The sequence below is a fragment of the Syntrophales bacterium genome, from assembly GCA_023228425.1.
In the GTDB taxonomy this organism is placed as follows: Bacteria; Desulfobacterota; Syntrophia; order Syntrophales; family UBA2210; genus MLS-D.
The window spans coordinates 1-57,671 of the sequence record JALOBE010000009.1; the positions used below are offsets into that span (position 1 = coordinate 1).

At 55.2% G+C, this 57,671-nt stretch carries 54 protein-coding genes, 1 tRNA gene and 1 pseudogene (1 of these 56 running past the window's edge); 28 read left to right on the forward strand and 28 right to left on the reverse strand.

What is annotated here, in order from left to right; genetic code table 11:
- Positions 1-427: 427 nt before the first annotated feature.
- The 5 genes from hemW to M0Q23_04830 form a co-directional block, all read right to left on the reverse strand.
- The gene (gene hemW, locus M0Q23_04810) at positions 428-1,606 is read right to left on the reverse strand and encodes a radical SAM family heme chaperone HemW (protein MCK9527962.1); all 1,179 of its coding nucleotides are present in this window, start codon (positions 1,604-1,606) and stop codon (positions 428-430) included.
- An 11-nt stretch (positions 1,607-1,617) separates the two neighbouring features.
- Entirely contained in the window at positions 1,618-3,414 is a 1,797-nt protein-coding gene (gene lepA, locus M0Q23_04815) for a translation elongation factor 4 (protein ID MCK9527963.1), read from the reverse strand.
- Positions 3,415-3,487: 73 nt separating this feature from the next.
- Positions 3,488-4,159, reverse strand: a complete 672-nt coding sequence (locus M0Q23_04820) for an adenylate kinase (protein MCK9527964.1) — start codon at positions 4,157-4,159, stop codon at positions 3,488-3,490.
- Positions 4,160-4,262: 103 nt separating this feature from the next.
- Positions 4,263-5,078 carry a 3-methyl-2-oxobutanoate hydroxymethyltransferase gene (gene panB, locus M0Q23_04825; GenBank protein MCK9527965.1) on the reverse strand — a complete coding sequence of 272 codons (816 nt, stop codon included), beginning with the start codon at positions 5,076-5,078 and terminating at the stop codon, positions 4,263-4,265.
- A complete protein-coding gene (locus M0Q23_04830) occupies positions 5,071-5,958 on the reverse strand; it encodes a DUF2520 domain-containing protein (GenBank protein ID MCK9527966.1) in 888 nt (295 codons plus the stop codon). The genes panB and M0Q23_04830 overlap by 8 nt, the downstream gene beginning before the upstream one ends.
- Positions 5,959-6,227: 269 nt before the next feature.
- On the opposite strand from M0Q23_04830, the gene M0Q23_04835 reads away from it, so the two are divergent.
- The 9 genes from M0Q23_04835 to M0Q23_04875 all read left to right on the forward strand — a co-directional run bounded on the left by M0Q23_04835 (position 6,228) and on the right by M0Q23_04875 (position 14,534).
- Positions 6,228-6,872 (forward strand): HAD-IA family hydrolase, encoded by a 645-nt coding sequence (locus M0Q23_04835; GenBank protein ID MCK9527967.1) that lies wholly within the window; start codon positions 6,228-6,230, stop codon positions 6,870-6,872.
- A gap of 22 nt (positions 6,873-6,894) precedes the next feature.
- Positions 6,895-8,298, forward strand: coding sequence for a tRNA lysidine(34) synthetase TilS (tilS, locus tag M0Q23_04840; GenBank protein ID MCK9527968.1), 1,404 nt, complete (start codon positions 6,895-6,897; stop codon positions 8,296-8,298).
- 189 nt (positions 8,299-8,487) lie between these two features.
- The gene (gene ftsH / locus M0Q23_04845; GenBank protein MCK9527969.1) at positions 8,488-10,326 is read left to right on the forward strand and encodes an ATP-dependent zinc metalloprotease FtsH; all 1,839 of its coding nucleotides are present in this window, start codon (positions 8,488-8,490) and stop codon (positions 10,324-10,326) included.
- 156 nt (positions 10,327-10,482) lie between these two features.
- Complete coding sequence (gene folP / locus M0Q23_04850; protein MCK9527970.1) at positions 10,483-11,688, forward strand: dihydropteroate synthase; 1,206 nt, start codon at positions 10,483-10,485, stop codon at positions 11,686-11,688.
- Positions 11,685-12,083: a holo-ACP synthase gene (acpS, locus tag M0Q23_04855; GenBank protein MCK9527971.1), complete on the forward strand. Its 399-nt coding sequence runs from the start codon at positions 11,685-11,687 to the stop codon at positions 12,081-12,083. The genes folP and acpS overlap by 4 nt, the downstream gene beginning before the upstream one ends.
- A complete protein-coding gene (tsaE, locus tag M0Q23_04860; protein ID MCK9527972.1) occupies positions 12,080-12,580 on the forward strand; it encodes a tRNA (adenosine(37)-N6)-threonylcarbamoyltransferase complex ATPase subunit type 1 TsaE in 501 nt (166 codons plus the stop codon). The genes acpS and tsaE overlap by 4 nt, the downstream gene beginning before the upstream one ends.
- A 1-nt stretch (position 12,581) precedes the next feature.
- Complete coding sequence (locus tag M0Q23_04865) at positions 12,582-13,805, forward strand: aspartate kinase (protein MCK9527973.1); 1,224 nt, start codon at positions 12,582-12,584, stop codon at positions 13,803-13,805.
- 27 nt (positions 13,806-13,832) lie between these two features.
- Complete coding sequence (locus M0Q23_04870; protein ID MCK9527974.1) at positions 13,833-14,429, forward strand: helix-hairpin-helix domain-containing protein; 597 nt, start codon at positions 13,833-13,835, stop codon at positions 14,427-14,429.
- A 28-nt stretch (positions 14,430-14,457) separates the two neighbouring features.
- Positions 14,458-14,534: transfer RNA gene (locus M0Q23_04875), tRNA-Pro, on the forward strand.
- Positions 14,535-14,596: 62 nt separating this feature from the next.
- On the opposite strand, the gene M0Q23_04880 is transcribed toward M0Q23_04875, so the two are convergent.
- The gene (locus M0Q23_04880; protein ID MCK9527975.1) at positions 14,597-15,817 is read right to left on the reverse strand and encodes a beta-lactamase family protein; all 1,221 of its coding nucleotides are present in this window, start codon (positions 15,815-15,817) and stop codon (positions 14,597-14,599) included.
- Positions 15,818-16,335: 518 nt separating this feature from the next.
- Between M0Q23_04880 and M0Q23_04885 the strand changes: the two genes are divergently transcribed.
- Entirely contained in the window at positions 16,336-17,010 is a 675-nt protein-coding gene (locus M0Q23_04885) for a TIGR04211 family SH3 domain-containing protein (protein MCK9527976.1), read from the forward strand.
- Between the two features lie 384 nt (positions 17,011-17,394).
- Here M0Q23_04885 and tsaA read toward each other — a convergent pair whose 3' ends face one another.
- Positions 17,395-17,913 (reverse strand): tRNA (N6-threonylcarbamoyladenosine(37)-N6)-methyltransferase TrmO, encoded by a 519-nt coding sequence (tsaA, locus tag M0Q23_04890; protein ID MCK9527977.1) that lies wholly within the window; start codon positions 17,911-17,913, stop codon positions 17,395-17,397.
- Entirely contained in the window at positions 17,910-18,272 is a 363-nt protein-coding gene (locus M0Q23_04895) for a NifB/NifX family molybdenum-iron cluster-binding protein (protein MCK9527978.1), read from the reverse strand. The genes tsaA and M0Q23_04895 overlap by 4 nt, the downstream gene beginning before the upstream one ends.
- Before the next feature lie 240 nt (positions 18,273-18,512).
- Here M0Q23_04895 and M0Q23_04900 point away from each other — a divergent pair, with 240 nt between their 5' ends.
- A complete protein-coding gene (locus M0Q23_04900) occupies positions 18,513-19,490 on the forward strand; it encodes a carbohydrate kinase family protein (GenBank protein ID MCK9527979.1) in 978 nt (325 codons plus the stop codon).
- Between the two features lie 187 nt (positions 19,491-19,677).
- Here the strand turns inward: M0Q23_04900 and M0Q23_04905 are convergent, their stop codons facing one another.
- Both M0Q23_04905 and M0Q23_04910 read right to left on the reverse strand, forming a co-directional pair.
- Positions 19,678-20,676 carry a YhdH/YhfP family quinone oxidoreductase gene (locus tag M0Q23_04905; GenBank protein MCK9527980.1) on the reverse strand — a complete coding sequence of 333 codons (999 nt, stop codon included), beginning with the start codon at positions 20,674-20,676 and terminating at the stop codon, positions 19,678-19,680.
- A gap of 234 nt (positions 20,677-20,910) precedes the next feature.
- Positions 20,911-21,558: pseudogene (locus M0Q23_04910) on the reverse strand (gamma-glutamylcyclotransferase).
- 946 nt (positions 21,559-22,504) lie between these two features.
- On the opposite strand from M0Q23_04910, the gene M0Q23_04915 reads away from it, so the two are divergent.
- From M0Q23_04915 to M0Q23_04930, 4 genes are all read left to right on the forward strand, one after another.
- Positions 22,505-23,341, forward strand: a complete 837-nt coding sequence (locus tag M0Q23_04915; GenBank protein ID MCK9527981.1) for a lysophospholipase — start codon at positions 22,505-22,507, stop codon at positions 23,339-23,341.
- Positions 23,342-23,527: 186 nt separating this feature from the next.
- On the forward strand, positions 23,528-25,738 hold the full coding sequence (locus tag M0Q23_04920; GenBank protein ID MCK9527982.1) for an exonuclease domain-containing protein: 2,211 nt from the start codon (positions 23,528-23,530) through the stop codon (positions 25,736-25,738).
- Positions 25,719-25,919, forward strand: a complete 201-nt coding sequence (locus tag M0Q23_04925) for a hypothetical protein (GenBank protein ID MCK9527983.1) — start codon at positions 25,719-25,721, stop codon at positions 25,917-25,919. Before M0Q23_04920 ends, M0Q23_04925 begins: the two co-directional genes overlap by 20 nt.
- A 67-nt stretch (positions 25,920-25,986) precedes the next feature.
- Positions 25,987-27,882, forward strand: a complete 1,896-nt coding sequence (locus tag M0Q23_04930; GenBank protein MCK9527984.1) for a DUF294 nucleotidyltransferase-like domain-containing protein — start codon at positions 25,987-25,989, stop codon at positions 27,880-27,882.
- Positions 27,883-27,889: 7 nt separating this feature from the next.
- Here M0Q23_04930 and M0Q23_04935 read toward each other — a convergent pair whose 3' ends face one another.
- The 10 genes from M0Q23_04935 to M0Q23_04980 all read right to left on the reverse strand — a co-directional run bounded on the left by M0Q23_04935 (position 27,890) and on the right by M0Q23_04980 (position 37,807).
- On the reverse strand, positions 27,890-28,444 hold the full coding sequence (locus M0Q23_04935) for a hypothetical protein (protein MCK9527985.1): 555 nt from the start codon (positions 28,442-28,444) through the stop codon (positions 27,890-27,892).
- 174 nt (positions 28,445-28,618) lie between these two features.
- Entirely contained in the window at positions 28,619-30,289 is a 1,671-nt protein-coding gene (locus tag M0Q23_04940) for a hypothetical protein (protein ID MCK9527986.1), read from the reverse strand.
- Positions 30,289-30,582: a hypothetical protein gene (locus M0Q23_04945; GenBank protein MCK9527987.1), complete on the reverse strand. Its 294-nt coding sequence runs from the start codon at positions 30,580-30,582 to the stop codon at positions 30,289-30,291. Before M0Q23_04945 ends, M0Q23_04940 begins: the two co-directional genes overlap by 1 nt.
- Before the next feature lie 355 nt (positions 30,583-30,937).
- On the reverse strand, positions 30,938-31,492 hold the full coding sequence (locus M0Q23_04950; protein MCK9527988.1) for a hypothetical protein: 555 nt from the start codon (positions 31,490-31,492) through the stop codon (positions 30,938-30,940).
- Between the two features lie 174 nt (positions 31,493-31,666).
- The gene (locus M0Q23_04955; protein ID MCK9527989.1) at positions 31,667-33,337 is read right to left on the reverse strand and encodes a hypothetical protein; all 1,671 of its coding nucleotides are present in this window, start codon (positions 33,335-33,337) and stop codon (positions 31,667-31,669) included.
- Entirely contained in the window at positions 33,337-33,630 is a 294-nt protein-coding gene (locus tag M0Q23_04960; GenBank protein MCK9527990.1) for a hypothetical protein, read from the reverse strand. Before M0Q23_04960 ends, M0Q23_04955 begins: the two co-directional genes overlap by 1 nt.
- Positions 33,631-34,182: 552 nt before the next feature.
- Positions 34,183-35,208, reverse strand: a complete 1,026-nt coding sequence (locus tag M0Q23_04965; protein MCK9527991.1) for a (Fe-S)-binding protein — start codon at positions 35,206-35,208, stop codon at positions 34,183-34,185.
- Between the two features lie 616 nt (positions 35,209-35,824).
- Entirely contained in the window at positions 35,825-36,841 is a 1,017-nt protein-coding gene (locus M0Q23_04970; GenBank protein MCK9527992.1) for a class I SAM-dependent methyltransferase, read from the reverse strand.
- A gap of 118 nt (positions 36,842-36,959) precedes the next feature.
- Positions 36,960-37,568, reverse strand: a complete 609-nt coding sequence (locus M0Q23_04975; protein ID MCK9527993.1) for a GDSL-type esterase/lipase family protein — start codon at positions 37,566-37,568, stop codon at positions 36,960-36,962.
- The gene (locus M0Q23_04980) at positions 37,565-37,807 is read right to left on the reverse strand and encodes a hypothetical protein (GenBank protein ID MCK9527994.1); all 243 of its coding nucleotides are present in this window, start codon (positions 37,805-37,807) and stop codon (positions 37,565-37,567) included. Before M0Q23_04980 ends, M0Q23_04975 begins: the two co-directional genes overlap by 4 nt.
- A 195-nt stretch (positions 37,808-38,002) precedes the next feature.
- Between M0Q23_04980 and M0Q23_04985 the strand changes: the two genes are divergently transcribed.
- Positions 38,003-38,776, forward strand: coding sequence for an amidohydrolase (locus M0Q23_04985; GenBank protein MCK9527995.1), 774 nt, complete (start codon positions 38,003-38,005; stop codon positions 38,774-38,776).
- 18 nt (positions 38,777-38,794) lie between these two features.
- On the opposite strand, the gene M0Q23_04990 is transcribed toward M0Q23_04985, so the two are convergent.
- From M0Q23_04990 to M0Q23_05000, 3 genes are all read right to left on the reverse strand, one after another.
- Complete coding sequence (locus M0Q23_04990) at positions 38,795-40,159, reverse strand: DUF4185 domain-containing protein (protein ID MCK9527996.1); 1,365 nt, start codon at positions 40,157-40,159, stop codon at positions 38,795-38,797.
- A gap of 174 nt (positions 40,160-40,333) precedes the next feature.
- Positions 40,334-40,912 (reverse strand): chalcone isomerase family protein, encoded by a 579-nt coding sequence (locus M0Q23_04995; protein ID MCK9527997.1) that lies wholly within the window; start codon positions 40,910-40,912, stop codon positions 40,334-40,336.
- Between the two features lie 154 nt (positions 40,913-41,066).
- Entirely contained in the window at positions 41,067-42,344 is a 1,278-nt protein-coding gene (locus tag M0Q23_05000) for a peptidoglycan DD-metalloendopeptidase family protein (protein MCK9527998.1), read from the reverse strand.
- A 538-nt stretch (positions 42,345-42,882) separates the two neighbouring features.
- Here M0Q23_05000 and M0Q23_05005 point away from each other — a divergent pair.
- The 6 genes from M0Q23_05005 (at position 42,883) to M0Q23_05030 (ending at position 46,529) form a co-directional block, all read left to right on the forward strand.
- Complete coding sequence (locus M0Q23_05005) at positions 42,883-43,461, forward strand: flavodoxin family protein (GenBank protein ID MCK9527999.1); 579 nt, start codon at positions 42,883-42,885, stop codon at positions 43,459-43,461.
- A 134-nt stretch (positions 43,462-43,595) separates the two neighbouring features.
- A complete protein-coding gene (locus tag M0Q23_05010; GenBank protein MCK9528000.1) occupies positions 43,596-43,790 on the forward strand; it encodes a hypothetical protein in 195 nt (64 codons plus the stop codon).
- A 77-nt stretch (positions 43,791-43,867) separates the two neighbouring features.
- Positions 43,868-44,620: a hypothetical protein gene (locus tag M0Q23_05015; protein MCK9528001.1), complete on the forward strand. Its 753-nt coding sequence runs from the start codon at positions 43,868-43,870 to the stop codon at positions 44,618-44,620.
- A complete protein-coding gene (locus M0Q23_05020; GenBank protein ID MCK9528002.1) occupies positions 44,617-45,312 on the forward strand; it encodes a class I SAM-dependent methyltransferase in 696 nt (231 codons plus the stop codon). The genes M0Q23_05015 and M0Q23_05020 overlap by 4 nt, the downstream gene beginning before the upstream one ends.
- A 124-nt stretch (positions 45,313-45,436) precedes the next feature.
- Complete coding sequence (locus M0Q23_05025) at positions 45,437-45,958, forward strand: hypothetical protein (GenBank protein ID MCK9528003.1); 522 nt, start codon at positions 45,437-45,439, stop codon at positions 45,956-45,958.
- 46 nt (positions 45,959-46,004) lie between these two features.
- A complete protein-coding gene (locus M0Q23_05030; protein ID MCK9528004.1) occupies positions 46,005-46,529 on the forward strand; it encodes a DUF6125 family protein in 525 nt (174 codons plus the stop codon).
- Positions 46,530-46,748: 219 nt separating this feature from the next.
- Here the strand turns inward: M0Q23_05030 and M0Q23_05035 are convergent, their stop codons facing one another.
- Positions 46,749-47,882 (reverse strand): HEAT repeat domain-containing protein, encoded by a 1,134-nt coding sequence (locus M0Q23_05035; protein ID MCK9528005.1) that lies wholly within the window; start codon positions 47,880-47,882, stop codon positions 46,749-46,751.
- Positions 47,883-48,043: 161 nt separating this feature from the next.
- Between M0Q23_05035 and M0Q23_05040 the strand changes: the two genes are divergently transcribed.
- From M0Q23_05040 to M0Q23_05065, 6 genes are all read left to right on the forward strand, one after another.
- A complete protein-coding gene (locus M0Q23_05040) occupies positions 48,044-48,694 on the forward strand; it encodes a septal ring lytic transglycosylase RlpA family protein (protein ID MCK9528006.1) in 651 nt (216 codons plus the stop codon).
- A 316-nt stretch (positions 48,695-49,010) separates the two neighbouring features.
- Positions 49,011-49,769, forward strand: a complete 759-nt coding sequence (locus tag M0Q23_05045) for a metal-dependent transcriptional regulator (protein MCK9528007.1) — start codon at positions 49,011-49,013, stop codon at positions 49,767-49,769.
- A gap of 321 nt (positions 49,770-50,090) precedes the next feature.
- Positions 50,091-52,685, forward strand: coding sequence for a ferrous iron transport protein B (gene feoB, locus M0Q23_05050; GenBank protein ID MCK9528008.1), 2,595 nt, complete (start codon positions 50,091-50,093; stop codon positions 52,683-52,685).
- Positions 52,686-52,697: 12 nt separating this feature from the next.
- Positions 52,698-52,889: a hypothetical protein gene (locus tag M0Q23_05055; protein ID MCK9528009.1), complete on the forward strand. Its 192-nt coding sequence runs from the start codon at positions 52,698-52,700 to the stop codon at positions 52,887-52,889.
- On the forward strand, positions 52,889-53,155 hold the full coding sequence (locus tag M0Q23_05060; protein ID MCK9528010.1) for a hypothetical protein: 267 nt from the start codon (positions 52,889-52,891) through the stop codon (positions 53,153-53,155). Before M0Q23_05055 ends, M0Q23_05060 begins: the two co-directional genes overlap by 1 nt.
- A gap of 313 nt (positions 53,156-53,468) precedes the next feature.
- Positions 53,469-53,732: a hypothetical protein gene (locus M0Q23_05065; GenBank protein ID MCK9528011.1), complete on the forward strand. Its 264-nt coding sequence runs from the start codon at positions 53,469-53,471 to the stop codon at positions 53,730-53,732.
- Positions 53,733-54,428: 696 nt separating this feature from the next.
- Here the strand turns inward: M0Q23_05065 and hydE are convergent.
- The 4 genes in view from hydE to hydF are tightly spaced (each overlapping or abutting the next) and all read right to left on the reverse strand, a layout consistent with a single transcriptional unit that may run on beyond the window.
- On the reverse strand, positions 54,429-55,433 hold the full coding sequence (hydE, locus tag M0Q23_05070) for a [FeFe] hydrogenase H-cluster radical SAM maturase HydE (GenBank protein ID MCK9528012.1): 1,005 nt from the start codon (positions 55,431-55,433) through the stop codon (positions 54,429-54,431).
- Positions 55,420-55,713, reverse strand: coding sequence for a hypothetical protein (locus M0Q23_05075; protein MCK9528013.1), 294 nt, complete (start codon positions 55,711-55,713; stop codon positions 55,420-55,422). The genes hydE and M0Q23_05075 overlap by 14 nt, the downstream gene beginning before the upstream one ends.
- On the reverse strand, positions 55,688-57,196 hold the full coding sequence (gene hydG / locus M0Q23_05080; protein ID MCK9528014.1) for a [FeFe] hydrogenase H-cluster radical SAM maturase HydG: 1,509 nt from the start codon (positions 57,194-57,196) through the stop codon (positions 55,688-55,690). Before hydG ends, M0Q23_05075 begins: the two co-directional genes overlap by 26 nt.
- A protein-coding gene (hydF, locus tag M0Q23_05085) for a [FeFe] hydrogenase H-cluster maturation GTPase HydF (GenBank protein MCK9528015.1) crosses the window boundary here: on the reverse strand, positions 57,186-57,671 show its 3' end. The gene runs 786 nt beyond the window's last position; 486 of the gene's 1,272 nt are visible here — the last part of the coding sequence; its start codon lies off the right edge, out of view; its stop codon occupies positions 57,186-57,188. The genes hydG and hydF overlap by 11 nt, the downstream gene beginning before the upstream one ends.

Genomic DNA, 57,671 nt, shown 5'->3' on the forward strand with positions numbered 1-57,671 from the left:
TTCCCCCTGATTTTTCCGCCCCCTCCCCCCCGTTCTTACGGCTGTCCCCCCCCCCGTCCTTACGATTGTCCCCTCCCGTCCTTATGGCCGTTCTTCTCCGTTCTTACGACTGCTCCCTCCCGTCCTTATGGCCGCTCTTCTCCGTCATTTCGCCCGCCTCCCTCTGTCATTTCGACCGCAGGGAGAAATCTTTCACCGTGACGGTACGAAAGAAAGATTTCTCGTCGCTTCGCTCCTCGAAATGACGGAATATAAGCGTTCCTCGAAATGACGGTACTGTGAGTGGTCTCCGAAGTGACGGTGCTGTGCGCGCTCCTCAAAGTGACGGTACCTTGATCGGTCCTCGAAGTGACGGTGCCCTGAGCGGTCCTCGAAATAACGTAAGATTCAAAGACTGCAAGGAGTTGTCGTGTTGAAAGGGAGGGGGTCAGAGAAGTACCGCCAGCCGATCAGCCAGCGCGAGACCCCGGCGGGTCGGACGGACCCTTCCGTTGCTGATTTCGAGAAGACGCCCGGCCAGGCACCGCTCCAGGACAGGGCTCCCGAGTTCTCCCGCCGGATCGCCTTCCCGAACGTTCAGCAGGTCCAGGGGAATCCCTTCTCCCGTTCGTAATCCCAGGAAGATTGATTCAAAGCGCAGATCGTCTTCGTCAAGCGTTTCCATATCTTCAACGGGCCGGCGGTTGTCCGCGAGATCAGAGCAGTAGCGGCCAATGGAAGGGTGGTTCCACCAGCGCCGGTTACCGGCAAAAGAATGGGCCGACGGGCCGAGACCGAGGTAGGGGGTGTGGTTCCAGTACTTCATGTTGTGCAGCGAACGAAATGAAACCCCCCGGGCGAAGTTGGACACCTCGTAATGGATATATCCCATGGACTCAAGATATTCAGAGGTGATCATGAAGAACCGGAATCGCAGATCCTCCCCGGGAAGCCGGTCTTCGCCGGAGGAACACCTTTCGCCGACGGGAGTGCCCGGCTCCGGCGTAAGCTCGTAGCACGACAGGTGTTCCGGTTCCGTTCCAGCGGCCCGCCTCAGCGTTTCCATCCAAGATTCAAGGGACTGACCCGGCACGCCGTAGATCAGATCCAGACCGATATTGCCGAGTCCCGCCGCCCTCATCGCGTCCAGGGCGGCCAGAGCCTCCCCGGCATGATGTCGGCGCCCCAGATAGGCAAGGATGTCGTCATCGAAGGACTGAACGCCCAGATTGATCCGGTTCAGGGGAGTGTCGCGGAGAAAAGAACAGAAATCCCGGTCCACGTCACCGGGATTGGCTTCAATTGTGGCCTCGTAGCCGTCGGTCATGGGAAAGACTTTCCATGAGTCTTCGATCATCTCTTCGAGTTCGCTCCGGCGGAGTACCGACGGTGTTCCCCCACCCAGGTAGAATGTGTCGAAGGCCTCGAACTCTCCGGCGGTAAGGGTCATCTCACGCTTCAGGGAGTCACGGTACGACGACAGGCGGCTTCGGTCCGTTGTGGAGTAGAATCCGCAGTAGCTGCATCGCGACGCGCAGAAGGGTACATGGATGTATAACCCGGCGGGCGGGGAAGGGTCATCCGACGGGATTTTCTCCGGATCGGTATCGTCTGATGGGGAAGTCACGGTACAGAATCTCAAGCCTGGTCGGACTTGAGGATTGCCACGAAGGCGCTCTGGGGAATCGATACGGAACCGACCATTTTCATCCGCTTTTTCCCCTTCTTCTGTTTTTCCAGAAGTTTTCGCTTTCTGGTAATGTCTCCGCCGTAGCACTTTGCCGTCACGTCTTTCCGGAAGGCCGATATGGTCGACCGGGCGATGATTTCACCACCGATGGCGCCCTGAATGGCTATCTTGAACATCTGCCGGGGTATCTCTTCCTTGAGACGGTCACAGGCCAGTAAGGCCCGTTCACGGGCCTTCGAGCGGTGAACGATCTGGGAGAGGGCGTCCACCTTTTCGCCGTTCACCAGTATGTCGAGGAGGACCAGGCTGCTTTCACGGTAGTCGAGGATGTCGTAATCAAAGGATCCGAATCCCTGGGTTATGGATTTCAGGTTGTCGTAGAAATCGTAAATAACGCTTGCCAGAGGAAGATCAAATCGCAATTCGACCCTGTCGGGACTGGGATAACTGATGGATGAATCTTCTCCCCGACGGTCTATACACAGCTTCATTACCGCTCCCAGATAGCGTTCGGGAAACATCATGGTCGCCCGGATGTAGGGTTCATCGGTCCTGATGATGGTGGTGGGATCGGGATAATAGGCGGGGTTTTCGATAAAAACAGTCTTACCGTCTTTGAGGGTGAACCGGTAACGGACGCTGGGCACGGACAGGATAATGGAGAGGTCATACTCCCGTTCCAGCCGTTCCTGGACGATATCCAGGTGGAGCAGGCCCAGGAAACCGCATCGGAACCCCTGGCCGAGGGCCACGGATGAATCCTTCTGGTAGGTAAATGACGAATCATTGAGCTTGTATTTTTCCAGGGCCACCGCCAGTTCCTCGTAATCATCGGAGGCGATGGGATAGATGGAAGCGAATACAACCGGCCTGGCTTCCTTGAATCCCGGAAGCGGTCCCGCGCAGGGGCGCTGTTCATCGGTGATGGTATCGCCCACGGATACGTCTGAAACGGTCTTGATACCCGCGAGCAGATATCCGACGTCGCCCGCCTCGAGGCGGTCCCTCTTTTCCCTGTTCAGCCCGAAGCGACCGACCTCTTCGACACGGTAGGCGGTGTTGTTGTGCATGAACATGACAGTCTGGCCGGCCCGCATCGTTCCATCGAAAAGACGACAGTGGACGACGGTCCCCCTGAAAGCATCGTATTGGGCGTCGAAAATAAGCGCGGACAGGGGCCTGGTGCTGTCGCCCCGGGGAGGCGGAATGCGGGTCACGATGGCTTCGAAAATATCCTCGATACCGATACCTTCCTTGGCGGAACAGGGGATGCTGCCGAACGCGTCGAGGCCGAGTTCCGAGTCGATCTGTTCCATCACCTTTTCCACGTCCGCTGCGGGAAGGTCGATCTTGTTTATGACGGGAATGATCTCCAGGTCATGCTCCATGGCCAGGTACAGGTTTGCCAGGGTCTGGGCCTGGATCCCCTGGGCCGCGTCGACAAGCAGGAGGACCCCTTCGCAGGAAGCCAGGGATCGGGACACCTCATAGGAGAAATCCACGTGTCCCGGTGTATCGATGAGATTGAGAGTATAGTTTTTCCCATCACGCCCGAGGTAGGGAAGGGTGATTGCCTGGCTCTTGATGGTAATACCCCGCTCTCGCTCGATGTCCATGGTATCGAGCATCTGGTCTCTGAAGCTCCGGGTGTCCGCGAGCCCCGTGTGCTGGATCATCCGGTCGGCCAGAGTCGATTTTCCATGGTCGATATGGGCGATGATACTGAAGTTTCTTATAGTTTCCATACTGCGCCTTTGAGTAAAAAAGCCTTCCGGCGAAAGGGAAGGCTTTTGTAAACCTGCAACAGGGCTTGACACCCTATCCGAGCTTTTTCAGAAGCTCCTCTGAAACTTCTGAAACCCCCGGACTGCCGTTGACACCTATGACGGCCACACGTTCCTTGAAATAGTTGATGGCCGCCGTGGTGCCCGTCCGGGCATCATAGTAAATATTGTGACGTTTATCAATGGCGCTTTCGTCCTGGTCATCGGCACGGGTCGACAGCTCGCCGCCGCAGACACGGCAGACATAGGTGCCGTTCTTTTCAACGGGCTTTATGGCGTCGATATAGATGTTGTTGGGGTGGTTGTTGTCATTGGCGCAAAGACGCCGGCCCATGATGCGGTTCTTGGCTATTTCCCGGTCCAGCTCGATTTCGATAACATAATTAAGAGGGATATTCTCCTTCGACAGCGCGTCATACATGGCCTCAGCCTGGGCCAGGTTCCGGGGGAAACCGTCAAGAAGCCACCCGCTTGCGCAATCGGGCTCCTTGATGCGGTTCAGAATCATGGGGATGGTGATATCGTCAGGAACCAGTTCTCCCTTGTCTATGAAGGCCTTTGCCCGTATGCCGAGATCGGTGCCGCCGGCGATATTCTGCCTGAATATAACGCCCGTTTCAATATGCGGAACTCCGTATTTTTTCTGAACGACCGCTCCCTGGGTGCCCTTGCCGCTTCCGTTGGGTCCGAAAATAAGAATGTTCATGTGATACTCCTTTCGAAAAAGAGTGATGGAGCTGAAAACGAGCTTTCTTATAAGAAATTATTCAGAACATGGCAAGAAAAAAGAAAAACCGCCCCTCTGTCCGTCAGGAGTAGTGCTCCGGTCCCGGAAATGTGCCCTCCTTGACTTCCCGTACGTATTCTTCAAAGGCACGCTTGGCGCCGCTCCCCAGGTCTGCGTATTTCTTGACGAATTTCGGCGTGAACCGCTCGAACATGCCAAGCATGTCGTTGACTACGAGAACCTGGCCGTCGCAGTATGGGCCCGCGCCGATGCCGATGGTGGGGATGGAAAGGGATTCGGAGATATCTTTCGCGAGCATCGCGGGAACGACTTCGAGAACCACAGAAAAAGCTCCGGCCTCTTCCATTATGAGGGCGTCCTCCTTGATGCGCTGTGCCGCCTCGACGGTTTTGCCCTGCATCTTGAAACCGCCCATCTGGTGTACCGACTGGGGTGTCAGACCCAGATGGCCCATAACGGGGATTCCCGCCTCCGTTATCCTGCGCACGACTTCCGCCACTTCGCGACCGCCTTCAAGTTTAACGCCATGGGCTCCGGCCTCTTTCATAAACCGCGAGGCGTTCAATAAACCGCTTTCCACCGACGCCTGATAGGACATGAAGGGCATGTCACCCAGAACCATGGGCCGCTGAGCTCCGCGGGTAACGGACTTCGTGTGAAGTATCATCTCGTCCATCGTTACGGGCAGTGTGCTTTCGTAGCCAAGAACGACCATGCCCAGCGAGTCGCCCACGAGGATCATATCCAGCCCCATCTCATCCATCAGAACCGCCGTGTTGTAATCGTAGGCGGTAAGCATGGTGATTTTTTCACCCTTCCTCTTCATATCCATGATAGTGGTCTTTGTTACCTGCCGGGTTGGTCCCTGCTTACTCATGATTGCCTTCTCCTTTCAGAAGAGAGTCAAGTTCTTTTCCTTTTTCTTCCGATATGGTCTCCATATTTCGGGCGATGCCGACAGCGACGCGCCCGAGTTCCCTGTAGAGCGTCAGAAATTGGGGAGCTTTCGCCTCCAGGACTGCCAGGTGTTTTTCAATGGTCCGCAGATCTCCCCGGGCGACAGGCCCTGTCAGCGCCCCCGCGATTCCCCTTGCTTCCATGTTGGAGATGGTTCCCCGTACAAGGGGCCAGAAGGCCCGGATCGCGTCATCCGGGGTAAATCCCAGGATTCCGTACAGGGACGTGACGATATGCATGAGCGAAACGAGATAATTCGAGGCCACACAGGCGGCCGCGTGGTACAGGGGCTTGTCGGCGTCTTCGACAAAGAAGGGTATGCCTCCCAGGTCGGCAACGACCTGTACGGCCCAGTCGCGAATGTCATCCTGGGCGGTAATGGCGAAGGTGCTCCCCGGAATATTCTTGATAACGGCGGCCACGTCCACGAAAGACTGCAGGGGGTGGATGGTTGCCGTTGAAGCTCCTGCCTTCCGCGCCGGTTCCAGAAGATCAAGACCGCCGGCACCGCTCATGTGGATGACCCGCTTGCCCGGTCCCAGGACTCCCTGTCCGGCGATTTCGAGGCAGACCGGGGCGATTATGTCATCGGTGGTAGTTATGAATACGGCGTCAGCGAGCGCGGCAGCCTCGGCGGCAGAAGCGCAGGCCCGCCCCCCTGTGTATTCAAGGGCCCGGGCAAGCGCGTTCTCTGATATATCGGCCAGGGCGACCACGGGGTATCCTTTTAACCGCAGAAGATATCCCGTCGCCGTTCCAACCTTGCCGGCTCCTATGATCGCCACGGAGTCCCGTTGCATGGTTTCCCCTTTCCTCTTCTGTGCCCGCCGGTCTCCGAAAAAAAACCCTTCGGACTGATGTCGGAAGGGTTTTCGGCCGTGCGGCAGGATGTTCATTGACCCGTTCGTCCCAGTCCCGGTGAGGATCCAAGCGAGCATAGAACCTACCATGAAGAATGTTTCATTGTCAATGCCGCCCGGTGCCGGTGGATGCCCTTTTTATTGTGTAAGCCGGGTACGAGGTGCTATAGTGGTGTGACCGGAATATGAAGGGAATACCGTTTTCGAACATGATCGACGTAGATTTTATGGTCTTTGACTTTGACGGAACACTGGTTCAGACGGCTCAGGATATCGCCGCGGCCCTGAATCACGCTCTGACCGCCCTGGGGGCTCCCCGGCTCGATGATGAAGCCGTCCGTCGCTATGTCGGTGACGGCCTTCACAAGCTGATCGAACGGGCACTCGGCCCTGAACGGGAGACCCTGCATGCCCGGGCCCTCGACCTGTTCATGGAATACTACGATGAACACCTGCTGGATACAACGGTTCTCTACCCGGGTGTCATGGAGATGCTGGAGCATTTCCGGGACACCAGAAAAATTATTGTCACCAACAAGATGGAATCCTTTACTCTGAAAATAGCCCGCGGCCTCGCCATCGATGGATTCTTCGACGCCATTATCGGTCGGGACTCCGGGGGGCCGGTGAAACCTGATCAGCGTCTTCTTCAGCCCTTTCTGCAGCGCTTCGCCCTGTCGAAAGACCGGACTGTTGTTATCGGTGACGGCGTGAATGATCTGCTCCTGGCGAAAAACACCGGTGTTCTGAGCTGCGCCTTTCTCGCCGGTCTCACGGACAGGATGGTGCTCCTTTCTCTGCGGCCCGACTATTGCTGCGAGGACATGGGAGACGTGAGGGCTCTGTTCCGGTGACGAAGGTGAAGCGGGGGAGATCATGATCCTGTCGAAGGTGCGAAAAACCATTGAAACACAGGGGATGATTGAAGAGGGAGACCGGGTCGGTGTCGCCCTGTCGGGTGGAGCCGACTCGGTGGCGTTGCTGTTTCTTCTGAACGATCTGGCCGTCCCCATGGGTTTCTCCATCACTGCCATCCATGTCAACCATGGCCTGCGAGGTGCCGAATCGGACCGTGACGAGGCGTTTGCCCGGCAGACGGCAGAAATGCTCGCTCTGCCCATACAGACCAGAGCCGTGGCATCCGGCGCCCTGGCCGCCGGGAGGAGAGGTCCCTCCCTGGAAGACCGTGCCAGGACAGAGCGCTACCGCATATTTGAAGAACTCCGAAGTTCGCTGAACCTCTCGAAACTCGCACTGGGCCACACGTCGGACGACCAGGCGGAGACGATCATCATGAAGTTCCTTCGGGGATCGGGGCTTGCCGGGTTGCGGGGGATGCTTCCTCTGCGGGACGGCTTTTACATCCGTCCCCTATTGGACACGACACGTCGGGATGTTCTGGCCTTCCTGGAGGAGCGAAACCTGCCCTTCGTTACCGACTCGTCAAACGCCGATCAGCGGTTTCTGAGAAACAGGGTGCGCATGACGATTCTTCCCGGTCTGGCGGCTTCCTGCAATCCGAACCTGGTCGGAACGCTATGCAGGATGGCGGCGATCATCAGAGATGAAGAGGATTTCCTGGAGTGTATGGTCCGGGAATCCATGGCTTCACTGGATGTCACCGGAGACGGGCCGTTCTATGATATAGATGTCATTGAGTTGCGTGCCCTCCACAGGGCATTGGGACGACGGCTGATCAGAAAATGCCTGGAAACCTCTCGGGGGACGGGCGGGGAGCATGGATTCGACCACGTCGAAGCCGTCCTCGCTCTGGCGCGAGGGGACAACCCTTCCGGCCGGGTGGTCCTGGGAGGCGGGCTCAGGGTACGCCGGGAATACGACAGACTCATCATTGAAGCCGACGACCCGTCGAAGTCCGCCGGGGAAGCGGTACGGGGGAGAGCCTTTTCCCATACCGCGGTCGTTCCGGGCCTTACACAGATTGAGGAGATATCACGCGCGATTTCTCTGGTCATGGTGGATCGGGAGTCCGTTGATTTCAGAAATTCCCGGCATGTCTATATGAATGCCGATGCCGTCGAGGGTCCGCTGACGGTACGGAGCGCGCTGTCGGGCGACAGGATCCAGCCCCTGGGCATGAAGGGCCACAAAAAACTCAAGTCTCTTTTTATCGACGCGAAAATCCCCCGGCACCAACGGCACCGCATACCCGTGCTTGCCGATGACCGTTCCGTCATCTGGGTTCCCGGTATCTGTCTCAGTGAACGCGTCAGGATCGGGGAGGATACCGGGCGGGTGCTGAAGGCAGATTTAATTTGAAATTTTTATTGATTTCTGGTTAATGGGGGCCAGTGAATGTGCCGATGCAGCGATGAGCAATGGTCGTCTCACCATCCCCCTGACATTCCCTGAACGCAGGCTTTTATTAACCATGCCCTTTTGGGAGCTTCTATAGTATAAGGGGGATTGCAGAGTACCTGAAGAGGAGTACCGGCAAGAGTGAACCAGATGCAGAAAAACATAGCCATGTGGATCGTGGTGTGTCTTGTTTTTATTTTCCTTTTCCAGATGTTCCAGCAGCCGCGGGGCAGAGATGAGGAAATGGTGTTCAGTGACCTCCTCGCGTTCATAGAGCAGGGAAAGGTGACGGAAGTCACCATCCAGGGGGAAACCGTCACGGGCGCCCTGCAGGACGGCAAGAAGTTCACGGCATACATACCACCGGGGGCAGAGGTAGTTCCCCTCATGCGCGACAAGGGTGTCCGCATCGCGGCGAAGCCTGCCGAAGGGTCATCATGGTTCATGACGATTCTTGTTTCCTGGGTCCCCATCATGCTGCTCATAGCGGTCTGGATATTTTTCATGCGCCAGATGCAGGGTGGCGGCGGGAAAGCCATGTCCTTCGGAAAGAGCAAGGCCCGCCTCATGACGGACCAGGCAAAAAAGGTTACCTTCAACGACGTGGCCGGCATCAACGAGGCCAAGGCCGAACTCGAGGAAGTGGTGGACTTTCTCAGTGACCCGAAGAAATTTACCAGGCTGGGAGGCCGTATTCCCAAGGGCGTTCTTCTGGTGGGTCCTCCCGGAACGGGCAAGACCCTCCTCGCGAGAGCCATCGCGGGTGAAGCGGGCGTTCCCTTCATGAGCATCAGCGGCTCCGACTTTGTCGAAATGTTTGTCGGCGTCGGCGCGTCAAGAGTGCGGGATCTGTTCAGCCAGGGGAAGAAGAATGCCCCCTGCATCATATTCATCGACGAGCTCGACGCGGTGGGACGGCACCGAGGCGCCGGACTCGGCGGTGGTCACGACGAGCGGGAGCAGACGCTGAACCAACTTCTGGTCGAGATGGACGGCTTCGAATCCAACGAGGGTGTCATCATCATGTCCGCCACGAACCGGCCCGATGTGCTCGACCCGGCGCTGCTGCGGCCGGGACGGTTCGACCGGCAGGTTATCGTTCCTCTGCCGGATGTGAAGGGACGAGAGAAAATATTTGAAGTTCACGCAAGGAAAGTTCCCCTGGCAGCGGACGTCGATTATGCCGTCATCGCCCGGGGAACGCCGGGATTTTCCGGGGCTGACATTGAAAACCTGGTAAATGAGGCGGCAGTGGCAGCGGCCCGCAAAAACAAGGAACAGGTCTTCATGGAAGACTTTGAGTATGCCAAAGACAAGGTCATGATGGGTGCCGAGAGGCGAAGCCTGGTTATCAGCGAGGAGGAAAAACGCAGCACCGCTTATCACGAAGCGGGGCACGCCCTGGTGGCCATGCTGATTCCCGGGACGGACCCCATTCATAAAGTCACCATCATCCCCCGGGGCAGGGCTCTCGGGGTAACACAGCAGCTTCCCACGGAAGACAGGCACACCTATGCGCGAAAGTATCTGATCAACAATATCGCCATTCTCCTCGGCGGACGGGCCGCTGAAGAGTTGGTACTGAAGGACTTCACCACGGGTGCCGGCAATGACATCGAACGGGCGACGGGTCTGGCCCGCAAGATGGTCTGCGAGTGGGGTATGAGCGAGAACATGGGGCCCCTGACCTACGGGAAAAAAGATGAAGAAATCTTCCTGGGCAGAGAGATAGCGACTCACAAGAACTACAGCGAGGAGACGGCGAAGCTCATCGACAAGGAAATATCAGCCATCGTCGTGTCAAACTACGAGCGGGCGAAAGATCTCCTTGCCGGCCATCTGGACATACTGCACAAACTGGCCGAAGAACTTCTGATCAAGGAGGTGCTGAACCTGGATGAAATCAAGGCCATAGTAGGCGCCCAGGAATCTGCCGGGGAGGGAACGGATCCGATTGAGGAAAAAGGCGAAGCTATCGAGGAAGCTTGACGTCCTTATACAGACTCGAAAAAAGCCCGATGCGGGACGGCTTTGTAAAATAACCCTTACGGCATGGCGCGGGTATCTCATTCCGTCCGGTCACGCGCACCGTCCCCGGAATGGCGGGACAGGGAACATAATTGCGGTGTAAACGCCGGGAACACTATGCGACTGATTCGATACAGGTCCGGGGAAGAAGCCAGGAGGGAACTCGAGCGTGTCGGGACGGATTCCTGGGGCATAGAGGCGATGGTGCCGAAAATGGAGCTCTGCCTCGTAATGGTCGAGGACGTTCCCTGCAGGGCCGCCAACGTCATGAAGCAGGAGATGCTTTCTCTGGGTGGAGATGTGGCGGTGGCACGGGGCTCCGTTTCGTGCAGTATTGAAAAAACCACGGCCCTGGTTATGGGTACCCGCAAGCAGGTGGACCGGTTTATCGACAAACTGGCGTTCCAACCCTTCGGTCTTGACGATATCGCCGCCGGAATGAAGGATGTTCTTCAAAAGGCGCGGCGAGAAACGTTCTCCCTTACAACCCCGCGACGGACTATCACCGTTGGTGAACGGACTCTTGTCATGGGCATTATCAATATGACGCCCGATTCCTTTTCCGACGGGGGACGCTTCGCTTCGATGGAGGAGGCCCTGGAGGAGGCGCTTCGGATGGAAGAGGAGGGAGCCGACATCATCGATGTGGGCGGGGAGTCGACCCGTCCCGGCTCGGATCTCCTGAAACCGGATGAGGAAATGGGGCGGGTGATCCCCCTGCTCCGGGCCTTGCGCAAGAGACTTTCCATCCCTCTTTCCATCGATACGACCAAGGCGGCGGTAGCCCGTGCCGCCATTGACGAAGGGGCCGAGATAATCAACGACATCAGCGCCCTTCGTTTTGATGAAGACATGGCGGCCCTGGCGGCGTCAGCGGGTGTTCCGGTGATTCTCATGCATATGCGGGGGACACCGAAAACCATGCAGGAGGGAGACCTGGCGTATGACTCCCTTCACGGCGAGATAGGGACCTTTTTCAGGGAGCGGATAGAGGCCGCTCTGTCGGCGGGCATCGACGAGGAAAACATTATTCTCGATCCCGGGATCGGTTTCGGCAAAACCGCGGCGGACAACTGTCGCCTCATAGCCCGCATGGATGAGTTCCGATGCCTGGGCAGGCCGCTTCTGGTCGGGCCGTCAAGGAAGAGATTTATCGGGGAGACCGTTGGTGGATCACCGGCGGAACGCCTTGAAGGCACCGCCGCCGCGGTGACGGTGTCCATACTGGCCGGCGCCTCCATCGTCAGGGTTCATGATGTGGCCTTCATGAAACCGGTGGCCGTCATGGCCGACAGTTTCAGAAAATCCGGTGCCGGTCCATGATACAGGCTGTCGGAATAGATTCCGTTGATGTTGCCCGCATGGAATCAATGATAAAACGGAAGGGCTTCCGTGCCCTGAAGCGTCTTTTCAGCGCCGGGGAGATCGACTATTGCGGTAGCAGGCCGGCGCCCGCCCAGCACTACGGTGCCCGCTTCGCCGCGAAGGAAGCGTGCATGAAATGCCTGGGTCGCGGCATATGGGGCGGCATGGCCTTCAAAGACATCGAAACCGTGAGGAACACTGACGGATCAGTGCGGCTTGTCCTTCACGGGCAGGCACGGGAGCGGTTCGAGACTATCGGGGGAACATCGCTCCACGTAAGCCTGACCCACACGGAGACAATCGCTGTCGCCATGGTTGTTATCGAGACGGGCACCGCGGGGGATGCTTCATGAAATCCCGGTTCCCGGACGAGATGGAACTTTTGTCGACGAGTGTCGATGAGACTTTTCGTATCGGAAGGATCATCGGAGAAAGGGCGGCCCCCGGCACGGTGGTGGCCCTGATCGGGGAACTGGGCGCGGGAAAAACGCTGCTCACCCAGGGAATGGCCGCCGGTCTCGATGTGCCCGGCACATACTACGTGACCAGCCCGACGTTCACGCTCATCAACGAATACCCCGGTCGAATCCCCCTGTATCATTTCGATGTGTACCGTCTTTCGGGTTCAGTCGATCTCGAGGATCTCGGGTACGAGGACTATTTTTTCGGTGACGGCCTGGTCGCCATAGAGTGGGCGGAAAAGGTGATGGACAGCCTGCCGGAAAGTACGCTATTTATCAGAATCAAACGACTGGATGAGGACACGAGAAAAATCAGCCTGTCCTGCAATGCCGACAGTACCGTATTGAACAGGCTCAAAAAAGCTTTGGAAGAAGGAGGGTGTAGGTAGCGTGGCTCTCATTGTACAGAAATTCGGAGGCACATCGGTTGCCGATATCGCCAAGATCCACAATGTCGCCGAGCGGGTCATCAGGACCAGTACGGAGGGTAATGACGTTGTTGTCGTTCTGTCGGCCATGGCGGGAGAAACGGACCGCCTCATCGGTCTGGCAAACGCCGCGGTCGGAGACCGGCCGACCCCGCGGGAGTACGATGTCCTTATCTCCACGGGAGAGCAGGTAACGGTTTCGCTCATGGCAATGGTTCTCAACAGCAGGGGGTTCCGGTCGAAGTCCTTTCTCGGATCGCAGATCCGGATCGTAACGGACAAGAACCATTCGGCAGCGAGAATCAAAAAGATCGACGCCGGTCTGATCAGGCAGGAACTGGGCAAGGGAAGGATCATCGTGGTGGCGGGTTTCCAGGGTGTGGACAGAAAAGGCAACATCACCACCCTGGGCAGGGGCGGGTCCGACACCAGCGCCGTGGCCATCGCCGCAGCCATCAATGCCGATTACTGTGAAACCTTTACGGACGTCGCCGGGGTCTACACCACAGACCCCAATATTTACGACAAGGCGCGAAAGCTCAAAAAGATATCCTACGATGAAATGCTCGAGCTTGCCGGTGCCGGCGCAAAGGTCCTTCATCAGCGTTCCGTGGAACTGGCGAAACTGTATAACGTTCCCTTGTACGTCCGTTCCTCTTTCAATGACGATCAGGGTACCCTCGTGACCAGGGAGGATGAGGAAATGGAAAAAGAAGTAGTCTCCGGAATAACCTACGACAGGAACCAGGCAAAAGTCAGCGTGATTCACGTTCCCGACAAGCCGGGAATCGCGGCCCGCCTCTTTACGCCCCTTTCCGACGAGAATATCAACGTGGACATGATCATACAGAACGCCAGCATCGATGGCTACACGGATATGACCTTTACCGTTCCCAGGCAGGACATCAAACGGGTGGAAGCGATCATTCACTCTGTCGCCGGTGAAGTCGGAGCGGAACGTGTCCTGTTCGACACGGAGATTTCGAAAGTATCGATGGTCGGTCTGGGTATGAGAAGCCACTCGGGCGTGGCATCGAAAATGTTTGCCACGCTGGCACATGAGGGGATCAACATTCAGATGATCAGCACTTCTGAAATAAAGATATCCTGCGTTATTGAGGCAAAGTACACGGAATTGGCCGTCAGGATCCTGCATGACGCCTTTGAAATGGAGATCGAACACTAACCGGCCGACACAAGCGGGGTGTGATCCATGAGTACCTTCAGCCCGCTGGCTGAGAGGCAGCTTCGGGGATCCTTGGTGATGCTCCTGGCGGTCGTCGCGGTGATACTGGTTAAAATCGCGGCCGGACCCTTGCCGGTCCCGTTTTTCTCAGCTTCACCGGCGCTTTCCGAGCAGACTGTTTCGACATCGACGATCCAGGTCGATATGGCGGGTACAGGAGGAGGGATATATTTTTTTGAGGGCGGAGTGACGGTTCGTGACGTTCTTGCGGCGGTGGCGCCGAGGCAGATGAAGCTCTTTCAAACACATGCCGTCGGGGAACGTCTTTCGCACGGGGACCGCCTGGTCGTTACATTGAACCCGCCGTCGATACGCCGTGAAAGGATGGAATCGCGGGTCATGGTGGCCCTGGGCATGCCTCTGGACATAAACGGGGTCGGTGTGGAAGACTTGGTCATGATTCCGGGGGTCGGTCCCGTCACCGCGACCGCCATAGTCCGTCATCGGGAAGAGCGGGGGCGATTCAAAGCCATGGACGATCTGATCGCCGTGAGAGGAATCGGAGAAAAGCGTTTACAGGGACTCAAGCGATATCTCACGCTTGACACAGGGCAGGCTAGGTGATATTCCACACCCTTCAACACGCAAGGGTCGGGGCGTGGCGCAGTCTGGTAGCGTATCTGAATGGGGTTCAGAGGGCCGGAGGTTCGAATCCTCTCGCCCCGACCATGAAATCAAGGGGTTACGGATCATACCGTAACCCCTTTTTTGTGAAAAATGTGTGCCGTCAGCTACTGTGTGCCGATCAGTTTCTTGACGGCATCAACGAAGAATAAGCGCGCGGGACTTCCGTGTTGGTTACCCTCCGCCTGGGCAACAGGTTCGTCGGGGTCCATGTAGCCGGGGCGGGGTACGGCACCGATCATCACCACCACAAGATTGGATTCAGGTTCAACATGAATCCACTGGCCATACACCCCCAGTGCCGTGAAACTGTTCTGCCTGATCACCCACCACAGATATCCGTATCCTTCAAACTGGTGGTCCGGGTCAGCCCAGAGCGGGAATTCAAAATTGGGTGAAATCGGCGTGGTGGCTTCCTTGACAAATCCTTCGGGGAGAAGGCGCTCACCGTTAAGAGCGATACCGTCTCTCTGCATCAATAAGCCCAGCCTCCCATAATCGCGTAATGAAAAACCGGCGCAACTGCCCGTTACTTCATGCCCGTCATCGGCATCGAGTGTAAAGAATCCGTCCAGTTCCATCCCCATGGGGCCCCAGAGTCTCTGAGTACAATAATCGGCCGGCGTCATGTTCACGGCTCTGCTTAAAATGTGGCTCAAGAGATATACGTCACCGGTGTTATAGGCAAAATATTCTCCGGGAGCATGTATCCTTTCAAGTGTTTTCAAGTCTTCGAGGATAGCACCGGGACGCCGGAAAGCAATGTGTTCCCAATACTTTTTGTTGACATCTGAACGGAGATCTTCATAATCTTCATTAAAAAGCAGCCCCCCGGTCATGGTCAACAGATGCCTGATGGTGACCCCTTCGTACACAGAACCCTGCAGCTCCGGCAGATGATCCGTGACGGCATCGTCAAACGATTTGATGTAACCGTCCCGAAGAGCAATCCCGAAAAGAATCGAAGTCAGCGATTTAACGACAGACGAAGATTGCCACGTCCTTGCCGGTGTTAATCCGAGAGCATACTTTTCAAGAAGAATCCTTCCGTCGTGAAGTACCAACAGCCCTGACAGGTGCTCGTCTCTGATGAAATCATCGATATTTTTTTCAATTCCCAGATACTCGTATCGTATGTCCAGATCTTCCGACGATTGAGGCAATGGGATTGGTGATTTCGCCGCAATTTTCCTGGTGGCAAAAATTCGTTCCCAATTCAAGAATCCCTCAGCTTGAACCGTCGGCGTCCACAGCAGGAAATCCAGTCCGAGCAATTGCGCGAACCACCTGGTTTCATCTTGTTCCGGCGGGGTTGGGTACTGTGTCATAATGCCTCCTTTTCGTTGATTGATTGCGTTGATATGATATTGTTTATGACCTGCGGGTATTTCAGGATATAACAGTGCGGTTTTTATGAGTCAAGGGATTTTGCCTTTCTTCAACCATACCGCGGGGCGCAAAAATATGGTATGGAATGCGGAGCATCAGATACACTTCTGAAGAAAGCCGGTATCATCCGGGAGGAAATGTGAAATCCGGCCCGCGACATTCAACGACAGGAAAACATTCCAAGATTCCGCGCGGGCGCTCAAAGGGGACGCTGAATGGGGACCTTTGAAAAACTATCGATTGTGTCACTTCGACCTCTCCCTCGTCACTTCGATCTCTTCCCCGTCACTTCGAGCGCTCCCCTGTCACTTCGAACGCATGTGAGAAGTCTGAAAGATCCCTCGCTTTGCTCGGGACATGGATTTCCCGTCGCGATGCTCCTCGAAATGACACAATTAAAGGTCTCGAACGGGACACGTGATTCCGCCCGAATATTCGTGACGAAGGGATGTGTGACGTGAGAAAAAGCGCGATCATCATGATTGTGGTCACAGGGTTCTGCCTGGTCACTCCCATGGGCTGGGCTGCCCTGTACGTTTCAGACAGACTGGAAGTTCCTCTCTACAACGGTCCCGGCACGCAATACAGGATCGTCAGCATGCTCCGCTCAGGGCAGACAGTGGAGGTGCTGGCCGAGAGCAGCGGATGGAACCGGGTCCGACTCGTGGGCGGCACCGACACAAGAGAGGGGTGGATATTAACTCGCTATTTAATGAACCGGGAACCCTGGGAGAACAGGGTGCAGGCTCTTGAAGCGGAGAACACCCGGCTTCGTGAAACAGCGTCACCCATGGCCCGGGAGCTTCGAGACATGAAGGCGATGCAAGCCGATCTTGAGACCGAACTGAGAAACAAAACCGCGGAGCTTTCAACGGTGCGGGAGGCCTACGAAACGCTGAGAGAAGAAGCATCGGAATTTCTGGAATTGAAAAAAACCTTCGGGATCCTTGAAGGCAGACTTCTCGAAGCGGAGGCTGAACGTGTGAGAGTGGCGAGAGAAAACGAGCGCTTACGGTCATCCGACAGTTACAGGTGGTTTTTGTCCGGATCCGGGGTGCTCCTGGCGGGTCTTTTGGTGGGTCTTTTGATGGGAAGACGGCAGAAAACGCGTACCTTACGATTCTTCCTCTGACACTGCCGGTCCGCATCATATGTTTATATCGTAGCCGAGAAAGACGGCTTCGTAAAAAGCGCCCCAGCCCTCCTCTGGCGGTTCGGGGCGCTTTTTACGAGGGCGTCATGATTGAAAAGCAAGATTTTTCGTCGCTTCGCTCCTCGAAATGACGGAATATGAACACTCCTCGAAATGATGAAACAAAAAGTTCCCCGCAATGACGAAACAAAAAGCTCCCCGAAATGATGAAATAAAAAGCTTCCGGGATGATGAAACAAAAAACTTCCCGAAATAACGGTGCCTTGGGCGCTCCTCGAAATGACATAATGAAAAAGGTTTCGGGGCGCCCGGTGCCCTCACGAAATCTGTTTACCCGGAGGACCGGAAGAAATCAGCCACAGCTTATTTCTCTGAGGGGCAGGAGGGCGGACCGCCCGACCCGCACCGCCGTCCCCGGTGCCAGGCCGTTTCTTCGTCCACGTCATCCTGCCAGCCGTTGCTGGTTGTGGCGATGTGATCGAATTTCGCCGTGTAGGGCTTGATATCCAGAAGCGGTGTACCATCCAGTATGTCCACGCCATCCAGGTACAGGACATTTCCTTCGACCCGTTCCAGCCTGACCACGCTCAGACCGATCGCGTTGGGACGGCAGGGGGCGCGTGTCGCGAAAACACCCCGTTCGATATCCTGCAGGAAGGGTTTTACAATGAGTTTTGTCTCGTGGGCTCCGTGAAAATGATATATCAGGTAAACGTGTGAGAAGCCCTCCAGGTCCCTCAAACCCTCCGCGTACTCGGGAAATATTTCTGCCGTTCCGGGACACCCCCAGGCGTAGACCGGCTGAATGGGTGTTTTTTCCGCGGACCGGTGCCCGCTTCTGATGACACCGATGGAATGAAATGGTATTGATTTTTCGTTCATACCCAGTGTCCCTCTACATCAGGGGCGTGTACTTCCATCAGTCGTCCCGCCCGGTAGTCCTCCAACGCCTCGGCAACCGTTGCGGCAGCGGAAGTAAATATTGAAATTCCCGCCGCTTTGAGGACCTGGAATGCTTTCGGACCGCAGTGGCCTGTAACCAGGGCGTTGGCCCCCATTCCGGAAACGGCCTGGGCCGACTGAATACCCGCCCCCTGGGGGGCGTTTACATTGACCTTGTTGTCCATGACTTCAAAGGTTTCAGAGTCCAGGTCGTATATGAGGAACTTTGCAGCGCGGCCGAAACGTCTGTCCAGCGGGGCGTCCAGACCGTTGCCTGATGTTGTGAACGCAAGTTTCATTTCCTGCTCCTCCATGCCGTTATTCCGCGTTCTTCCCATTTTTTGACCCACAGGTCAACACGGTGGTGTAGATTAAACACTATACGGGCGGTTTGTAAAGCGCCGTTTATGGAAAAGCCCCGTGGAAGGCGGAAAGACAGGGGTTTATGGCGTGTGGACTTCAAAAATCATTCGTGGTAGTAAGACACACAGTCTCACGCAATGATTCTATACTCCACTCTATCGGGAAGGTTCAACAGGATGAACGTTATTGTCTCCGGATCGCTGGCATATGACAGGATAATGGTGTTTGAGGGATTCTTTTCCGACCACATCCTGCCGGAAAAAGTCCACATGCTCAATGTGTGTTTCCAAGTTAACGGGATGAAGGAAAACGTGGGGGGTACGGCAGGCAATATCGCTTACGCGCTCTCCCTTATGGGTGAACGACCGATCATCTCCGCCACTATCGGTCATGACTACCATCGATATTTCGGGCGATTGGCGAAAAGCGGTATTTCGACGGAAAACATCAGGATAATCGAAGATGAATTCACGGCCGGTGCCTATATTACCACCGATCTGACGGATAACCAGATCACGGGGTTCAATCCCGGCGCCATGAAGCATTCTTCCCGCCTGAACTTCGACGCGTTCGATCCCCTGGAAACGCTTGTCATCGTGTCCCCGGGAAATAAGGAAGACATGATGAACTATCCGCGGGCCTGCAGGGAACGGGGAATAGCCTATGTGTTCGACCCGGGACAATCGCTGCCGATGTGGGGTGCGGAGGAGCTGGTCCGGGCACTGGAAGGGTGTCGTGTACTGATTTGCAATGATTACGAACTCGATCTGGTTATGACCAGAACGGGGCTGAAAAAAGAATCCCTGCTGGAAAAAGCGGGGAGTATAATCACCACCTTGGGAAAGGCGGGATCGCTGGTTTCCACGAAGGACAGCGACGTCAAGATTCCCGCCGCTGAGCCGAGGGTGGTAGAAGATCCCACGGGTGCCGGTGATGCCTATCGGGGCGGTTTGCTCTGCGGTCTGCTGCGGGGGAAAACTCTCGAGGAATCGGCCCTGGTGGGAAGCGTGTGCTCCTCCTTCGCGGTGGAAAGCTATGGCACCCAGGAATACAGCTTTACTCCCCATGAGTTCAGCGAACGATTTTCGCGCTGTTATTCCGGGCATTCTTTCAAATGGCATCGGGAAGATGCCATGGCCTCCCGTGCCGTGTAACACCTCACAACCTGCCGCGCGTCGCGTGGAGCGTCCGCCGGGTCACGCTGTCCGGGGAAGCACCGCAGCGAGACAGGGGAGCGGCACCGGGGAAGGGCGGGTCATCGTCACATAGCGATGAGAGGGGAGGGTGAGAAGACGGATTCTCACCCTCCCTTTTTTTTAAGGCCCCCGTCGGCGACACCCCCTACCACAGGCTGACGATGGTTCTGCCTTTATGTTTCCCCGAAAGCATCATGTCGATGCGCTCGTCGAGACCCTGAAGCGTCGTTTCCGAGGTGATTCGGTCAAGCCAGGGGATTTTCCATTCGCCGGCAATCATGTCCCATGTTTTCTGGCGGGCGGGCATGGGGCAGTTCTGGGAATCGATCCCCATGAGCGTGATGCCCCGCAGGATGAAAGGGAATACCGTAATGGGGAGCTCCGGTGAGAGTACGTTGCCGCAGCAGGTAACGCCTCCGCCGGGAGCGGTCGAACGTATCGCCGAGGCCAGGATGGACCCTCCCACGGTATCGACGCAGCCCGCCCATCGAGCCGTGAGCATGGGACGGCCACTTGTGTCGGTCGCCTCTTCGATGCCGATGACCGATCGCGCTCCTATTTCCCTGAGATAGTCTGCTTCATCAACAATGCCGTTTACGGCTGTTACGGTGAATCCGATTTTCGAAAGGATTGAAACGGCTATACTTCCCACGCCTCCCGTGGCGCCTGTCACCAGTACCTCGCCCTGGTCCGGCGTGAGGCCGTAGTCCATCAGGCGGTAGACCGAGAGCGCGGCCGTGAATCCCGCCGTGCCGTATACCATGCTTTCCCTGAGAGAAAGATGTTCGGGGAGTCTCACCACCCACTCGGCGGGAACGCGGATATACTGTCCGAAACCTCCCGAAGTGTTCATTCCCAGATCGTAACTGGTTACGATGACCTCGTCACCGGCCTTGAAGTTCGGGTTCGTGCTTTCCTCAACAACGCCGGCGGCATCGATGCCGGGGGTGTGGGGGTAGTTCCGGGTCACTCCCTTGTTGCCCGTCGCGGAAAGAACGTCTTTGTAGTTAAGTGAAGAATACAGAACTCTGACCAGGACATCTCCGGCGGGAAGCCGGTCCAGCGGGAGATCGGTGAGCTTTCTTTCATACGTCTTATCGCCTGTTTCCTCAACCATAAGGGCCTTGTAGGTTTTTTCAGTCACGGTGTACCTCCTGCCTGTCGAAGCCTGTTTAAAATTGTTCCTTCCTGTGTAACACAAGATTCAAAGGAAGGCAAAAAGAGACTTCCTTTGACATGGCCGGGGGCTTCACCTGCTATAATCCGCACGTTTTACCCTGTCCTCCGCCGCTGCAGCGCTACCCCGCAGGAGACCTCATTCTTCAGGATGCGCGCGCATGCCGGGGAAAACCATGGGTATAACAGACTCATCGGGCGCTCATCGTGGTTTCGGCAGATCCTTCGTGTCAAAGCCGTGTTCTTCGTAGCCGTCATAAATGTACTTCAGGTAGCCTGCGGAGGGCGTGCCGTTTTCTGTCAATTTCTTCGGGTCGGCCATGTACAGGTGCCCCATGTGCTGAGGGCCCGAGGGCGTGAATGAAAAAGGTACCACAATGCGCGCGTAATGGGCTGGTCCCCCCTCGAAACCGTCGAGCAGGCTGAGAAGATCCCTGGTGATCACACAGGCCGTAAAGGGGCATCGATACCCGGCCCCCGCCCAGGCAATGTTTGCGTAAACACCTCCCCCGTCGGCCTTCTTGTTGAACATCAGCCGGTATCCTTCGAGATAGCCCTTTTCAATGGTGCCCGGAATCGGGATTCTTTTCTCAAGCCGCCCGGTGCTCATGTTGGAGGCAAAGGCAATGTACCATTGCTCGGGGGAAACGGCTTCAGCCAGGTACCTGCGGTATTCCCCACATTCGATGATCCGGCTCCGCTCACAATCACCATGAAAGAAATAAGCCTGTACCGTGACGATGGATCCGTCATGCATGAGTGTCGCCCGCACGTCCCGCCGCCTGAACAGGGAGGCTGTATCCCGGCCGGGATGATTCCCTTCGATGGCGTCGAGCACCCGCAGAATGGCATCGTCCGCCTCGAAGACCTCTCCGTGAACGGTACCATCACCCTCGACGAGGGCGGATAGTCTCCCAGGTCGTGGAGTATGCCCTCAACAATCCCGTGTCCCTGGAAGGGTGCCCCCGCCAGAGCCGGATGCCGGTCCAAACCTCGCAGCAGTGTTCCATAGACAAAAATCTTCATCGTGTGCTCTCTTCCTCGTGGACAGGCATCATCAGGGGATGCTGTTTTTCACCGCATCCGCGGAATCCGTCAACCGGCCTCTTCAGCTCTGTTTTGCATGATGCGTGCCCGTCATGTCTTCCATATCAATCCGTATCACCTCGGTACGGGCCACTGGAAGATTTTCTCATGTCCGGAGTGACCACCTTGTATATAGACCGATTCTTTACCAGTGATGACGGCCTGTCAACAGGGAATTTTTCATGTGTCTTTTTTCATCGTATCAGTGATGACGGTTCTCGACATTGTACGCGATAGTAAGGGATAGTAACAGATGTTTGCATGCACATCGAATCCCGTGTACTATCTCATGATGGAATGTCCCGTTCAGGAGTTTCCTGCCGCCCACTTTTTCAGGGCATGGGAGAGAACTTCCGTCCCGAGGTTTTTGAATTGTGTCATTGCGATGAGCATCGAGGCGGGAAACTGTTCTTTACCGGTGTCATCGTGAAAGGTTTCTCCCTTCGGTCGAAATGACGGAGGGGGCGGTCGAAATGACGGAAGGGGCGGTCGAAATGACAGAAGGAGTGGCGGAATGACGGAAAAGGCCGTCCAAAGAACGGAAAGGAACGATCGCACGGACGGAAAGGAATGGCCATAATGACAAAATCGTAAGTTTTTAAAGATATTGTCCTTCGCTATACCGGAGGTCCTTTGCATATAATTTTCAGGCTTTTTCCATTTCAACCACACCGTGAGCCCCCCCGCGGGAGGGCTTCCAGGGGAGAACCATGGATATGAGAACAGGCGCGGATACATTCAAAAGCCACAAGGGACAGAATATTTACTATCGATCATGGCTTCCCGATGACGAGCCGAGAGCGGTGCTGTTGATCGTCCATGGCCTGGCAGAGCACAGCGGCCGGTACGGTAACCTGGTCAATCATTTCGCTCCCCGGGGATATGCCCTGTACGGACCGGACCACATCGGTCACGGCAAATCGGACGGTACCCGGGTGTTTGTGGAACGCTTCGACGACTTCATCAGGCCCCTAAACGCGTTGTTCCGCATGATCCGCCAGTGGCACCCGGGGAAGCCGGTGTACCTGGTGGGCCACAGCATGGGAGGACTCATAGCCGTCATCTACCTCATCGAGAATCCGGAAGATATGGCCGGGGCCATTCTCTCCGCGCCCGCCGTGAAGATTCCCGAAAGGATGTCGTCCTTCGCCGTTCTTGCGGCCATGGTTCTGTCAAACCTGTTCCCGAAAATCGGAATAATGGAGCTCGATTCCGACGGCATAAGCCGTGACAACGCCGTTGTCTACGCCTACCGGCATGACCCGCTGGTGTACCGGGGGAAGATAACGGCCCGCCTGGGGACTGAAATGTATCGAGCCATGCAGCGGGTGGCATCGCAGGCTTCCGCGATCGCCACGCCCCTCCTGATTCTGCAGGGCAGTGCCGACAGGATGGTATCACCCGAAGGAGCCCGGACGCTCTATGAGAAGGCGGGAACGACGGACAAGAGACTGAAACTCTACGACGGTCTCTATCATGAGGTCTTCAATGAACCCGAATACGAAGAAATAATGAAAGAGGTGGAACGCTGGCTGGCGATGCGTTGACGGGACTCGTATCCGCTTATGTCCTTGACATGAAAAAACACATCCATTACGATCCTTTTCGCTTGATTCTTCATTAAGCGCCTCTGAATGATGGTGCCGATCGGGACGTTCTTTCCGCCTTTCGTTGATGGTGTGCAGTCAACGGTATGACACATCGGTGATTGTGGAATGCGCGAGCGGTTTCATTTGTACAGCAGATATTGGAAATCATGGTGGTATGTCTTTGCCGCCCTGGGAGCGTTGCTGTTCCTGCTGATCGTCACTGCCGTTATCTTCCGCGGCCACATACCCCTTGACGAACGGAGCTTTGAGTTTCTGATCCTCGGGGCGATGTTCCTGATTCTCCTCAGTCTGTCAGTGGTTACATCCGTCATAATCCACCGTTACATCAGGCCCCTGAGAAAGCTTGCCGAGGAGGCCCGTATCGTCACGTCGGCCAATCCCTCCCATCGTATCAACATCAGAGGCGGCAACGAGGTGAAGCATCTGGTGAAGGCCATCAACGACATGGCCCAGCGGTACGAGGAACTGAAGTCGGACATATGGCACCAGATACAGCATGCCATGGCAAGGGCCGAAGAGGAGAAGAGCATTCTTGCGGCCATCGTGGCGGAGTTGCCCGAAGGCATATTCATCTGTAATGCCGAAGGACAGATCCTTCTCTACAATAAGCAGGCCCGGCGGTACTTCGAGGGTGAAGAAAAAAATAACAGTTCCCTCCTGGAACCCTGCAACGGGCCATGGAAACGTGAAAGCGGGTATATCGGCCTGGGCAGGTCTGTTTTCGGCCTGATCGACAAGACCCTCGTTGTCCAGGCTCTCGACGAAATAGCTGGAAAGCTGGAACGCGCGGAATCCAGGGTAACCGCGCATTTCATTGCCGTCGGCAACGGGCACCGGCTTCTTCGTGTCGAAGCGGTCCCCGTGCTGAACCACGGGGGAGAGCTGACCGGTTTTGTCCTTATCATACAAGACATCATAAAACAGATCGAAACCGACACCCGGTTGAGCTTCCTTCTGCAATCGCTGACGCAGGGTGTCCGGGATTCCATGAAGAGAATTCGAACGGCCATCGAAGCCATTCTCGATCAACCCGAGATGGATCATCTGCAGCGGGAAGGGTTCAAGAAAATGATTCACCGGGAAATCCTGGAATCCGGAGCCGTCCTCGATGAGGCGGCCCTGGATTATTCAGGGCATGTCAGCACAATGCGTCCCCTTGTCCGTATGCTCGGCAAAGATCTGCTGACCATTATAAGACAACAAGCCGAGGAAAATTTCGGCATGACCGTAAAAATTATTCCTTCCGAGGAGCAGAACTGGATCAAGATAGACTGTTATTCTTTTCTTCTTGCGGTTCTTTTCATCCTGAACCGGTTGCAACTGGAGACCAATGTTGATACCTTTACATGCAAACTCGAACGGGGAGGGAAGTTCACGAACATCGATCTCATATGGAAGGGAAAACCCCTGAAGATACAGACCCTGCGTGAGTGGGAAAGCGAAGTGGTCGTCGTGGGCAGGGAAGGCATTCCTTCTACGTTGAGGGAGGTTATCAAGCTCCACGGTGCGAAGATGTGGCCGGCGACCTGGAAGCAGGCGGCAGGAGATGACCTGGGGTTATGGCCCCGTTCGTATGAACCGACCAGAGACCGGTCGGCCTTTCGCCTGTCTCTGCCGGATGTTGAAACGCCCGAACCGGACACGCTTCGGAAGACATCGGTCGTGCTTCCCAGCCGGCCGGAGTTTTACGATTTCGATCTCTTCAACCAGCCCGGACAGACGCCCGAGTTGGACAACCGGTTGCTGGCCGAACTGACCTATACCGTGTTTGATACGGAAACAACGGGATTGTTTCCGCAGGTGGGAGACGAAATTATTTCTCTGGGAGCCGTGAGGATTGTCAACGGGCGACTCCTCCGCGAAGAAGTATTCGATCAGCTGGTCAATCCCAGACGGTATTTCTGGCAAAAATCCGTCGAGGTCCATGGCATTCAGCCCGAGATGCTCGAGAGCCAGCCGGCGATCGATGACGTGCTTCCATTGTTCCACCGGTTTGTGGAAGACAGTATTCTCGTGGCCCACAACGCGGCCTTTGACATGTGCATGCTGCAGATGAAAGAAGAGTCATCGGGGATAACATTTATCAACCCCGTTCTGGACACGCTCCTGCTTTCGGCCGTCGTCCATCCGGCCCAGGAAGAGCATACGCTGGAGGCAATAGCGGCACGTCTGGGCGTCAGCATTGTGGGCAGGCATACCGCCCTGGGAGACGCCCTCGCGACAGGAGAAATATTCCTCAAGCTGGTCCCGCTTCTTTCGCAGATGGGTATCCGTACCCTGGGAGAAGCCCGGATGGCTTCTGAAAGGACGTTTTATGCCCGAATCAAGTATTGATGGCTTCGTAAAAAGTCCGGATGCTGCGTTGCGCTTCATCCTTCGTCACTGCGGCGTACCACTAAGTACGCCTCATTCCTCAGGATTTGCGCGCCTTGCCTGCGGAGCTTTTTACGAAGCCATCCTCAACCAGATGTTTTTCGACTTTTTACGGGACCGTCAAGTATTGACGGCTTCGTAACAAGTCCGGATGCTGCGCTGGGCCGTATCCTCAGTTTTCCAGATGTCTTGTGGTCAAGGAGGGGACTATGAGCAGTGATGCCTATTCGTTTTTGTCGAGCATTCAACCCTTTACGTTTCTTTCGGAAGAGGGGCTCACACCGGTGGCCGATCAACTCATCGAGGTGACCCATCCCCGGGAAACGGTACTCCTCATCCAGGGACAGAATGTCGTTGAACATGTGTACCTGGTCAGGAAGGGGCTGGTCGAGCGGTACTACCGTGAAAAAGATCAAGATTTTCTCCACCTGCTCTATCATGAGAAAGGCCTGTTCGGAGCCATTTCCATGCTGCTCCGCGGCGGCATGTCCATTGCCACCTTTAAGACGATAGAGGATACGGATTTTTACCTGCTTCCAAAAGATGTATTTCTCGATCTGTATTCGCGGCACCAGGAGATTGCTGATTTTTTCACCGACCAATTGGGCAAGTTCATGGTGGACAAGTCTTTTGCAACGGCCGTCGTAAGCAGTCTTCGTCACGCTGATGATGGGCCTCCCCAGATATTCAACCAGAATGTGGAGAACATATTCACAAAAAATCTCGTATGGTGTGGAACAACGGTGTCCGTTAAAGAAGCTGCCGCGAATATGGCTCAACATCAGTGCAGCTCCATCCTCCTTCGGGAGCCCGAGGGCGATTTCGTGGGAATCATAACCGACCGGGACCTGAGGGACAAGATAATCGTCCATGGCGCCTGCGACATGGGAGCGACGGCATCGCAAATCATGTCCTCACCCCTTGAGACCATTCCGGCGAAAGCTCCCCTGTCGGACGCGCTCACGGTCATGATGTTGAAAAATCTCAAGCATCTCGGGGTAACCGATGACAGCGGAGGGGTGATCGGAATCATCACCAGCCGGGATATTCTTGAAGCCCACAGCCGGTCGCCTTTTTTCCTGCTCAGGGAAATCAACGGAGCACACAGTTTCGATGAAATCAGGGGCAAGCACAGCCGGGTTCCCGGGTTGATCCATGGTCTTATCAAGAGTGGGGCCAAGGTAATGAATGTTGCTAGGATGGTATCGGTCATATCCGACGCTATCCTGAACCGGCTTGCCGGTTTTGCCATTGATGAACTGGGTCCGCCGCCGGCCAGGTTCGCCTTTATGATCGTCGGTAGCGAGGGGAGGCGGGAACAGACACTGAAAACAGACCAGGACAATGCCATCGTGTTCGAGGACGTTTCCAGGGAGCGCTCAAAGGACGTGATGGCCTATTTTCTTGCATTCGGAGAAAAGGTGTGCAACTGGCTCAACGAGGCGGGATATACCTTCTGTAACGGCGGCATAATGGCAAAAAACCCGCAATGGTGCCAGCCGCTTTCAGTCTGGAAACACTACTTCTCCACATGGATTGGAACAGCGGAACCGGAAGGACTGCTTCAATCCAGCATTTTCTTCGATTTTCGTACCGGCTATGGTGACACGGAGATTATCGATGATTTAAGGGATTACATGTTTCGATCCTTCGACGCTCATCCCAATTTTTTCCGTTACCTGGCGGAAACCACGGTGGAGCGTAAACCGCCGCTTGGCCTCTTCGGGTCCTTTATGGTGGAAACGAAAGACGGACGTCACGGCGTCATCGATGTAAAGGTACCTATGATCACCATCGTCAACTATACGCGGGTCTATGCCCTGAAGAACAGAATTGCGGAAACAAACACCCTCGAAAGAATGTACCAGCTCTATCTGAAAAAAGGACTTTCCTGGGAAGACTACCAGGATTTTCAGCAGGCATACAGCTTCCTCATGCGGTTGCGGCTTGAACGTCAGCTGACAGCCATAATGGAGGAAAACGCGGAACCTGATAATTACATCACTCCGAACAAGCTGCCGAGGCTCGACCGTTCAACGCTGAGGGCAATATTCAAGCGGATCGAGCGATACCAGAGCAAGCTGGTGTTTGATTTTTGGAAGTGATCGGTGATCAGTATCCGAAGAGGTAGACGAAGCTTCCCACGAACACGCATATGGCGGCGACGCAGGTTGTCGCCCGCGCCAAGGTGAATCCCGCCGTCAGTCCCACCACCCGTACCACCAGATAGAGGAAGTACAGGAAGAGTGCCAGCATGAGGACTGCCAGCAAAGGGGCTTCAGCCAGGGTCATTCCCATTTCGAGCCGGTAGGTGTGGAGGGCCAGCAGTCCTCCGTAGGGCAGGAACGTGTAGCCTACGTTGATGAAGAACTGCATGAACCGCGCTTTTGATCCGAAGGGTTTGGCCATGGACCAGGTGAGCATGGTAAGGCCCAGTTGTGATCCGATTGTCAGCATGTAGGCGAAGACGACATAGAAGAGTCCTTCCACGATATTGACGTTGGTACCTTCCTGGGCGACGGCAATGATGCTGTAGTGGACTTTTGTAAAGCCGAACAGCATTGCCGACCAGAAGACGATGATCGGTGAGAGGATGGATGGCTGGTTGTTTCTTATTTTGTCGGCGAGCTTGCCTTCGATGGCGATAATGTACCACAGCCAGTTCATGGATGGTTCGTACCTTTCTTGCGGGCCTTGAATGTATGCGGTTTATGCGCCCTCGAAGCGGTGCCGGCCGCCGCGGAAGGGTGCGACGATATCCGGATTCCATAGCGGGGGGAACCGCAACGGCGGTTCCCCCCGGATGGATGAGACTACAGGTTATATGCCATGATCATACCGCTATATCACAGCAAAAAGGAACAGGGCCAGCATGATGAGACCGATGATGGCGGGTCCCACATCGCCGGTATACCGCGTGCTGTCCTTCCTGATGGAGTGTTCCGGCCAGCCGTGCATGCGTTCGATCATCATGTCCGTCTTTTCCCTGGGTATGTTGTTCGCCAAGGCCGGTATCCTGTTGGTGATCATGGATACGAAGATGAGCACCACGAAGGATATGGGCACCGAGATGACGCCCGGGAAGGGAATCGGTCCATAGGGCGGCTTGGCGAGCGTGGGACTCCAGGTGAAGGACGGATGGGCGAACTGGATGTTGAAGATCATGCCCATGATGCCGCCGACCAGCATGCCGCAGACGACGCCGTATTTGTTGGCCCCCTTCCACCAGACACCCATGATGAGCGGCGCCGTGAAAGTCGAGGCGGAAACGGCAATGGCCCAGATAACACTCGCCAGGGCGAAGGTGGGCGGATTGATGGTGGTGAAGATAATGGCGATACCGGAAATGAACATGACAATGGGCGCCAGTACCCGCTTCTGCTGCTCCGTCAGTTCCTTGAAACCGCCGATGATGTCGTGGGCGATACCGGTACCGATGACCATGAGAGAGCCGGCGACGGTGGACATGCCCGCGGCGATACCGCCGGCCAGTGCTACCGCCAGTGCCCAGTTGCCGACATAGACATCGGAGAGGATGAAGAGCAGCTTGTCGGCGGCAACGGCCGCGACGTCGATATTGAAGGACTGGGTGTAGTAAACACCCGCGAAACCCGAGGCAAAGGTCAGCACGTTAACCAGACCGATGAAGAAGAGCCCCAGGAGGAAGCCCTTGCGGCCTTCGGCGATGGTCCTCGCCGAGGCGACACGGGACAGGTAGTGAGGTACCGACATGGTACCGAAGGTCATGGAGAAGAGGCAGCCGATATACCACTTCGGGCTTGCCAGGTAGAAAATCTTGAAGAAGTTCGGAAACGCCTCGAGCATGGCAGGCGTCAGGTTGCCGTATCCCCAGAAGGGGATGATCCAGGCGGAGCCGCCCACGGCCTTCACGATGGCCATGACGGGCAGCAACATACATACGACGCAGAGGAACCCCTGGAAGGCCTGGTTCCAGGTAACACCGTACATGCCTCCGAACGTAACGTAGGCGACGACGACGATACCGCCGATGAAAAGGGACGGTACGTAGGAAAGGCCCAGGATGATTTCGAAAACGTGGGCGATTCCCTTCATCTGGCTGACGGCGTACATGATCATGATGATGATCATGAAGATAACCGAGACCATTCTCCCGGCGTGGGTCTGAAACCGCTCGGCCACGTAGCCCGCCGCCGTGTACACGCCGAGGCGGCGAAGAGGGCCGGAAAAGGAGATAATCATGACGGCGTAGCCGATCATCCAGCACTGGGACATGATCGTCAGAAGCGACTGGATGCCCCAGACAAAGGCCGTAAAGCCGATAAAGGTGGCCAGACTCAGGTACGATGACGTGACGGCGAAGGCGTTCACTACCGGCCCGATGGAGGCGCCGGCCATGTAGTAGTCGCCGCTGCTCTTGGTGGCCCGCTGGGCCAGGTAACCGGTTAAGATAAATATGGCTATCAGAATGATAATGGTGGCAATACCGGGGATAAACAATCCCTCTCGTTCAAATCCTAGTCCTCCTACCATTATGACACCTCCCTTTCAGCCCTGGCCTTCCCTTTTTCGGTGTCAAGCTTCGCGAGGATCGTGACGATCCACCAGACGAAGAGAATGACTCCGACATAGGCGATTGTCATCTGATACCAGAAGGGGAAAGGATAGCCCCAGATGTACACTTCAAGCAATCCGGGGAAGGGAAGCATGAAAAGGACTCCCATGCCGACGAGCATTATGAATACACTGCTTGCAACGACAACGAAAAGTTCTCTCCTGTAGAGAGCATAATTCTGCTCTACAGCTTTTGACTGTTCTTCTGTCATTCTATATCCCTCCTCTATTGTGATGTTGTAAACATCATCCCCCTGAATGCGCATTGCATCCGATTATACTTCTATGCCATTCAACCTCCTTTCTACGTTATTTTCAGAGGAGCGCGCACCTCTCCGCTGATTGCCATTCAACTCACTTGTAAGGCCTGCCGTTCCACAGCAATCCGGCACCTGCGTTCATCTATTTAGTTGTTTGAAGAATGTATTCCCCCTGGATAGAAGCAAATGTAGCTTTTTGTCAGCCCAATGTCAACCTGAAATTCCGACACAAAATACATGGGGGCCTTTGCCGGGATCGCTCGATCCCGGAGCAAGCCGGTGTTTGATTTTTGGAAGTGATCGGTGATCAGTATCCGAAGAGATAGACGAAGCTTCCCACGAACACGCATATGGCGGCGACGCAGGTTGTCGCCCGCGCCAAGGTGAATCCTGCCGTCAGTCCCACCACCCGTACCACCAGATAGAGGAAGTACAGGAAGAGTGCCAGCATGAGGACTGCCAGCAAAGGGGCTTCAGCCAGGGTCATTCCCATTTCGAGCCGGTAGGTGTGGAGGGCCAGCAGTCCTCCGTAGGGCAGGAACGTGTAGCCTACGTTGATGAAGAACTGCATGAACCGCGCTTTTGATCCGAAGGGTTTGGCCATGGACCAGGTGAGCATGGTAAGGCCCAGTTGTGATCCGATTGTCAGCATGTAGGCGAAGACGACATAGAAGAGTCCTTCCACGATATTGACGTTGGTACCTTCCTGGGCGACGGCAATGATGCTGTAGTGGACTTTTGTAAAGCCGAACAGCATTGCCGACCAGAAGACGATGATCGGTGAGAGGATGGATGGCTGGTTGTTTCTTATTTTGTCGGCGAGCTTGCCTTCGATGGCGATAATGTACCACAGCCAGTTCATGGATGGTTCGTACCTTTCTTGCGGGCCTTGAATGTATGCGGTTTATGCGCCCTCGAAGCGGTGCCGGCCGCCGCGGAAGGGTGCGACGATATCCGGATTCCATAGCGGGGGGAACCGCAACGGCGGTTCCCCCCGGATGGATGAGACTACAGGTTATATGCCATGATCATACCGCTATATCACAGCAAAAAGGAACAGGGCCAGCATGATGAGACCGATGATGGCGGGTCCCACATCGCCGGTATACCGCGTGCTGTCCTTCCTGATGGAGTGTTCCGGCCAGCCGTGCATGCGTTCGATCATCATGTCCGTCTTTTCCCTGGGTATGTTGTTCGCCAAGGCCGGTATCCTGTTGGTGATCATGGATACGAAGATGAGCACCACGAAGGATATGGGCACCGAGATGACGCCCGGGAAGGGAATCGGTCCATAGGGCGGCTTGGCGAGCGTGGGACTCCAGGTGAAGGACGGATGGGCGAACTGGATGTTGAAGATCATGCCCATGATGCCGCCGACCAGCATGCCGCAGACGACGCCGTATTTGTTGGCCCCCTTCCACCAGACACCCATGATGAGCGGCGCCGTGAAAGTCGAGGCGGAAACGGCAATGGCCCAGATAACACTCGCCAGGGCGAAGGTGGGCGGATTGATGGTGGTGAAGATAATGGCGATACCGGAAATGAACATGACAATGGGCGCCAGTACCCGCTTCTGCTGCTCCGTCAGTTCCTTGAAACCGCCGATGATGTCGTGGGCGATACCGGTACCGATGACCATGAGAGAGCCGGCGACGGTGGACATGCCCGCGGCGATACCGCCGGCCAGTGCTACCGCCAGTGCCCAGTTGCCGACATAGACATCGGAGAGGATGAAGAGCAGCTTGTCGGCGGCAACGGCCGCGACGTCGATATTGAAGGACTGGGTGTAGTAAACACCCGCGAAACCCGAGGCAAAGGTCAGCACGTTAACCAGACCGATGAAGAAGAGCCCCAGGAGGAAGCCCTTGCGGCCTTCGGCGATGGTCCTCGCCGAGGCGACACGGGACAGGTAGTGAGGTACCGACATGGTACCGAAGGTCATGGAGAAGAGGCAGCCGATATACCACTTCGGGCTTGCCAGGTAGAAAATCTTGAAGAAGTTCGGAAACGCCTCGAGCATGGCAGGCGTCAGGTTGCCGTATCCCCAGAAGGGGATGATCCAGGCGGAGCCGCCCACGGCCTTCACGATGGCCATGACGGGCAGCAACATACATACGACGCAGAGGAACCCCTGGAAGGCCTGGTTCCAGGTAACACCGTACATGCCTCCGAACGTAACGTAGGCGACGACGACGATACCGCCGATGAAAAGGGACGGTACGTAGGAAAGGCCCAGGATGATTTCGAAAACGTGGGCGATTCCCTTCATCTGGCTGACGGCGTACATGATCATGATGATGATCATGAAGATAACCGAGACCATTCTCCCGGCGTGGGTCTGAAACCGCTCGGCCACGTAGCCCGCCGCCGTGTACACGCCGAGGCGGCGAAGAGGGCCGGAAAAGGAGATAATCATGACGGCGTAGCCGATCATCCAGCACTGGGACATGATCGTCAGAAGCGACTGGATGCCCCAGACAAAGGCCGTAAAGCCGATAAAGGTGGCCAGACTCAGGTACGATGACGTGACGGCGAAGGCGTTCACTACCGGCCCGATGGAGGCGCCGGCCATGTAGTAGTCGCCGCTGCTCTTGGTGGCCCGCTGGGCCAGGTAACCGGTTAAGATAAATATGGCTATCAGAATGATAATGGTGGCAATACCGGGGATAAACAATCCCTCTCGTTCAAATCCTAGTCCTCCTACCATTATGACACCTCCCTTTCAGCCCTGGCCTTCCCTTTTTCGGTGTCAAGCTTCGCGAGGATCGTGACGATCCACCAGACGAAGAGAATGACTCCGACATAGGCGATTGTCATCTGATACCAGAAGGGGAAAGGATAGCCCCAGATGTACACTTCAAGCAATCCGGGGAAGGGAAGCATGAAAAGGACTCCCATGCCGACGAGCATTATGAATACACTGCTTGCAACGACAACGAAAAGTTCTCTCCTGTAGAGAGCATAATTCTGCTCTACAGCTTTTGACTGTTCTTCCGTCATTAGTGAAACCCTCCTTACTGATAATAAAAATCACTAAGTTGACCCTGAACCGATGTGTTGTCCTGCGTTTCTTCCGGTGTGGATCCCCCCTTTCTTTTTTATTTTTCAGGGACAGTTCACGCGATTAAGGTTGATGCTGCTTTTAATAATGTGAAAAAATTAAGGGTATTTACTGGTGCTATGCTGTTTTCTCATGTAATATCGCGTAAACCATGAGTCAGGTACCTACTTTTTGCAGGAATGTCAAGAGAAAACGACAATGAGATATTCTGAAAAACCCTATTGACAAGGATAGTAGCTGTATTGTATAATGCAAACGTGCGTGGATCTTGTGTCAGATTGTGGTTGTAACCACAATTATCCCGTTAAATCGGGAGTTTCTTGAGATCGTCATGCAAAAAACATTTGAATGTCGGTACCGGCGCAGGTTCATCAGTGCGGCAGCGCGTGTGCTGTGAGGAGGGGATGGGGCGATATACCGGTGTGCCGCCGTTTGTATGCGGCGGCACACCGGGTATTGCCTCGAAGATGAGAGGAGTCGGACTCCTGCGATCAGTACGGTTTGTCTTCAGGCAGTGTTTCTCCTATGGCGAGGCGGCACAGGTCGGTAATCATCAGGTTCGACATGCCCGCTTCTTTCGCCTTCCCCCCGAGAGTCCGGAAACAGAGAGGACAGAGGTAGACCATGGCATCGGCCCCCGCGCTTTTCGCGTCGGCCACGTTTTTCACCCGGAAGGGTTCAAAATCCTTGCCCCGCGGGAAGAGTTTAAGGTTGGGTCCCGCCATTTCAACACCGCAACAGAGGGCGTTTACGCCGTCATACTCCCGCTTGACCCGTTCCACGCCGATCATGGAGAATATCTCGTCCACGAAATGTTCTTTTTCACCTGTAAAACGTGAAGAGCAGGGCCGCTGGTAGGCAACCTTCATGTCGAGCTTCGTAATATCCGTTTGGTGCTCTTCCAGGAAATCCCGCAGATGCTCGAGGATGGAAAGAGGACGGAAAGGGAGGTCGATTCCGTATTCCGGTGCGATACCCTTGAGAACCGCGTAGCAATCATCGTGCACTACAACGATTTCCTTCGCTCCCGACCCGGCCAGATTGTCCACCATTGTCTGCATGCGGTCTCGCATGATCGATTCATCACCCATGTGGACGAAGAGGACATTGCAGAAATAATGACGTCCCTTCAGAAGCGGCATGCCCTCGAAGATCTTCCCCTGAATGGCCCAGGGCATACTTCCCTCCATGACACACAGCGACATGGCCCGATCCACCTTCGGTACCGGTCGTGGCTCACCCTCGGCTTTGAAGCGGTCGGCCATCTGAGCTTTTTGCCCGGGGTCGGAAAAGTCACCCAGAGCTTCCAACTTCTGGAGAATCAGGTCAAAGGGGCGCGCGTCTTTCGGGCAGTATTCGTTGCAGGCGGCGCAGGTTACACAATCATAAAGCCATTGCGAATCTTCACCTTCTACCAGTTTCCTGAAGGCCTCGGACCCACTTTTCTTGTCGAAGGGCAGGTAATGGCACCGGGCCAGGCAATCTCCACAAAAATCGCATTTCTCTTCGTGAAACATGCATTCCTCCTTAAGTCGCGTAGTGATACCGCCGAATTGTGATGGTCCCGTAAAAAGTCCAGACTTTCCAAAGCTGCTTTGTAACTCATTGGAAATATTGGGCTCGATTTTCAAAATTCGCCATTTTTCGACTTCTCAGTGTCATAGGCGTGCGTATGAGACCTTTAAAAAGCTGTCGATTGTGTCATTTCGACCTCTCTCCTGTCATTTCGACCTCTTCCCCGTCGCCTCGAACGTTCCCCCGTCGCCTCGAACGTTTCCCCGTCACTTCGAACGCATGTGAGAAGTCTCAAAGATCCCTCGCTTTGCTCGGGACAGGGATTTCTCGTCGCTTCGCTCCTCGAAATGACAAAATTGCTTCGCTCCTCGAAATGACGGACCTTAAGGCGCTCCTCGAAATGATAAAATGAAAGGTCTCAGCATATGAAGTCATGGAGCGCACAATTCCGGAGATGGGGGCGTTGCCCGCACCGATGTCGATTCGGTCTCCTTCTCCGGTTTTGCCGGCGCTTCCATACTCAACAATGCCCCCTTATGACACGTCGGTTGTATGATGCAGATCCGTCCGAGGCGGGCCGGGACGCCTTGTACGAGTTCATCGATTCCGACGTATCTCTCATATTTTTTCCGCGATGTAAAGTTGCCGAAGGGCATAATTTTGATAATCCTTGAAAATATTATCAGGAATACTCTTTTGCACCACTTTCAGGCCCATGGAGGATAAATCTTCAGCGGTGAAGTGGCAGGAGGTGTATCCCGTAATGATGACGTGTCCGCCTGTTTTCAATCGGTTGATTGTTCCGGCCAGTATGCTGCGGGATTTTTCACGGGATGTCACCTGCCGGTTCAGAAGCCCGCTGAAAACGATCGTGTCGAACATGGCACCGGAAGCAAGAATCGAGCCTACGTCCTCTCCGTCGCCCAGGAATACACGGTGAATCCCTTTTCCCCGGGCCGCTTCGATATTGTCGGCGTTGATGTCGATTCCCCAGCAGCATGGGGGCGGCCTCCGGCGGAGCGAGCCTGTCGACGGATCCTTCGTTTCGTTCCAGGTCCGCTGGATGGAGGCAATGAGATCACCTGAGCCGCAGCCCACATCCAGAAGATGTTCTCCGATCCATGTTTCATCGTTGTTACGCGGGTCCGGATGTTCATTCCAGGGGGTCGTCGGGCGGGCGGCGCGGCAGCTTTCCAGGGCCTCGATAACGGCGGGATAGATGACATTTTCATATATGCCGAATTCAGGGCTTTCGTCGAAACGTCCCCAGGCGACCGGACACTGTCTGTTTCTTTCGGGGACGATGAGTTCCACATCATTGTTCCCCCGGCGAGCGATGTGGCCGATAAAGAGCCTTTCCTCCCGCTCGTCGATGGGGTGACCTTCGATCTCGGGCCAGAAGTCGTCGATATCCTCACAACGGACGTTCTCCACAAGGGCGCCGATATGCCTGAGGGTTCCTTCCGGTGAGGCTTCGTCCTCGAGGTCTCCCTGAATAAACCGGAATCCCCGGTAGACGATGATATTCATCCAGAAACCCTTGATCGGGCTGACGGGTCGCTCCCGAACGACACGAACGAGACGCTCAAAATCAGCCGTAGAAATGTCTGCGCTGTGATTGCCGGGTATATTCATATTCCTGTCCGCGATGGGGAAAGGTTTATCAATTTCTGTGCCATAATACAAGGCCGTTACCCTGTAGGGGAAGGAATAAAATAGACGCGGACGGTGATGATCCCTGTCAGGGTGGTTTTTAAGAAAAAAGCTCGATGATCGCTTCGGCCATGACCCTGTAGCCGGCAACGGTAGGGTGTACCAGGTCAAACTGGACGAGGTTTTCATAATGAACGCCCGAAGCGATGGTTTTTTTCCAGTGTTCATGAACCCTGGCGACAGGCAGTCCGTTCGATTCGCCCAAATGCTCGATGATATCGTAATATTCTTCGGCAAAGTGCCGCTCCCCGATATCACCCACGTGGCCCGCCGTGACGAGGACAATGTCGGCGTCACCGGCGTTTTTGACTCTGTCGATAATGGCCTGCATATTGTCCTTGAATTGTTCCGGAGTAAATCCATAGGCAGCGTCGTTGAGGGCGTACTGAATCAGCACGCAGTCCGGGGACTGGTGCAGGATGGACCGATCCACGCGGATACGGCCGAAATCGGCCGTATCACCGGGTATGCCGCTGGCTATGATAGTGACGGGGGTCGCGGGGTATCGTTCCCTGAACCACTCCCGGAGAAAATCGATGTATCCCTTGGGGGCCATCCAGCCCGTGGTAAGAGAGTCTCCGATGGCGGCCACCGCTGTAGGTGTTCCTGATTCCAGGCGGGCAATGGTCTTTTCCGGTTTCAGTATCACGGCCGGTACTCCTTGAGCAATCCTTCGGCGCGGGGCCGGTTCACGATGGTGCCGATGTCTTTCATCCGTTTTGCAACCCGGTTCTTCTCCCGATCGTTTACGGCGGCGGTAGTAAAGAAAGATTTCTCGTCGCTTCGCTCCTCGAAATGACGGTGCCTCGAGCGCTTCTCGGGATGACACAATTCAATAATTCTACAGCAAACAGTCAAGGCCTGAATGGACAGAATCAACCGTATCACATTTTAGAGGACGCCGTTCCCATTTCCTGAGGTAAAGGTTCGCCTTCAGGAGGCGTCGGCGCCATCATACTTTATTTTCCGGCACGATACCACCGGATCAAAAAATTCCGTGAGAGGGAACATTTTACAAAGATGTCTGATTCTGGTACGAGATAAGAAAAACAACGAACGAATCAGCATAGGAAGGAACACAAGATGACTATAATAGATTCCCACGCCCATTGCGGTATCCACGATCGGTATCCGCCCCAGTCTTTCGAGGATTACTACGGCGAAGTCAAGGGCAGTCCCATTACCGGCGTCTCCATGTTCCCTCCGGTCATGGAGATCTATGACAGAAACGATCCGTTTTTTGAAGATACGCCCGCCTGGCGCCGATCCCGGAAAACCGCCAACGAATACGTGCTGAACCTGCGGGACAGGGAGATAGGTGTGTACCCCTATCTTTTCCTGTGGAATGACTTTGCCGTCGATCAGCTCACGGACAGGCACTGTGGAATCAAGTGGCACCGCCATGACTACGAGCCCACCTACAACTACGACGATCCCGCCTGTGCCGCGGCGGTTGAAACGATCCGGCAGAGAAACCTTCCCATCGTCCTGGAAGAGGAATTTTCCAATACCCTGTGGTTCATTGACGAACTCGCCGGCGGGACGACGGTCATCATACCGCACCTGGGAATGCTCAACGGAGGGTATTCGCGTATCAAGACGGCAGGACTCTGGGAAAGACCGAACGTCTGGGCCGATACAGCTCTTGCTTCATCCTACGAGATTGCGGATTATATTGACAATTACGGCCACGAACGACTGTTGTACGGATCTGATTATCCCTTCGGGAACCCCGTTTCGGAACTTATGAAAGTACTCCGATTGAAAATAGACGACGAGATCAAGGCCGACATATGCGGGAATAATCTCCTGCGCCTCTACGGTACCATCAGGCGGGACAATCCGGAGAAGAGATGACCGCCGGACAGTCGGTTCTTACAGTTCTTCCCGGTTCTGTCGTTGCCTTATTTTTTTCAATTCCGCTTCCCGGATTTCTTTGCGTTCTTCCATGCACCGGCGGCACCACTCGGTGTAACCGCACTGTCCCTTGCAGTTCTGGAAATCTTCGTCCACTTCCGGAACAGAACCGGGACGGATGGTTTTCGATGAATCAGGCATGACTGGCTCTCCATAAGGCACGCGGTTAACAACAGGACGGTAGAGAAAAAGGTTTGTACGCAAGAAGCTTCTGTCGTCTTCCAAATCTTCATATGAATTGCAGACATAGGTGACGACCAGGTTTCTTCCCCGGGAGAAGTCCCGGTGTTCCTTGCCGGCATAACAGAAGGTCTTGCCATGGTAACGGGGACTGTCCGGGTCTACTTCAGGAATGGGCGCGAGCAGGGTTTCCGGTTCGCTCCAGGGACCTTCCGGCGCGTCGGCCGTTTGATACAGCATCCGGTCGCCCCCGTTGTCAAGAGACAGATAGAGGGCAACCCATTTCCCCAGGCTCGGATGGTACCGCACGGACATCTCCGACACGGCGGCTCCGATGACGATTTTCACCCGCTCATGTTCCAGGTCGTGTTCCCAGCGCCCGTCACCGGTGAAATACTCGATGGACCGGCCCGGATCATCAAGGTCTCGCAGGGGTATCCTGGCGAGAATATTGCCCAGAACAGGCACCCCGTTCTCCGTTGCGCCGTAGAGGGGGTAAAAATAAACATTGTCACCGTATACAACCGATGTCGTGGCGAACGCCATGATTTCCCCGGGGACGCCGGGCGCCAGGTCCAGGAAGTCTCCTTCCCAGCGGTTCGGGTCCTCGTCTTCGAAGTTCTCGATCCTGACTATGCTATGCCCAAGGATGGTGAACGGGAAGGGACCCTCCCTGTCCGGGTCGGCGCCTATCGACACAAGTGGGATGTAGAGCCTGTGATCCACCATGAAGGGGTCCTGGGGCCACAGCCATTCGCCATCCCCGAAGGATGAAACAAACCGCCCGTCTTTTCGGTTTATCCAGTAGCGGATGTGAAATTCCCCCTCATCGGTACAGGTCGAGGTCGCCAGTGTGGTCCCGAAGACCACCTCCATTCCCACCCGATCTTTCAGACCTTCCCGGCCGGACACGAAGGAGTCCCCGAAAAGCCACAGGACACGTGTTTCATCAAGCCTGATGGAGTAGGCGCCATCGCCGCCGTACCACCCGTCCCTGTCGGGGAAAGCCGGCAGGCACGTCGAAGACGGAGAGAGCGGATGGTTATGGAGCCTCCCCTCTTCCGACGAACAGGAAATAACAAGTAATAATGCCGGCAGCAGGACAGCCAGCACGTCCGCCACCCGCGTGGATCGAAGCGTCACGGAAAGCCTCCCCGGTACGAACCTTCTTCTGTACCTGCGGCGAAAAGGCACCATCGGAACTCGAACTCGTCGCCTCAGAGGGCCCGGAGCAGAAACAGAAGCGCCGAACTCCACGGAGGTGAATCCGGCGCGGTGCCTGCAAGGCGTCGTTCCCGCCCGCGCGGGCACGATGTGTTATAGTCCCAGGTAGCCGTCCCGTAATTTTTTATCGGCCTGCTCACCGAGATTGTATCGGAAATACATGCGGATAAAATCCGGATCGTTGATGGTACCCTTGACTTCACCCTGATACTCCAGCGTCAGACCCTCCCCCGGGATATAGGTTGCCACCGACGTCAGTCCCGGTTCCATGTCCTTGTCCAGCCAGGAGGCGTATTTTTTTATGTTGGTCTGCTGCGCTGCTATCATTTCAGCCGGATTGGCCTTTTCAATGGCTTCGATAAACCCTTCCTGAAGTTTCGCTGCTGTAGCTTTATTGGTGAGATACACCAGGTAAAACTGCTTGATCTGATCAGATTCAATAGCTTCCCGGGCGTTGTTGGTGGGATTCTCCAGATAAAACCCGCCGGCAAAAACATTGACCACGACAAGCGCTTTGCGTGAGGCCAGGCCGTTCAGATATACCTGGGTATCATTGATAATCTTTTGCGTGGGAAACGGAACGCCAAGAATTTCTTTGTCGGCACTGAATGCCGCCGGAGCCACACAGAGTATCATGGCTGCCACAATGATTCCTGCTACAAGTTTTTTCATAAGCATCTCCCCCCGTTTCGACCTGTTTGTAACAACCCGGGCCTCCATCGGCCGGACTGTGCCGCCATTGGGCCGCGTCGAAGAGTATAGGAGGGCTGATTTTTGATGTCAAGGAGTATTACGGTTAAGGGAGCAGGGCACTGAAGTCTGATGTTCAGCCGGGATTGTCCCCGCAGTGCAGGGCAATCCGCTCGGGTGCCTCTTCCATCAGTGCCGTCAGCTCATCCACCCGGCGGTTGAATTCATCACGTTTTTCCGCGGGCATGGATGACGCCGTCGGGATGGGGGCGGTCAGGGGATTTACCGGGCGGCCCCTCATATGCAGTTCGAAGTGAAGATGGGGACCCGTGGAACGGCCGGTGTTGCCCGAGAGCGCCACCCGTTCGCCGCGCCGAACCTTCTGGCCCCGCCTGACCAGGATACGGCTCAAATGTAAATACCGTGACGCATAATGGCCGCCGTGCTGTATTTCCACGTATTTCCCCGCGAAAGGATGATTGTGGACGCGGGTTACCACCCCGTCACCGATAGACAGAACGGGTGTGCCGGAGGGCATCGAGAAATCAACACCATTGTGGGGCGATGCGCGGCCTGTAACCGGATGCCGGCGGGCGGGGCTGAAATGGGATGTGATCCTGTGGTTTCCCGTCGTGGGGTACCGCCGAAAGGCCCGTGCGAGGCTCTTTCCTTCCTGATCATAATACCGCCCGTTCTCAGAAAGAAAGGCGCTGTGGACTTGTCTTCCCCGGTATATGCGAACTCCTTCGATGCGACTCTGGCCGGTAAACTCTCCATCAACGAACTGACGGCTGCGGACCACCTGGAACCGGTCGCCGGAGCGCATATCCCGGGAAAACAGGATCTGGTCACGAAAGAGTTCCGTAACGTTTCCTGTTTCCTGCTCGGTCAGGCCGGAACTTCTCGCCGAGGCATAGAAACTGCTGGTGATAGCTCCATCGAGAAGTTCTTGTTTCCATTCGCCGGGAACGATGATCTCTTCGTAATCAAAGTTCGTCTCGTCCACGCGGCTGTAGAGTACCCGGTTTCCGGGATGAATGAACAGTTCCATGATTAAAAGGGCGAAGGTGTCCGGGTTCATGGTAAAGGTGAGCCTGTGGCCCGGCTTGAGCACATCCAGGGCCAGGAGGGATTCGTCTGCCGAAAGAACCCGGCACATGTCACCCTGGCTTATGCCGTGGGCGTCAAAGATTGAACTCAGAGTGTCACCGGCGGCGATGGTCCGGGTGAAGATGTGGTCATGTTCTTCCGTGGACGGTGCGCCGCCGTGAACAACGGCCCCGAAGTCGTCCTTTACCGTCGCTCTCACATGAGCGGACGAGGGTGTGAAAAAAACTTTCCAGGCAATCCACGACAGTCCCGTGATCATAAGCAGGCACAGAAGGAACATTCGCAATCTGCGGCGCGTTTCCAAGCGGTTTCCCCGGAAAGAATTCCTGATAGAAAACATAATCACCCGGCAGAGATATACTTTGTTGTAAAGCTCAACTGCGCGTTATTCCTGAAATGTCACTTCCGGTAACGGGGCGACGTCATGAAACCGTATCGTCATAACGTTTAAACGTCAAGACGTTTTTGAAAGGCGAACAGTGATGAACTCGAAAAGTCGAAAAACGTCTGGGTTGGGAGCACCTTGTAAAAAGCTCCTTGAGGCACGGCGTACACATCCTTACGGCGCGTCACCGGACGGGATATTCGCGGCCGGCCGTTTCCTGTATCCGCGCGCTCATTGCCGGTGCTTGATTATTTGTCTTGATTACGGCACGATACTTCATATACTCTGACTTCACACCACAGAGAAAACTGACGGGATCGTACAAAGTCGAAAAATGGTGAATTTTGAAAATCGAGCCCGATATTTCCCATGAGCTACAAAGCTGCTTTTGGGAAATGTGGACTTTTTACGGGACCATCAGGCCTGAATATGAAACATATCGACAGGAGGTTATTTCATGAAAGTTGTCGGCTTGAACTCAAGTGCCCGCGAGGACGGGAATACGGCCATACTCATGCACACGGTTTTTGAAGAGCTGCAAAAAGAGGGTATCGAAACAGAGCTGATCCAGATGGCGGGCAAGCCGATCCAGGGATGCAGAGCCTGCTACAAATGCTTCAAGAATCGAAACCGGCGATGCTCAATCGACGAAGACATGCTCAACGGGATCATCGCGGCCATGGATCAGGCAGAGGGCATTCTCCTGGGTTCACCGACCTACTTTTCCGACGCTTCCTCCGGAATGCGGGCATTCATCGAGCGCTGCGGTTTTGTCGCCCGCGCGAACGATTTCATGTTCAAGGGCAAAGCGGGTGCCGCGGTGACGGCCGTCCGTCGTGCCGGCTCCATAGCGGCCTTCAATTCCATGAATCTCTTCCTTCACTACATGCAGATGTTCATGCCCGGGGCGACCTACTGGAGCCTGGGAATCGGCAACGCTCCCGGTGATGTGCTCAAGGACGAAGAAGGCATGCGGACCATGAAGTCCCTCGGACAGAACATGGCCTATTTACTTAAAAAACTTAATTCACCGTGAACAGGCCTATCCGACGGCTACCGGGCCCGCAATCGATTCCATATTCGTTAACTGAACATATCGGCGGTGCTGTGCGAAATGGCCGCCGGAGTGAGCTTCCCGGCGTTATTCTCCGGAGAAGGGTAAGCGGCGAAATGCCCCTGGGTGAAATCGGGAAGATATGGTATCATCCTCTTAACAACGGCGAACTCATTACAAGCGGAAATCCGGCCTTCCGGCAGGCCGTTCTCTCCGGGCAGGAGTACCAAGGCGGATACGACGGCCTTGAAGAAACCGGTAGCGGCTTCGGTGGGGAAACCGCATATCGGAGAGCGGTGGGACGCCCGTGAGGCCTCCGGCCTGCGGGATTTTACGGACATCATCCCGGGACGAGTGCCCGAACAAACGCAAAGAAAGGAGTTGCGCAATGGATCTGAAAGCAATCGCACGGCAGATGATTCAATTCCACGAGGCCGCTTTTGACAACACCTTTGACGCCATGACCGTTATGCAGCAGCAGGCGGAGGAAATAATCGCCGACTGGATAAACCGAAACCCCTTGATAACCGCTGAAGGCCAAAAAACCATCGACAGGTGGCTCGCGGCCTATAGAAAGAGTCGCGAGGATTTCAAGGCTGTTGTAGATGATAATTATAAAAAAGTGGAGCAGTCGCTTGAGGGCTACCAATGGACCCCTCCGTCTACAACGGCGGGCAGACCCGGGGCCGCGAAGGCCCGTCCGGCACGGAAGGCCGAGCCGGTGAAGGTCCGTCGATCCCCCAAAGCCCCTAAAAAGGAAACGCCGGCAAAGAAACAGGCCCCCGTTAAGGGGAAAACGAATATTGATATCGTTACAAGGCTGATTCAGAGGAGTACCGAGGGAATTTCGACGGCATATATAAAAGAAAAAACGGGGCTCACCGAACGACAGATCTGGAACATCGTGAATAATGCCGCCAGGGAAGGAAAAATCAAAAAGCTGAAGCGTGGTGTTTACTGCGCCGTGCCAAAGGAAGAAACGAAAGCCGAACCGGGACGGGTGGTGCGCGTGGAACCGAAAAAAGGAACGGATACGGACGAGAAAAAATCTGTAGAAGAAGCCATTGTCACGGGTGAGACTGTGGCCGCATCACAGGAGTCGGCAGATTCCGCGGTGCCCGAACCCCGGGGTGAGGGATGAAAAAACCATGGTTCAGGGCAGGTGTCGTGATTGCTGCAGGATGCCTGCTCTTCCTGGGTGCTTCCACATCCGTGGTTTGGGGCCGGGACCAGGAGTTGAAAACTCCGGATGTGCCTTTTGTCGCCACCCCGCACAATGTCGTGGACCTTATGATCAGACTGGCCGACGTCAGGGAAATCGATGTGGTCTATGACCTGGGCTGCGGTGACGGAAGGATCGTGATCGCGGCGGCGAAAAGGGCCGGGGCGCGATCCCGGGGATTCGACATCGATCCCGAGATGGTGAAACTGTCGCGGGAAAACGTTGAGAGAGAAAACCTCGAGCATCTGGTGACGATTCACCTGCAGGATATCTTTGAGGTCGATCTGCGGGAGGCATCGGTGCTCATGCTCTACCTGCTGCCGGAACTCAATGTCCGTTTGATACCGCAGATTGATGAAATGGAGCCCGGGTCCAGAATTGTTTCACATTCCTTCGATATGGCCGGCGTTATTCCGGATAGTGAGACCACGGTGTATCACAGGGACGGCAGTGTGAGCAGGGTGTATATGTGGACGACACCGTTGAGGAAGGAGCCGTTACGAAAGGCACCATCCGATATGAAGTATATGAAACACTTTCGACTCGACAAGGTATTGACGAAAGGGGAGATGTGGTTCCTCGACAAATTCCGCAAGGCATTGAGAGACTGATAACCGCGCGGCCTGAATCCCCTGTTTCGTTATTTCCCTGCCGGGATGCGGGCTTATTGAAGGGTACCATGTTCCTTGCCGGGTTTGCAGGGAGGTGAGAGGAGTTTTATTCAGGAGCGTGAGCGTGAATCCGGGAAGAAGTGGATTGCTGGTGCTGATTTCTTTTCTGTGTCTGGGCCTGACGTCCTGCTCCACCGTATCGTTGTCGCGGAGCGGCTACGGCCGGATTACCCCCGACGTCGGGGCGACGGAGGTCTTTGAATCGTACCTGGTCAATCCTGATTACCGGTATTACATAAGCGGTGTGGATCTCAACCCGAACGCGTTCATGGGACTTCACCGGGATTACCGGCTCGAATCACCGACCCTGTGGCGGGAAGTGGATATTTCAGCGGACAGGATGAAGGAAATCGTCGACGGCATGAGGAGCAAAGCGGAGGGCCTCATGATGTTTCAATATGGCTTCGAGATAACGGACAACAGTGACACACCCATAGGCATCTGGTACTCTATCCTCGATGCCAGGACCTTTGTCCGCATAAACGAAGACGGGACGGTTCGAATCAATACGCCCGCCCAGGATACCTACGAGCGGAGGGAAGGGGAAGGACGGTCCGGCCCGGACCCCTTTATTCCCGTATTCTGAGAATCCCGCAGCGCAGCATGTTTGAATTGGAGATGACACTGTGGATATGACGGTCTTCGATGCCATGGATGCCCCGGAATTACGCGCCTATGTGGAATTCCTGCTGAAAAATTACCGGACCATGGATGCCTTCTGGTTCCTGTACGTGGCTGAAGCCTTCGGCCAGGCTGAAGCGGAGCGTCTGAATGAGCGCGTGTGGCATCGCGTCGGCGGTCTTGCCGCGCGGGACATCATCAAACGGTTCCCTCCGGAGGAGCGGGGCCTGAAGGGTTTTATCGCGGCCCTGCGGTTCTTTCCCTGGACGGCGCTCATAGGCTTTGATATCCGGCAATCTGACGAAGAGGTGATCCTGAGCGTTCCCTCGTGCCCGACGCAGGTTGCCCGGCTGCGGCGGGGGCTGGACGAATTTGACTGTAAGGAAATGCACCGTGGTGAGTTCGACAGCTTTGCCAAGGTTATCGATGATCGCATAGAGGTCGAGTGTTTCTTCGCGCCGCCCGACCCCCACCCCGAAGACACCTTCTGCATGTGGCGCTTTTACCTGCGGGACGACGGGGCAACTCTCCCTTGAAACCGTCCTCTGCAGGGCGTTTTTCGACTTCTGGGCGACACAGGCGTACGTATGTGAAATCACGCAGGACACATGCTCGACGATGCCCGCTTACGGCACGTCAGTTGTATGATGCAGGCCCGCCGGAGGCGGGCCTGGGCGCTTTTTACGATGCCGCCATCCGTGTGCAGTGCACCTCGTTGCGTCTCCCTGCATGATCCCGTGACCGCTTGTGCTGCTTTAAGAACCCCGCGCCGTTTCAAGGGCGCCTTCGACTTCCCCTCTTACCAGGTCGCTGTCGTCCGACCGGCGGGACTCGAGGATCTGTCGGGCCATGGCTCCTCCCAGCTGTCCCAGCGCCCAGGCGACCATTCCCCTCACGCGCGGGTCATCTTCGTTTCGCAGGGCCTCGACGAGATCGGGAACGTAATCCCGATCCCTGCTGTTGCCCATGGCCCGTGCGGCGTTCATCTTCCAGCGCCACAGATCATCCTGTGACATGTAGAACATGCGGGGCCAGACACGTTCCCGGTAAAACCGGTCATCCATGGAAAGGAGCCGGGAAAGGGTGAAATCGTTTTCACGGGCGGCGAGCTTTTCGTTAAAAGGCAGCGAGAGGGCAAGCCATGCCTCGTTCCGGGGGCAGACATCCTGACAGCGGTCGCAGCCGTAGAGCCGGAGTCTCATGGGTTCCCGCAATTCTAGTGGTGTCGGTCCTTCACCGTAATAACTGAGGTAGGCGATACAGCGGCGGGGATCGAGCTTGCCCGGCGCTTCGATGGCACGGGTCGGACAGGCGGCAATGCAGGCATTACGGCACCAGGCAGGGCAGGTGTACTCCATGGTAGGTTCGTCGCAGGGGAATTCACGGTCAACCATGATCGTGTAGGGCATGGTCCAGGAGCCGCCCCGGGCGCCGCGGTTCGCGTAGAAGAAATTATTCTTTCCCAGTGTTCCCAGACCGGCGCGGGTGGAAGTGAGACGATGGGGCAGATTGAAAGGGACCCTTGATTCCACGCCTGCTTTCTTGAGAAATGCGCGGAAGGCTTGCAGCCTGAGATAGCGTCCGTCCTTGGTGACACGGTCGTCTTCGAGGTACCAGCGTCCGAAATGAGCTTCCAGCGCGGGTGGGAAGGCTGTCCGAAAGTATGGTTCAATGAGCACGATGATGGATCGGGCCTCGGGATAGACCGCGAGGGGCGTTGTTCCCTTTATCAGGTCCAGTCCCATTTTCGGTGCCCAGGCGTACCGTTCTCCCCGCTCCGCAAGCCGCTCCTGTTGTGAGATGAAGGGGTCGACACCGGTTACTCCCGCGTCGGAATAGCCCAACTCCAAAGCTTTTTCGATGATGTCGTTTCTGGTGATAGCGGCCATTGTCTTTATCCCCCGGATATACCGGCTGTCCTGCTCGGGTGCGACAGGGTAAACACTTGACGGGATGCCGGCCATACGTTACTGAACATAGTGAGCGGTAAGTGTACGGAGGGGGATTCTGCGAGTCAAGAGGAATTCTCCCCGGGGCATGCGGGTCGCCTATGAAGAAAAAGTCATTCTCAGTGTGCCTGGCGGTCATGGTCCTCCTGTGTTGTTTCCTGTCCTCCTGCGGGGTCGTGAAGACGACCTCCCGGGTGACGAAAGGAACCGTCGTCGCGGCCTGGAAAGTAACCAAATTTGCCGGGAAAACTGTGTACACCATCGGCGAGTTTACCTTCAACGTGGTAACGGCGCCGCTTTCATGGCCCCTGACCCGTAATGAAATCGAATCAATAGACGGCCTGTCCCCCAAGGAGGCCATTGCTCAAGGCCGCGTCAAGAACGCGCCTTACGTCGTTCACGGAAGGCGCTATGTGCCCATGTCCGTCAAGGAGGCCGCGCGGTACCGTGAAACAGGCATCGCGTCCTGGTACGGATATGAGACCTACCGACAGAAGGGCGGTCACATGACGGCCAATGGTGAGGCCTTCGACCCGAACGGGCTCAGCGCAGCCCACAAGCATTTACCTCTGCCCGTCTTCGCCCGGGTGACGAATCTGTCCAACAAGCGCAGCATCATTGTCCGGGTAAACGATCGGGGACCTTTTGTCGACGGCCGTATTATCGACCTCAGTGCCGGCGCAGCAAAGCGACTCGGTTTCCACAAGGAAGGAACCGCCCGGGTTTTTGTGGAAGTGGTGAACCTGGACTGACGGGCCGGACCGGTGTTCATTACTGCTCCGAAATATCGAAACAAACAGCCATTTTGATGTGCAGATGCGGAAAATGCTCCGGGCAGTCTCGCAGCCGCCGACGCCATCGCAATACAAGACTTGAAAAACACAAAAACGCGACGCAGCAGAAAGATGGAGGTGGATTTGGGTTGAATGTCTCTTTGATAGACTGCAAGAATTCTTCCAAGAGGTTAATTATATGGCGCATTCCATCTTTTTTAAGAAATGGACAAAAAATCTTGACATGTTGTGTCTGTCATAGTAATTTAGCCTACCCTAACATTTAGGAGGATTCATGACTGCAACTGCACCATTAACGGCCAGCTTGGAAGATTATCTGAAGACGATTTATCACATTATCGCCGAAAAACAGGTCGCTCGGTCGAAGGATATCGCCAGGCAACTCAAAGTCGGCTATGCATCTGTCACGGGAGCTTTTCGTGCCCTCTCCGATAAAGGCCTTATAAATTACTCCCCCTATGATGTCGTAACCTTGACCCAGAAGGGTAAAACGGCTGCCGAAGATATCGTCCGCCGCCATGAAGCACTGCGGGATTTTTTTGTCAGTGTTCTTGCCGCGGATGAGAAGGATGCGGACGACGCAGCTTGCAAGATGGAGCATTCGATCCCCGACGTCATTCTGGAGCGTTTTATTCAGTTTGCCCAGTTCGTCGAGGTATGCCCGCGCGGCGGCAGCAAGTGGATTGCCGGTTTCGGGTATCAATGCGACCATGACAGCATGCAAGAAAATTGTGAAAAATGCATACTGGCGATTCTGGATGATGTTCGAACACAAAAACAACAGAGAGGTCGAAAAGATATGACATCAAAGAAACTGAAAGATTTGAAACCGGGAGCAAAGGGAAAAGTGTTAAAAATTACATCCAGAGGTCAAACGAACACACGGATTGTTGAAATGGGAGTTACGCCCGGCACCGTTGTCGAGGTGGAACGGGTAGCACCGCTGGGTGATCCAATAGACATAAAGGTGAAAGGCTATCATCTCTCCTTGAGGAAAGAAGAAGCGGAGGGAATCGAAGTTGAGCTCTTATAGTTGGCGGCTAAAGATGATTTGGAGGTGGAGGTAATGCCCTTGGCAATGGTAAAAGCCGGACAACGTGTACATTTGGTTTCCGTGAACGCGGGTCGTGGCCTTCAGGCCAGATTAGCCGACATGGGATTGGTCCCGGGCGTGCAAATCGAAGTGGTGAGCAATGCTCTGCATGGACCCTTCATCGTAGCTGTTAAAGGTTGCCGCATGGTCCTTGGGCACGGAATCACGCAAAAAATCATGGTTGCATAATTTTTTTGCACCTTGAGTTAGGCAATCCAAACATTATACGGAATACCAAATAAAGAGGAGAATAAAAAAACCATGAAACCAAAGATCGTCATTGCCCTTGCAGGCAACCCCAATTCGGGGAAGACAACTATATTCAATAAACTCACTGGCGCCCGACAGCACGTAGGGAATTATCCCGGCGTCACGGTCGAGCGCAAAGAAGGCTATTGCCGGTATGGCGATATGGAAATGCAAATCGTCGATCTGCCCGGGACATACAGCCTGACGGCCTATTCCACCGAGGAACTGGTAGCAAGAAATTTTCTCATTGACGAAAAACCCGATGTGGTCGTGGACATTATTGATGCCTCGAACCTCGAAAGGAACCTGTACCTTGCGGTCCAACTCATGGAACTGGGTGTGCCTCTCGTACTGGCCTTCAATATGAGCGACCAGGCCAGAGCCCAGGGCCATGAATTCGACATCGAGAAGCTTTCTAGTTATTTCGGAGCGAGCATTGTGCAGACGGTCGGACACAAAGGCACCGGCATGAAGGAGCTTCTTGAGGCCATCGTTGCCACGGCAAAAGACGATACATCGGAAATGAACAGGAACGATGAAAATCTTTCAGGAGTCCTTTTGTCCAAGGCGACGATTCATAGTCCATTCCGTCAAAGGCCGGTGATGGACTATGGCCGGGAGATCGAGGAGGAAATAGCCCGGCTGGAATCGCTGATCAAGTTGAAGGTGACAGGTAAGGACAAAGATAATTTACGATGGCTGGCCCTGAAGCTACTCGAAAACGACAAGGCGGTCCGGGCCAGGTTCGACACTCCTGAAATCAACAGCCAACTGGAGAAAAACGCGGCCCGTATCGAAAAGATACTCGGAGAACATCCGGAGACCGCCATTGCCGGCCGCCGGTACGGGTTCATCTCCGGCGCGTGCCGGGAGGCGGTACGGTCCACCATTGAGCTGCGCCACACGATTTCGGAGAGGATCGACGCTGTGGCAACGAACCGCCTTCTCGGCATTCCCATATTCATGGGACTGATGTACCTTGTATTCCAACTGACCTTCACACTGGGGGACCCGCCCATGAAATGGATCGAGGAGGGATTCGGCTGGTTGGGAGCCCAGATCGTGGGTTGGTGGCCGAAAGGTTCCGAAAGCGCCCTCAAATCGCTCCTGGTGGACGGCATCATCGGCGGCGTCGGCGGCGTCATTGTGTTTCTGCCCAACATCCTGCTCTTGTTTCTGGCCATCGCCATTTTAGAAGATTCCGGTTACATGGCGCGGGCGGCCTTCATCATGGACCGGGTGATGCACAAGATCGGGCTGCACGGAAAAAGCTTCATCCCCATGCTGATAGGATTCGGCTGCTCCGTTCCCGCGATCATGGCCACCCGGACGCTGGAAAACCGTCGTGACAGGCTCGTGACGATGCTCGTGACACCGCTCATGAGCTGCGGTGCCCGGCTGCCGATCTACGCATTGATTATCCCTGCGTTTTTCCCTCAAGTCTGGCACGCCCCCATGCTGTGGCTCATCTATGTCATCGGCATCGTCCTCGCCGTTTTAAGCGCGAAACTCCTTCGCAGCACGATCCTCAAGGGCGAATCCGTGCCTTTCGTGATGGAACTTCCACCATACAGGATGCCCACCCTCAAGAGCGTGCTGATCCACATGTGGGAACGGGGCTGGCTCTATCTGAAAAAGGCCGGTACCATCATTCTCTGCATTTCGATTCTCCTGTGGGCCATGACGAGCTATCCGAAGAAAACCGCCTTCGACGTGGATTACGAAGCTGAAGCGGCAAAAGCGGAAACCTCCTACCTGTCCAAGGTTCAGCAGATGAATCTCCTTTTGGGATTGCCGGGTGGCTCTCCCTTGCTGGTTCAGGCCCTTCAGGCCGAACTCGATATGGCCGCTGAGCAGGAGAAGTATCACGAGCAAGAGGCTGGTTATGCCGACGCCACCAAGAAGAAGGAAGATAATATCCTTGGTTTCACTCAAGCGCCGGGCGGTGATCAACTGTCTCATTTTCTGAAAATGAGAGACGACATTCAAAAAGCGAAAGCCGACTTCGCAGAAGCGGTATCCCGGGACGAGCTGGAAGAGGGGTCTTCTGCACACAGCAGCTTGGCCGGCGACCGGGATACCGCTCTGGAAGCTCTCCGGAGGGCCAAACCGGATGTTTATGCTGCCGTGGTCTACTACATGGACACAATAGATACTCCGTTTAAGGAAGAGAAAGCGCAGATAGAACAGGCGAAACAAGCCGAAGAGATGGCCTACTCCGTGGCCGGGCGTATCGGGCATGCCTTGGAGCCGTTTTTGAAACCCATGGGATTCGACTGGAAGATCGGAACCGCGCTGATCGGCGCCTTTGCCGCCAAAGAGGTTTTCGTTGCCCAGATGGGCATCGTTTACTCTGTCGGTGAGGCCGATGAAAAATCGGAAGCGCTGCGGGAACACTTGCGATCCCAGTATTCCCCTCTGACAGCCTTCTGCATCATGCTCTTTTGCCTGATCAGCGCGCCCTGCATGGCGACCATTGCCGTGACGAAAAGAGAGAGCAATTCGTGGAAGTGGGCGCTCTTCCAGTTGGGAGGTCTTACGGCCTTGGCCTGTGTGCTGACCGTCATGGTCTTTCAGGCTGGCAGCCTGCTTGGGATCGGTGTCTGAAAAGAGGAATGCATGTTTGAAACAATAATGATAGGATTGATTGTCGGTTCCGCGCTTTTATGGATCAGCGTCTCTCTGTACAGGACGTTGCGGGGAAAGAACCACTGCCAGTGCTGTGGAAATAAAAACTGCTGTACCAGCCTTGACCGGATGAAGCGTGACGGTGCAGAGGATATCCATCCAGCTACCCGGGAGAGCGGCTAATGAATGCACCGGAAGCAGTGAGCAACAGCATTCGGAATATTGAGACGCGGTTCAAAGAGCATGAGCGTCTTCTTGAATGCCTGCGGGAAGGGGATGAGGGAACAGTTGCAGCCTGTCTGTCTCCGGATTGCCGTCATTCGATTGTGATGAGGGAAATCCTCTTGGAGGTGATAGAAGTTCTGGAGGATTCCCGGAAGGCTTTCAAGTCGCTCCGACTTGAGGCGTTGAGAAAAAAGTTGATCCGGATATTGGCAGAAAATATCTGATCCATACGTAACCTGATCGATCCTACGGCTCGACTCCTGGAGTCGGGAAGTGAGGGCGTGGTGTATCGGCCTGAAAAAGGCCGTATCCGTCGCGCCCTTTTTTTCGCAATTCAACGCCCCGGTTTGGATCCCGAAGAAAGTTCCATCAACACTTACAGCGAGAAAAAACAAAACGGATGAAAGGAGAAATAAACAATGAAGCGAATTCAAAAGGTTTTTTATGATGATGAACAAGAGGTCTCCTGCCTCGTTGTGACGGTGGCCTTAACTGTGATGCTCGGAGCTGTTCCAGCCTTTTGGGGGAGGCCATACCTTGATAACCGACGATACTGGAACCCAGGGAAAGGGAAGGACCCAGATCGAGTTGACCGGCCAGTACGACCATGACGACGAAAAAGGTGTGAAATCCGAGAACTGGGAGGCCAAGGCGGCCCTGTCCTTTGGACTATTCGATTCGCTGGATTTGGTCCTGGAAGTTCCCTATAACTGGGCAAGCGCCGACGCTGGCGTCAAGAGGGGAGTAAATGGTCCAGAGCCGGATATCTCGTTCCTTGCTGGCCTTGCTTTCCGGGTTTGATAAGATAAATCTCCAACTCATAGAAGTTTTCCCGCCACTTGCCGCGGAAAAGCTTCTATTCTCTGGGAAGCCCCTGGAACAGGAGCCAAAATGGCATGTCAGAAATTTCTAGTCTTTTAATCATTTCTACACATCACATTAGTCCAAGAAAGGGTGCATACACTCAGGTAGATGTTTCTTCGCCGAAAGAAAACAAGGCCTGAGAAGAGGCATACCAGTAAACCCATTGACAGCAATTTTAGTCACATTCTTCACCTGTTTTCGAGACGTGAGTTCTTTGAGATGGTTTATAGGATGAAGGCTGAGCGAGGGGACAAGGGATTCAGGTATTGGGAACAGTTTGTGGCCATGTTGTTTTGCCAACTCGGAGAGGCACATTCGCTGCGAGAGATTTGGGCGGATTGGCCAGTTGTTTTGGTAAAGTGAGGCATTGGGGACTCCTTACAGCGCCGAAACAATCGATGCTGTCCTATGCCGACACATACTAGCCGTGGCAATTGTACAAGAAGGTATTTTGCCGGTTCCTGGACCGATGCCGGAAACTGGATTTCGGCAGAAGACGATTCCGGTTCAGGAACCGGCTCTTCGGCTTGTATACCACGGTGATTGAACTTTGCATCAGCCTATTAAATCGGGCGAGGTTTCAGTAGACGAAGAAAGCACCGCTCAACGTACTGCCGAAAGTACGTCTCGCGATCATGGATCGGTAGAAGTGATGGGCGGATCGCATTTTTTCAGCGAGTCGCCTCTGGTGCGGTCCATGGTTCTTCCGGCGGCGTGTATCGACGCCCTCGCCGCGTCCAGCGTGATCTGCAACTTGTTGTCATAGATGGCGTAATCCAAGCGATAGCGGTCCGGCGTAAAATCGGGCATGATGACATTCGCCCCCGCCCGCAGCCCCCGAATCAGTCCGCGGTCCGGATCAGCGGTGACTAACGCCGTCGTTACAGGCATATGCGCGTTTCCGGTTGCGATCCGCACCAGGGCGAGCACCCTCAGCGTCGCCGGCACGGTTCCCCGCGGAACCGTCGCCAGGGGCGTATCGTGCTGGGGGATGAAAAGGCCCACCGAGGCCATATCGGGAGACAGATCGTGCAGCAGAACGATATCGGCACAGAGATCGTCAACGGTCTGACCGGGAAGGCCGACAATATTCCCGGTGCCGATCTGATATCCGATACGGCGCAAAAAATCCAGGATGCGCAATCTCTGCCGCAGCGTCTGATGAGGGTGGAGGCGGCGATACAATGCCTCGTTTGCCGTTTCGTGTTTCAAGAGGTACCGATCCGCCCCGGCCGCCTTCAATGCCCGGTAATCGTCGAAGGGCCGTTCCCCGATGCTCAGCGTAACGGCCACATCGGCGCGATGCTTGATCCGCTCCACGACGCGGCAGAGCATGGACCGGGTATAGAAAAAATCGTCCCCCGACTGGAGGACAATGGTTCCGACGCCGTACGACGCGATCCGCAACGCCGTATCGACCATTTCATCCTCGTCCATCCGATACCGCACCACCGCGTCGTTGTCCCGCCGGAGACCGCAATAGAGGCAGTTGTGCACGCAATGATTGGAAAACTCGATAATACCGCGGATATAAACGCTCTCCCCGCATTCCTTTCGCCGTATCCCGTCCGCTCTCCGGAAGAGCCTCTCATCGTCGCCGGGATTGTTGAGATAATGTAAAATTTCATCCTTCGTCATAGAGGTCCAGAAGTGCTTTCGCTGAAGCAATGAGTCGCTCCTTTTCATCCACTACGATGTCGTTCCACCGGCCGGACACGACGCCGTAACATCCGTTCAGTTCGATCCGCTCCGGGGGAAGGAAGGCCGGATCCTCCCGGCGTCCCCCCACATAGGACCATCTCCTGCCGAGAATCTCGACGAACCAAATGGAAACGCCGTGGCGGTCCCTCACGGCAGCCGCCAGGTCATTGAGCTTTCCGATCAATACCATTTTAGAAGTAGAGGTCTCGTTCCCCATCTTCGATCCTCTTGTAGTACTGAAGAAGCGTTTCGTATGCCCCGGGGATCTGTTGCTTGATCTCTTCCATTTCCTTTTTGATGATGACCTCTCCGGCCTTCTTCGTTTCCTCGCTTGCGAAATCGTCGAGCCATTCCCGGTATGTCAACACCGCATTGAGTTTGCAGTACTTGGCCTCCGTGCCCGTTCTCAGAAGTTTCATGATGTGCTCGCCCGTCCTTCCGCAGCGGTACCCGGCGGTGCAGAACGACGTGATGAGGCCCATGCCGGCAAATTCCCGGATCACCTCGTCGAGGCTCCGGGTATCGCCGAGAATGAACTGCTGGCGCTCCGCTTCCTGTTCCGTATAGCGGTCCGAATAAGCGCCGATGCCGATCCGCGTCGATGCGTCCGTCTGCGTACAGCCCACCGGAATGATCTCTCTCCTCATCTTTGCCGATTCCCGGGCGGTTATGATCATGCCGGTATAGGGAATGGAAAGTCGTATGATCGCGACGATCTTTTTAAAATCTCTGTCCGACACGGTGTGCTTCGTTTCATGGACGAAGGGCGTATTGGCGGCCGGCTCCAGGCGCGGAAACGACACGGTATGGGGACCGATGCCGCCGAATTGCCGTTCAAGATCGAGGGCGTGGTACAGGAGTCCCATCACCTCGAACCGCCAGTCGTAGAGGCCGAAAAGCACTCCGGTGGCCACATCGTCGACGCCCGCTTCAAGGGCCCGGTGGTGGCAGTACAGCCTCCACCGGTAATTCGACTTTATCGTCCCCTGCGGATGCACCTGCCGATAGGTCTTGCGGTGATATGTTTCCTGGAACACCTGGAACGTTCCGACACCGACGTCGCGGAGAATCCCGAGGTCATGAATCGATATGGGGGCGATATTGACATTGACCCGTCTGATTTGCCCGATTCCGTTCTTCGTCTTCATGGCGACGTCGTACATGGTCCGGATCGTGTCGGCGATGTAGTGTATATCCGACGACGGATGTTCCCCGTACACGGCGATGACCCGCTTATGTCCTCTGGTTCCCGCAAGGACTTCCGCCTCTTTTCTGACTTCTTCCAGGGTAAGACTTCGCCGTTTCTGCACGGTGTTTTCCCTTCGAAAGGAGCAATACAGGCAATTATTGACACAGAGATTGCTGCAGTAGACAGGGGCAAAGGTGATAATGCGATTATCGTACACCTTTCTCTTTATGGTGCCGGCTGTTTCATACATCTCCTGAAGGAGGTCGTCATCTTCCACATTCAGAAGCGCGGCGGCTTCATCGGGGCTCAATGTTTGCACTGCGAGGGATTTCGCAAGAATATCCCTTATCTTCCGCCGTTGGGGATTTCTGTTCTCTTCCAGTTTTTTCCATATTTCGTCATCGTCGATGAAGTCTTTTCCATTGACGAGATACCTCGCTATTTCGTCGTCCTTGATGACCCGGCTCATCCATTCTTTTTCCTTCGCGCTGTATGCCAAATCATAACTCATCGGTTTTTCCTCCCTTGGTTTTTCCCGTTTCCCTGTTGAATGCGCTCCATGCCGCAGGAAACGGCGAGAGCACCCGGCGCAACACCCCCTGCAAGAGAGATATGGCCACGCCGTAATTGGTGATCGATACGCCCGCTTCCTTTGCCTTCCTGATTCTGTTGAGCATCTCCCGCCTTGTCAGCATGCAGGCCCCGCAGTGAATGATCAGTCTGTACCGGGAGAGATTTTCAGGGTAGTCGCGCCCGGCAAAGACGTCGATCTCAAGGTTGAATCCCTTGTACTGACGAAGCCACCTCGGTATCTTCACGCGTCCGATGTCATCCTGAAGCGGATGGTGCGAACACGCCTCTGCGATAAGAACCCTGTCTCCGGGCTCCAGGTTCTCGATGGCCGCCGCTCCCCGCACCGCCTCAACCAGATCGCCCTTATGCCGCGCGAAAAGAATGGAGAATGTCGTGACAGGGACCGTCGCCGG

Coding starts and splice junctions, on each gene's coding strand:
- M0Q23_04835 (MCK9527967.1), top strand. CDS start 6,228: ATGATCGACGTAGATTTTATGGTCTTTGACTTTGACGGAACACTGGTT.
- acpS (MCK9527971.1), top strand. CDS start 11,685: ATGATACAGGCTGTCGGAATAGATTCCGTTGATGTTGCCCGCATGGAA.
- M0Q23_05015 (MCK9528001.1), top strand. CDS start 43,868: ATGGATCTGAAAGCAATCGCACGGCAGATGATTCAATTCCACGAGGCC.
- M0Q23_04995 (MCK9527997.1), bottom strand. CDS start 40,912: ATGAAAAAACTTGTAGCAGGAATCATTGTGGCAGCCATGATACTCTGT.
- lepA (MCK9527963.1), bottom strand. CDS start 3,414: ATGGAAACTATAAGAAACTTCAGTATCATCGCCCATATCGACCATGGA.
- M0Q23_04830 (MCK9527966.1), bottom strand. CDS start 5,958: ATGCAACGGGACTCCGTGGCGATCATAGGAGCCGGCAAGGTTGGAACG.
- M0Q23_05030 (MCK9528004.1), top strand. CDS start 46,005: ATGACGGTCTTCGATGCCATGGATGCCCCGGAATTACGCGCCTATGTG.
- M0Q23_04930 (MCK9527984.1), top strand. CDS start 25,987: ATGAGCAGTGATGCCTATTCGTTTTTGTCGAGCATTCAACCCTTTACG.
- M0Q23_05075 (MCK9528013.1), bottom strand. CDS start 55,713: ATGGGGAACGAGACCTCTACTTCTAAAATGGTATTGATCGGAAAGCTC.
- M0Q23_04935 (MCK9527985.1), bottom strand. CDS start 28,444: ATGAACTGGCTGTGGTACATTATCGCCATCGAAGGCAAGCTCGCCGAC.
- M0Q23_04870 (MCK9527974.1), top strand. CDS start 13,833: ATGAGTACCTTCAGCCCGCTGGCTGAGAGGCAGCTTCGGGGATCCTTG.
- tsaE (MCK9527972.1), top strand. CDS start 12,080: ATGAAATCCCGGTTCCCGGACGAGATGGAACTTTTGTCGACGAGTGTC.
- M0Q23_04965 (MCK9527991.1), bottom strand. CDS start 35,208: ATGTTTCACGAAGAGAAATGCGATTTTTGTGGAGATTGCCTGGCCCGG.
- M0Q23_04950 (MCK9527988.1), bottom strand. CDS start 31,492: ATGAACTGGCTGTGGTACATTATCGCCATCGAAGGCAAGCTCGCCGAC.
- M0Q23_04985 (MCK9527995.1), top strand. CDS start 38,003: ATGACTATAATAGATTCCCACGCCCATTGCGGTATCCACGATCGGTAT.
- M0Q23_04880 (MCK9527975.1), bottom strand. CDS start 15,817: ATGACACAGTACCCAACCCCGCCGGAACAAGATGAAACCAGGTGGTTC.
- M0Q23_04960 (MCK9527990.1), bottom strand. CDS start 33,630: ATGACGGAAGAACAGTCAAAAGCTGTAGAGCAGAATTATGCTCTCTAC.
- M0Q23_05010 (MCK9528000.1), top strand. CDS start 43,596: ATGCCCCTGGGTGAAATCGGGAAGATATGGTATCATCCTCTTAACAAC.
- hydG (MCK9528014.1), bottom strand. CDS start 57,196: ATGAGTTATGATTTGGCATACAGCGCGAAGGAAAAAGAATGGATGAGC.
- M0Q23_04900 (MCK9527979.1), top strand. CDS start 18,513: ATGAACGTTATTGTCTCCGGATCGCTGGCATATGACAGGATAATGGTG.
- tsaA (MCK9527977.1), bottom strand. CDS start 17,913: ATGAACGAAAAATCAATACCATTTCATTCCATCGGTGTCATCAGAAGC.
- M0Q23_04940 (MCK9527986.1), bottom strand. CDS start 30,289: ATGGTAGGAGGACTAGGATTTGAACGAGAGGGATTGTTTATCCCCGGT.
- ftsH (MCK9527969.1), top strand. CDS start 8,488: ATGCAGAAAAACATAGCCATGTGGATCGTGGTGTGTCTTGTTTTTATT.
- M0Q23_04925 (MCK9527983.1), top strand. CDS start 25,719: ATGCCCGAATCAAGTATTGATGGCTTCGTAAAAAGTCCGGATGCTGCG.
- hydE (MCK9528012.1), bottom strand. CDS start 55,433: ATGACGAAGGATGAAATTTTACATTATCTCAACAATCCCGGCGACGAT.
- M0Q23_04945 (MCK9527987.1), bottom strand. CDS start 30,582: ATGACAGAAGAACAGTCAAAAGCTGTAGAGCAGAATTATGCTCTCTAC.
- folP (MCK9527970.1), top strand. CDS start 10,483: ATGCGACTGATTCGATACAGGTCCGGGGAAGAAGCCAGGAGGGAACTC.
- M0Q23_05055 (MCK9528009.1), top strand. CDS start 52,698: ATGTTTGAAACAATAATGATAGGATTGATTGTCGGTTCCGCGCTTTTA.
- M0Q23_05060 (MCK9528010.1), top strand. CDS start 52,889: ATGAATGCACCGGAAGCAGTGAGCAACAGCATTCGGAATATTGAGACG.
- feoB (MCK9528008.1), top strand. CDS start 50,091: ATGAAACCAAAGATCGTCATTGCCCTTGCAGGCAACCCCAATTCGGGG.
- M0Q23_04820 (MCK9527964.1), bottom strand. CDS start 4,159: ATGAACATTCTTATTTTCGGACCCAACGGAAGCGGCAAGGGCACCCAG.
- M0Q23_05020 (MCK9528002.1), top strand. CDS start 44,617: ATGAAAAAACCATGGTTCAGGGCAGGTGTCGTGATTGCTGCAGGATGC.
- M0Q23_05040 (MCK9528006.1), top strand. CDS start 48,044: ATGAAGAAAAAGTCATTCTCAGTGTGCCTGGCGGTCATGGTCCTCCTG.
- tilS (MCK9527968.1), top strand. CDS start 6,895: ATGATCCTGTCGAAGGTGCGAAAAACCATTGAAACACAGGGGATGATT.
- M0Q23_04970 (MCK9527992.1), bottom strand. CDS start 36,841: ATGAATATACCCGGCAATCACAGCGCAGACATTTCTACGGCTGATTTT.
- M0Q23_05035 (MCK9528005.1), bottom strand. CDS start 47,882: ATGGCCGCTATCACCAGAAACGACATCATCGAAAAAGCTTTGGAGTTG.
- M0Q23_04955 (MCK9527989.1), bottom strand. CDS start 33,337: ATGGTAGGAGGACTAGGATTTGAACGAGAGGGATTGTTTATCCCCGGT.
- M0Q23_05005 (MCK9527999.1), top strand. CDS start 42,883: ATGAAAGTTGTCGGCTTGAACTCAAGTGCCCGCGAGGACGGGAATACG.
- M0Q23_04895 (MCK9527978.1), bottom strand. CDS start 18,272: ATGAAACTTGCGTTCACAACATCAGGCAACGGTCTGGACGCCCCGCTG.
- M0Q23_04915 (MCK9527981.1), top strand. CDS start 22,505: ATGGATATGAGAACAGGCGCGGATACATTCAAAAGCCACAAGGGACAG.
- panB (MCK9527965.1), bottom strand. CDS start 5,078: ATGAGTAAGCAGGGACCAACCCGGCAGGTAACAAAGACCACTATCATG.
- M0Q23_05045 (MCK9528007.1), top strand. CDS start 49,011: ATGACTGCAACTGCACCATTAACGGCCAGCTTGGAAGATTATCTGAAG.